Here is a 56,917-nt window from a genome sequence, read left to right as displayed (position 1 = left end):
CGCGGCGAAGGCCTCGAGGTCGGCCCCCAGCCTCTCCATGCGTGCACCCTCGGCGTGTTGAGCTTCCAGGTGCTCGACTCGCGCGCGCGTGGCCTGAAGCGAGGCCTCCAGCCGCTCGCGCCGGACCTTGAGCTCCTCTACCTCGATTGCTCCCTGCTGGTAGGCGTCGATGAGCCGGTCAATCTGCCCCTGCAGGTGCCGACAGGCCCCTTCCAGCCGCGCTCTCTCCTGGTGCGCGGCCTGCGAGGTCTCACGGCGCTCCTGCCAGGCGTCCACCTCCTTCTGAAGCATTTGCGGCTGCTTGAGCCAATCACATAAAGCCTTCCACACCACCGCATCCAGTTCCTCAGCTCTCACGCGCCGGGCGGTACAACGCTCGGCGCGGCCGGTGTCCACGGCGGACCGACGCTGGCAGGCGTAGTAGTGGTACTCGTAGGGGTGTCGTTGGCGATGGGTCAGGCGGTGACATTCCATCCTCAAACCGCACCCGCCGCACACCACCAGCGAGCGCAGCAGGTAGTCGTGGCGGACATTGCGCGGGCTCAGCAGCTTGTTGCGCGCCAGACGCTCTCGCACTTCGCGCTGCTCTTGTTCTCCCACCAGGGCTGGCACAGGCACCAGCAGCCATTGCGCCCTGGGCCTCGCCCGGTGGCTGCTCTTGGGGTTCTTGCGGTACTTGCCAGGGTGGCGTGGCCGGGTGGGCTCCACCGGCTCGCGTTTGCCGTAGGTAGCCATGCCTGCATAGGCCGGATTGGTGAGAAGGGTATACACCGTGGACTGGCGCCACAGGCTGGCTTTACGCGGACGGACACCTTGGGCATTGAGGCGCCTGGCTACCTGGCGTGCACTGAGGTCTTCCTCCAACACCCAGCGGTACATCTGCCGCACGTGTGTGGCCTCCACTTCGTCGACGACAACGACGCCCTGCGGCACCTGGGGCGTGCGCACTACCCGGTAGCCGTACGGGGGATTGTAGAAGGGCAGCATCTGCCCGCTTTTCACCTTGTGCAGGCGTCCACGGCGCGTGCGCTCCAGAATCTTGGCCCGCTCGTACTCGGCAATCACGCCCTGCATCTGCACCAGCAGCAGGTCCTCGGGTTCCTGGCTGACGGGCCGCTCCAGAAAGTGCACCTGGACGCCTCGCTTGCCCAACTCCTCCAGGACAACCTGCTGGTGGACGTAGTTGCGAGCCAGTCTATCGGGGGCGTACACCAGCACCAGGTCGAGCAAGCCGTCAGCAGCCGCGTCCCGCAGCGCATCCAGGCCGGGTCTGTCCAGGCGTGAGCCGCTGTAGCCCTCATCCACGTAGCGGTGCTCGGCGGCCACCACCAGCCCCATGCCCTCAGCGGCCTTCTCCAAGGCCGCCAGTTGCGAGGCCACCGTCCTCTCCTCCTGCTGGCGCGTCGTCGACACGCGCGCATACAGTGCCGCTCTCTGCGTCATGGCCCTCCTCCTGGGCGTCCTCCTCGCCCCTTGGCTCCTGGCTGCATGATGCGGCCCCGGGGCCTGTCCTTCTTGCCGACGAGCCGCTGCGGGCTGCCTCCAGCAGCAGCCTGACGGCCCTGCTCAGCCGCTCCTCGCCGTCCGGGGCCGGGCGCGCCTTCCACTTCACTTTCCAAACACGCTTGCCCATCCCGCTCGCCTGACGGCCTCTGCTGCTGAGGACATGGCGCGCCTGGCTGGGCGGCTACGCGCGAAGCCGACGAGCGCCTGGGCAGCCTGAAAACCCGGCGGTGGAGCGAGAAGCGGATGGGGTTTTTGCCGTTTGCGTCTTGAACACGTCGAAGTCGAACGTCCTGCTGAGCAACTCTGCCCAGTCCACTCGCGGTGTCCTCTCCTTCATCCGCTCCTTGCTGGCCGCTGCCTCAAGCCCCGCGCTCGCCTCCTCCGCACCTGCTTGAGGGAGCAGAAATGGCCGCAGTTTGGCGCCTGGAGCGAAGACGCCGTGGAACCTCGTGAGGATTGCCCGAGGCGGAGGCACCAGGGACGCCAGACGACGCAGCAACTCCAACCCGGTGAAGAGGAGGTGCGTGGTGCCGTCCGGCAGCAGGCGCTTCATCCGATAGGCGATGCGGCCGTCCTCCGCTCGTGACAGCCGCGCCAGCGCCAGCGCACCGCGCGCCCCGTAGCGGCCATAGCCGTTCCAGTCCCTGCCTGTCGTTGGCATGCAGGTGCGTGTTGGCGTGCAGGGAGAAACCCTCCAGCAAGGCGCACCGCAGCTGCTTGTTGGGAGGGGGCCGGACGTCCACCTCCGTCCAGCGCAGCCGTTGCTGCAGGGAGTGCGCCTGGTACGCCTGCAGCGCGTCCTCAGGCCCTTGCGCGGGCAGGGCCCCTCTTTTCTCCAGCTCCAGGTGGTCCGCGACCCCCAGCTCGGTGGCCGCGGCGAGCGCGCCCGAGAGGATGAATCCAAAGCCGAGATCGACGATGAGCTGCGCGGGGTGGGGAGGAGAAGGGTTCATGGGCCCCGACTATACTTATGCGCCGCTCAAGCGGGGTGGTGATGCTGACGTGTCCATTGACGTGTCAGTTGACGCGTCAGCCCTGCTCCAGGGGCCCTGGACGAGCGCCCGATGACAGGAATTCCTCGCGCCTGGACGAGTGGGCCGCCCTGGTTCGGAACGTGCATTCCCAGGCGGCGCTCCTTCATCCCGGACAAGAGGCTCTAAGCAATGTTCGCCAGATTTCGCAACCCCCCACCAAGAGGTTTGACCCTCATTGAAACTGCCATGCTCCTTGCCATCGCTGCCGTTGTCATCGCGGGGGGGCTGACACTTTATCTCGCGACCTCCAATCAGCGCAAACTCGCAGACACCGAAATGCTTACGACGTCCGCTGTCCAAAAAATCTCTGACCTCTACCAAGGGAAGAGTATGACAGGTTTAGACAATCGAACGGCCGTGGCTATTGGTGCGCTACCTTCAAGCTATGAAGCTGCTGATGGTAGTGGTTACAACCTGCCCATAGCGAACGCCAAGATGACTTTTGGTTCGACAAATTTCAGCCCTGGCCCCGATTTGGGCATCATCCACGTAGGTCCTCTCTCTTCCGAGGCCTGCATAGCACTTGGAAAGCTGAACCTTGGCGACGTTGTGGAGTATGTCATCGTGAACAAAGATGCGGACTTCACAGGAACAGATAAGGCAGCTTTAGCCACACAGTCCATCAAGGATATCAATGGCGTTATTTCAATCTCCGCTATTTCCATCGCTTGCGCGGACGGCTCTTCTTGTGTTCACTATTATTTGACAACGAACTCGTAGATGAACGCACCGTTCTCCGTGACGTCCACGGTGCAGGCGCCCGCGCGGGAGAGCTCTTCGAGCACTTCCTTGGCTTCGGTGAACGAGAGCTGACTGCCCGCCGCCACCTCGGCGATGGTGACGCGGCCTCCGTGCTGCTTCGCGCAGGCGAGCACGGCCCGCTCGATGTCGCGCGCACCCAGGGCGGGACGCACCACGACGGGCGCCTCCCTCAGCTCGGGCGGCAGCTTCGCGCGCCGCGCGGAGCGGATGAGGGCCAGGCCTCCGAGGACGAAGAGGGCGGCGATGATGAACCCCGTGACCGTGTGGTCCGCCGTGCCCTCGCGCAGGTTGTCGATCTCCACGCCGAAGCCATTGCGTGGGCGGCGGCAACGCCTCGAAGCGCACGCCGCCCTCCCCGGCACGAAGACGCCTTCCGGCACCAGCGCATGGTAGTGAGGGGTTACTTGCAAGGCCGAGCCGAAAAATTGGAGAAAAAGAGACGGCCCCGGTCTGTCCACCGCGCACGCCCTGCCGCCGTGCCCTGCGACGTTGCAGGGCAAACACCGCTCGCAGGAAAAGGGTGAGGACGTCCGAGAGCAGCCCCTTCTCCTTCAGCAGTACCCATCGCACGCAGTTCGTCCTTACAACTGATCTACCCGATTATAACGTACGCATACGTTCTCTGCGTAGAAATCGAGCGCTCCGTACACGGCACTTGCGCTACATCTGCTGTAGCCATAGGAACAGGCACAAACATAGCCAACCGGGCATTCTGAATCACCATCACATCGCTGATAACAAGCATGTGGTGTTCCAGAGCACACGCAGTCTGTGTTTGGACGAATGCTTTGGCATGGGATGATATAAGGCCTGGGTGATTGACACCCTGCGAGCAGGAGCTGAAGGAGCAGCCCCGAATAGAGCACTCGTCCATGCACTGTCATGGATAGACCCTGAATGGCGGGTGAGGTCCCGGACGCTGAGCGTCGGGTGGTCGCTGGCTGTTCTCGAACGACAGAGCATAATCGCCATAAAAATCGCCAACATAGCGATGATATGTCGAGCGTTGGGACTGTCGGTGATGATTTTTCAAGGCGATAGCGGGTAACAGCGTGTCCTGCCTGGGGTTTCCTATCGCCGTGTCTGCGGGTTCGAATCCCGTCGGGGACGATCATCGCCCCTGCGACAGGCGGCGCACCACCACACCGGCGGCGTTCATGCCGAACACGGAGGTGACGAAGGCCACGCTGCCATCAATCTGGTTGCGGTGCTCGCAGCTATGGAAGTCGTTGTCGTTGGGGCACACGCACGAGAAGCCGTCGTCCGCGTCGTAGCGCAGGGACAGGGGCTGGCGCCGCTGCTCGATGGAGTACACGGCGGTGATGCCCGTGGGCCGCTCGGTGGGCACGCCGTACTTGCGCTTGAGCAGCTTGCGGATGTCCTTGGCGAAGGGGTCCATGTGCGTCTCACACAGGTCCTCCACGCGGATGGCCGTGGGGTCCAGGCGGGCCGCCGCGCCCATGGAGCTGACCACGGGAATCCCCAGGCTGACGCACCGGTGCAGCAGGTGCAGCTTGGCCTTCACGTTGTCGATGGCGTCCACCACGTAGTCGTAGCTGCCCGGGGCGAGTAGCTGGTCCGCCAGCTCGTCGCGGTAGAACTCGCGCAGGCCCTGCACCTGGGCGTCGGGGTTGATCTCCTTGCAGCGCTGCGCCATCAGCTCCGCCTTGGGCTTGCCCACCGTCTTCGCGGTGGCGTGGAGCTGGCGGTTGCCGTTGGTGACGCACACGGTGTCGAAGTCCACCAGCGTGAGGTGGCCAATCCCGCTGCGCACGAGGCCCTCGGCGGCGTAGCTGCCCACGCCTCCCAGGCCGAACACCACCACGCGGGCCTTGGCCAGCCGCTCCATCGCCGGGTCTCCGAGCAGGCGGCCGGTGCGGTCGAAGCGCCGGTGCAGCTTGAAGGGCTTGGGCTCCGAGGGAGCGGGAGTGCCAGTGGTGGCGGGGACGGCTTCCGGGGGAGTGGGCTGCGGATTCATGAAGGGCCTCTATAGCGCGACCGCCTCCCTACCGCGAAGGAGGGGGAAAGGCTTCCCGGAACAGCCGGCGGGCGTTCTCGGTCGTCCGCTGGGCGAGCACCTCCACCGGCTCCCCCAGCACCCGGGCCATGCCCTCGATGACGCGCGGCAGGTAGCCGGGCTCCGAGCGCTGCCCCCGGTGGGGCGTGGGCGCCTGGTCCGGGGCATCCGTCTCCGCCATCAGCCGGTCCGGGGGGATGACACGCAGGGCATCCAGGGGCTTGCGCGCCTCGGCCCAGGTGACGGGCCCCGCGAAGGAGAAGTAACAGCCCTTCTGGATGTAGAAGCGAGCCAGGTCCACGCCCCCGCCGTAGCTGTGCATCAGCACGCCGGCCTCGGGCAGGGGCTCCTGCTTGAAGAGCTCGATGAGGGCAGGGTGCGCGCGGAAGCAGTGCATGAGCACGGGCAGGTTGTGCTTGCGTGCGAGCTCCAGGTGTCGTCGCAGCACCGCCACCTGCCGCTCCATGGGCGCGCCCGCGGCCGAGGGCCCGTCCAACCCGCACTCGCCCACCGCAATGGCGCCTCCCTGGGAGAGCAGCGCGTCCAGGCGCTCGAGGTGTGCCTCATCCTGCTCGGGGGGGAGGTCCGGCAGCAGTTGGGGGTGGATGCCGAGTCCCACCTGGAGGCGTGGCTCGGCGCGGGACATGGCGAGCAGCGGCTCCCAGTTGTCCGGGCCCACCCCGGGGACGAGGATTCCGTGCAGTCCGGCGGCCCAGGCGCGGGCGAGCACTTCGTCCCGGTCCGGCTCGAAACGCGGTGCGTCGAGATGGCAGTGGGTGTCAATCATCGGAAAGGTCCGGTGGCACTTCGTTCGTCTGTCGTTCAGCCCGCGACAGCGGCCGCGGTTGTAGGCGCCTGGTTCAGTCCCGCGAGGCCGGGGGCGAGCCTATACGCACGCGGCAGCTTCGGAGGGTCCATATGACCAAGCGTGTTGTCCTGGGTGCGCTCGTGAGCGCTCTGATGGTGGTGGCGACGGGCTGTGAAGAGGAGTGCGTCGACCAGATCGACTGTCAGAACAAGAGAGGATCGCCGGGCGAAGGCAAGCGGTGGGCTTGTGTCGACAACGAGTGCGAGTCCCGGGACGTTGCCCCACCGTCGAGCGGGGACGCGGGCACGGACGCGGGGACGGAGACAGACGCGGGGACGGAGACAGACGCAGGAACGGAGACGGACGCGGGCACGGAGACGGACGCGGGCACGATGACCGTGGCCGAGGGCGGGGACTGCACGGCCAACGCCAACTGCATGGCCGGCCTGTATTGCGAGGACTCCGGTGGCGCCAAGAAGTGCCAGCCGCTCCACATCGCGCTGACGACGGCCGCGAGCGGTAGTGCGACCGCGACCGATGCGGTGGTCGTGCGCTACAAGACTCCCGGTTCCGAGCCGCCGGCCGGCACCACCGAGACGACGAAGCTCAGCGAGAGCACCACGGGGCCGAGCCGCTTTCCGCGGTGGAACAAGGAGGGCACCGCGGTGGCCTTCGTGGAGGAGGAGACCGGCACTGCCGTGACACTCGTCACCCGGAACCTCCCGCTCACGGCGGGGCAGAAGACCTCGCTCACCACCGGCGCCAATGCCGGCGGCACCGTCGACTTCCGTCACCTGGAGTGGGAGCCTGCGGCCTCGCTCGCCTGGAGCACGACGGCGTCGTCGGGGAGCATCTCGGGCATCTCGGTCATCCCCGGCACGGGCGGCGCCGTGCAGACGGCCACCACCGAGGGCGTCTTCCCCTCGTGGGCGGCGGACGGCAACAGCTTCGCCTACAGCGTGAACACCATTGGCTTGAAGACCAAGGTACTGGGTGGTGCGGAGAGCCCGGTGGCGGGCGCGCCCACCAGCAGTGAGCAGCCGCTGCACAACAACGCCAACGGGGTCCTGCTCTACCTCGACGCCGCGGGCAACGCGGAGACGCTTGGGGGGTTGTCCACGCCGCTCACCCAACTCTTCACCCTCAACCCCGGGGCCACGGGGACCCCGGCGCCCCAGTCCATCGCGGCGGGCACCAGCGTGGATGTCACGAGCCCCACGGCCGGTCAGCTCAAGTCCTTCATCGCCAACCACACCTATGCTCCGGGTGGGACGCATGCCGCCTACGTCCGGGTCTATTACCTCAAGCCGACGGGAGGCGACGCCACCCTCTGCACGGGAGGGGCCGAGTGCCAGAACCAGCAGGGCAACGTCATCTTCGTGCGGCGTGTCGACGCCACCGGCGCTCCGCAGGGTGCGGAGATGGAGCTCGCGACTGAGGCGACCCTGCCGTCGTTCTCTCCGGACGGCCACTTCATCGCGTACCTCTCCGGCGGCAAGCTGAGGGTGCAGCGCATCGACCCCGCGGCCACGGACGCGGCCGCGCTCAAGGTGGGCACCGTCATCACCCACACCTGGACGGGCACCACCACCCCGAGCAACCGCGGCGACGACCACCGCCCTCGCTGGCAGCCTCGGTAGTCCCCTCGCGGGTGGAGCTGGACCCCGCGCCCGCGTCCCGGAAGCCACGGGGCGCGGGCGTTGTCATGTGTACACTCGGCCGCAGCCGGGGACTTGCCTCCCGGACCAAAGCGACGTACCCAGGCGCCCCCGATTCCCGCCTCGCGGGCCGCTCTTGCTTTGGGAGGACCTGGATGAAGCTCCACGCCGCGCTCTGTCTGCTGGCCATGACGGGTTGTGCGACCGTTTCCGTTGCCGGAAGTGGTGGCCCTTGCCGGGGATGAGCGCGTGGCGCCGCAGCCGGTGCGCCTGGAGACGCCCGCGGGCACCTTCCTCGTGCACCCCAACAACGCCGAGGACTTCAGCCGGCTGCTCGCGGGCGAGCCCACCGACAAGCAGTACATCTCCGTCACGGACATGCCCTGAGGGCCTCCGCGCGGGCTCACCACTCCCCTGGGTCCATCTGGCCCCGTGGGGGAGGGGAGACTCAGCCCTCCAGGACGATGCGCCGTCCCAGGGCCCGGGTCATCTGCGGCGAGGTGACCAGCTTGAGCACCTCGAAGCTCTCCCCGCCGGCCGTATCGTAGGCCGCCGCGATGAGCTCTCCCAGGGTGAGCAGCGCTGGAGCTGCCTTGCGGCGGGTAGTTCTCCGGGGCGCGGGCATGGCCCTGCGCCCCTGCCGTTGGACCGAACCGCTCTTGCGTGTCGCTGTCTTGGCCATGGTGTCCTCCCACCGGCTGCTCGTGGGTTGATGGACTGAGTCGGCCAAAATGGTTGCATGCAGCGTGCCAGGGGCTCGCCTGGCTGCCTCCCATGGAGAATCAGGGGCTTGCAGTCATCACTCGCCTCAGACTTCAGGGAGGGATTCCAAACTTCGTTCAATCTTTCATGGGGGAATGACTCGTTTCGTTGAGGCTTTTCGTACACATCTGACACAGGAGTCAGGTAAGGCCACCCGCATGAACGTCCAGGTTCTCTTCCACGACAGCTGCTTTGACGGGGCCGCGAGCGCGGCGGTCTTCACCCGCTTCTATCGCGAGCGCGTGCGCCCGGATGCCCGCTTCAGCTACCGCGGGTTGTCGCACCAGGCGGGGGGCGCGCCCATCGATCCGGCCGTCTTCACCGGGGACGAGAACGTCATCGTCGACTTCCGCTACAGCCAGGATCCGCGGCTCACCTGGTGGTTCGACCACCACGTCTCCGCCTTCCAGCAGCCGGGGGACGAGGCCCATTTCCGCGCCGACACCAGCGGGCACAAGTTCCACGACGCGCATCGCAAGAGCTGCACCGTCTACCTGGCGGACGTGGCGCGCGAGCGCTTCGGGTGGGACGCCTCGCCCATGGCGGAGCTGCTGCACTGGGCGGAGATCATCGACGGCGCGCTCTTCCCCAACCCGGAGATGGCGGTGGCGCTGGAGGAGCCCGCCCTGCGCATCATGACGGTGCTCGAGGCCAACAAGGACCCCGCGCTCATCCCCCAGGTCATCGAGCGGATGCAGACCGACTCGCTGGCGTCCCTCGCCGCCTCGCCGCTCATCGCCACCCCGCTCGCGCCGCTGCTCGAGCGCCACCGCCGCCACATTGACCTGGTGCGCGCCAAGGCCCGCTACGAGAAGGGCGTCGTCTCCTTCGACCTGGCGGACGAGGGCGTGGACAGCCTCAACAAGTTCATCGCCTACGCCCTCTACCCCGAGGCCCGTTACACCCTCTGGGTGGGGCAGGGCCCCTCGCGCGCCAAGGTGTCGCTCGGCTCCAACCCGTGGCGTCCCCAGGAGCGGCGGCACGACCTGGCCGCCATCGCCTCACGCTACGGCGGCGGCGGTCACCCCGTGGTGTCCGCCATCAGCTTCAAGCCTGGCGAGCTGGCGCGCGCCCGAGCCGCCTATTTGGAAATCCTGTCCGAGCTGTCCGGTTAGTCCCGAGACGCTACATTTTGCGGACCTCGCAAACTTTGCGAGCTTTCAGGCCGCAACACATGCGGTGAGCTCCACTGGACACTTGTTGTTTCAAGGAGTTGGCAGACGGCCCGCCACTTGCTTGGCGTCCTGGCTGTGAACCGCCAGCTCCCACTTTTCCAGTCCGACCATAAGCCAGCGCTTCGGGCTGATCCAACGAGCCTCGAGAGAGCGAGCCGCCGGGCGGTGGCTTGCCCGAGAATGGACGTGCTCCGGTTTTCCTGTGAGCCTCCCTTCGCGGTGGGCCGGTTTGCGTCGACTCCGGACGTTGAGGGATCCTCTCCGCTCCAGGGGCGCGACGCGCGGCGGGACGGCTTCCTTCCAGGACGGTGTGGACCCCGTAACATTCAGTAACCTGAGAATTATTTGCCTTTTCTGTAAACCGGAGTAATCTGTTCTTCGCCATAGAGTCGCCAGAATGAGCAACCACGCGAATCCAGCAAGGCACGAGCAGCGAGAGAAGGGCTTCACGCTCATCGAGGTGCTGATCGTGTTGGCCATCCTGGGCGTGCTGACGGGGATGGCGGTGGTGACGTTCGACGCCGTGGGGAAGCGCGGGGCGCTGCAGAACGCCTCCTTCGATTTCCAGGGCGCGATGATGTCGGCGCGCACGCGGGCGGTGTCGCGCGGCTATCCGGTGTGGGTGCTGCTCTATCCGACGGCCAACCGCGAGGGGCTGACGGGCGGCATGGGCGCGTTCAGCGTGGTGGAGGATCGCAACAGCACGTACGTGCGCAATCCCCTCAAGCTCTACACGCTGCCGCTCAAGACGAACGTGGTGGGCGAGACGGGCACCGTGTCGGCGGTCTACTTCCTCGAGGACTACAGCAAGAGGGTGCGCTTCGAGACGCTGACGCCTGGGAAGGTGGGCCTGTTTGGCGCGCCCTTCCAGTCGCTGGCGGCACAGACGTGCAGCTTCTGCTCGGGCGCTTCCCACCCGGCAGGGGCCATCGGCTTCTTCCCGGATGGAACCGCGCGCTTCGTCGATGGTGACGGCATCTACGCCTCCATCACCAATCAGTCCTTGTCCCTCCGCAGCATGGAGGGCCGTACCCAACAGCTGTTCGCCATCTCTGGCCCCTCTGGCTACATGGCGGTTTACAGCCCGGACAAGCTCTAGCCTGGAGGTCCTGCCGTGGACTCTATTTCCCGCCGCCTCGTCCGCCGCAACCGTGCCGCCCAGCGCGGCGTGTCGCTCATCGAGGGGATGACCGCCTCCGTGGTTCTGCTCATCGGCCTGGTGGGCATCTTCCAGGGCCTCCTGGTGGCCAGCCGGCAGAACATCATGGCCAACCAGGCCACCCGCGCCTCGGGCATCGCCTCGCAGGTGCGTGTGTCGCTGGACACCCTGGGCTGGGCGCGAGTGATTGGCACGGCGGCGCGCCCCGGTCTGCTCAGCGGCGAGGGGTGTGATGCGAACGAAGAGGTGCGGGCGCTCGCCGGGGGCCTGGAGTCGCTGGAGCCCACCGAGGACGATGCCTGGCGGGTGAGCTGCATCTTCGACCTGGATGCCTACGAGAAGGCGGCGCAGCCCGCTGATCGCCTGCTGTCCAGCTATGCAGCCGACGACATGACGCACTACCGGCGCGTCCTGGTGGTCATCGACAAGGAGGACGAGGCCACGGGCGTGACCATCAACCAGGTGACGGTCGTGGTATCGTGGATGGAGCTGGGCAAGCGCCGTTTCGTGCGTCAGTACTTCGGGTTCTACGACTCGGGCCCGTTCGGCAACGAAACCTACGTCGAGATCTGAGCTGCCCATATGGCCCCTTCGAGAAACCCTCAGGCCCTCGCGCCGCGCGGCTTCACGCTGCTCGAGCTGCTGGTGGGCACGGCGACGACGACGATCATCCTCGCCGCGGTAGCCGTGTCCTTCGTGGGCATCCAGGGCTCCTACCAGACGGAGTCGCGCATCAAGGTGGCGGTGGAGGGACTGCGGACGGCGAGCGGCTTCATCGAGCAGCGGGTGCGCATGGCCGGCTACGGCATCGATCCGCGCTTCGCGTTCGACTTCAACGCCACGGCGATTCCGGGGCAGGCCAAGGCCAACCACACCCTCGTGTTTGCCAAAGGCATACCCAAGTCCGTCACCGATGATCTGGCCTTCCGCTACCGGGATGCAGCGTATCTGCGCCGAGGGCGCTACATGGGCTCGGGCGGCCTGGTGCTGGAGTCGGGCACGTTCGGGGTGGATCTCTCCAAGGGCCAGCGCATCATCGTCTCGTGCAACAACGGCAAGAAGTACCTGGTGCTGAAGGTCACGACTGCCGGGGTGTCCAAGGGCGTGGGGGCGTCCTCCAGCTTCACGGTGGACCCGGCGCTGTCCTCCATCCCCCAGGACGACACCTGCCTGTCGAAGACGGGGGCGCTGGACGCGCCCTACATCATGCTGCTGCACGAGGTGCGCCTGCGCATCGTGGACCTGGGCGGCCGTCCGTTCCTCATGGCCTTCCAGGGCCTGGATGAGCTGAACATGGACACCGCTGTCCCGCTGGCCGCGGACGTGGAGTCCTTCCAGGTGGCCTACATCATGAACCGGCCTCCCCTGGATGGGCCCAACGCGACGATCGCGGCGGTGGACGCCAACTCCTCGGCGCCCAACTGGGTGCTGGGGGACGTGAACAGCGCGGACAAGGACCGCTTCCCGGAGCCGAGGGATCCGCTCAAGCCGGAGCCCCGCTACAGCGACCCCTATGATGCTCCCGTCCGCTTCTCGCGGCACCCGGCCAACATTCGGGCGGTGCGCGTGAGCATCTCGCTGCGCTCGGCGACCCCGGAGGCCAACGGGCGCCGCGCCTTCTCCCGCGGGGACCTCGAGGACTCGGGGGAGACCACGGCCGCGGATGGCTTCTACCGGACCAACATGACCACCACCGTGCGCGTGCCCAACCTGCTGTCGCGCTCCAGTTTCAACCCGCCGGTGGGAGACGAGACCCCCGGCTCCAACGTGTGGGGAGGCTGACCATCATGCACCTCAAGAAGAGGGCCCCCCGCGGCAACGCCCTGATGTTGACCCTCATCGCCGTCTCCGTGTTGATGGTGCTGGTGGGGGGCGCCATCCAGTTCACCAACTACAACCGCGAGGCCACGGCCGAGAAGTTGCGGGGTGATCGTGTGGGCGCATGCGCGGACGCGGCGCGCCGCCACCTGCTGTCGCGCCTGAAGCTGTTCCGCGCCACCAGTGAGCTGCAGATCCTCGATACGACGTTCATCGATGATCCGGATCCAAGCGCTCGCTCGCAGATGATGACGGGCCACTACGGCGGCGAGGCCGAGAGCACGGTGGTGGCCGTCAACGCGGTGTCCATGGGCGAGGCGTCGAAGCAGGCCCGCGACATCGCCAACACCGTGACCGACTCTGGCGGCACCCTGGGCGGCAAGTACTACCGCGTGGTGGTCAAGTGCCACGAGAGCGCGGGCCGCGAGTCCGAAGTCGAATTCCTTTTCCGTTACGGCCTGTGAGGAAAGGCGCCATGTTCCGCAAGTTGACGCTCAGCCTCGTTGCCATCCTCGTGGTGCTGCTCCGGGCGGACACCGCGTCCGCCATTGATCAGGCGGCCTGCTGCCTGCCCACCACGTCCCGTCTGGACGCCCTGATGAACCCGACCCGGGGCAGCGACGAGAAGTTCTTCTCGCGCCCGGGTGGGCCTCCCAACATCCTCTTCATCATTGACACCTCCGGCTCGATGCACTCGTGGCCGAAGACCTGGCCCACCACCAAGGGCTGCTCGGACTCGTTCCTCAACGGGCTGGGGTACGCCAGCGCCGAGGCGTACCCGCGCCTGTGGACGGGCCTCAACAGCCAGTCCGACGCCTGGTTCGCCACCAACAGCTATTACGAGGCGCCGTCGGAAGGGTATGGCGTCATCTTCGGCAACGCTCCGGACAACACCCAGACCTGGACGAGCGTGAGCAATGCGTGCTCGTCCATCTCGGGCATCGGCTCCTCGGACCGGAGCACCTGCCAGAGCTGCCTCGATACCAAGGGCTACTACATCCACAACAGCAGCACGCGGCGGGTGAAGGGCAACTTCCTCAACTTCTACGCGCCGCGTGACTCGGGTGCCGTCAAGGTGATGGCGGACGTCATCCGCGACCTGCGCGAGGTGCGCTTCGGCGTGCTGGGCTTCCAGACCCGCGCCGCCAAGACGTGCTGGGGCAAGAAGTCCGGCACCAACAACCAGTGCCTCTGCATCCAGCAGCCCATGGGCCCCACCTGCGCCAAGTCCTACCCCCTGGACAACAGCTCGGTGGAGAACAACCGCAACTCCGTCCTCAACGACCTCACCAACGTCAACGACAACAACAGCAACGGCCTGGGCTGGGATGGCTGCAACACCCCGCTCGCGGACGCGCTCTACTCGGCGGGCTACTACTTCCAGTCCAAGGGAGCCCCCACGCCCTTCAGCACCTACCTGGGCACTCACCCGACGAGCGCCAACTTCAGCGCGGCGGATGGGGTGTGCTTCGAGTGCGGCTTCAACGCCGTCATCCTGCTGACGGACGGCGAGCCCTACGACGAGGGCAAGGTGGTCAACCTCCCGGACGCCATCAAGAACGACACCACGCCCTGCGAGGACTGCTCCCCCAGCCACCTGCACAAGGTGGCCAAGATGATGTGGGAGAAGGATCTGCGCTTCGACATGGACGGCCAGCAGCGCGTGGCCACGTACACCATCGGTTTCTCCGAGGACGTGGAGGACAGCAAGCTGCTGCAGGAGACGGCGCGGCTGGGCGGCGGCAAGTTCTTCCCGGCCCGCAGCACCAGCGAGCTCAAGCGCGTGATGCTCACCATCCTGGATGACATCAACACGCGCAACACCGCCTTCTCCTCGGCGGCCGTCAACACGCTGCAGACGCAGAGCGTGTCGGCCACGGCCATCATCCCGCGCATGATGCCCGCCAAGAATGGCTCCTGGTCGGGCCGGCTCTACCGCTACGAGCAGTTCAACGAGTTCGTCGAGGACCAGGACAAGAACGCGGACGGCGATCGCGCTGACACCTTCCTGGTGGACAAGTCGGGGACGATGGTCGCCGAGGACAACTCGAGCGAGTACCGCAAGGTGCTGTCCACCAGCGGCGGCCCTGGCGGCGCGCCCGTCTACGGTGGTGCGGCCGAGCCCTTCTGGGAGGCGAACGCGAAGCTGCAGGCGCTCGGCCACAAGGGCCGGAAGATCTGGACGGTGACGGACAACAACGGCGGAGGGTCGAAGGACGGGTTGATGACCGAGAAGGACTCGGTCGTCGAGTTCAAGCTCACCAACATGAGCCAGCTGCGCCAGTACCTGGCCGTGAGCGGCTCGCCCCTGTGTCCCACGGGCGTGCTCACCACCTACAAGCCGGGCCTCATCCTCGAGAAGATGCAGATGGCGGGCACGCTGGGGCTCGCGCAGGCCGTGACCCTGATGACGGCCCAGGGCCTGGTGGGCGTTCCGGCCAATCCGACGACCCAGGACGCGTATGACCTGCTGTGCTCGGCGCTCGTCATGCAGTACGTGCGCGGGCAGGACCTGTTCGACGAGAACGGCGATGGCAAGCGCGACGACACCCGGCCGTCCGTGCTGGGCGACATCTTCCACTCGTCCCCGGTGGTGGTGGATCCCCCGGTGGACAAGTTCCTGTGCGACATCGGCGTGAGCAACCAGTGCGTGAGCACGCTCTTCGCCACCCAGAACAAGACCGGCGTGCCGTCCACTGAGATGGTCACCTACACGCAGGCCGCGTCCTGCAACGTCGCTACGCCGACGGTGCGCGATGCCTATGACGCCTGGCACTTCATCAACCGCAAGCGCGAGCGCCTCATCCTGGTGGGCGCCAACGACGGCATGCTGCACGCCTTCAGCGACGGCCAGGGCCAGGAGGACTCGAAGTGTGAGGTGACGTACTCCAGCACCGCGGCGGGTGGAGGCACGGAGCGGTGGGCCTTCATCCCGGCGGATCTGCTGTCGCGGCTGCAGGACATGCTGCAGGGCCACGCCTACTACATCGACGGCGACATCATGGTCCGCGACATCTGGTCGGACGAGAACAACGACGGCAAGAAGCAGATGAACGAGTACCACACGGTGGCCGTGGTGGCCGAGGGCCGGGGTGGTACGCACTACTTCGCGCTGGAGATTCAGTGGGATGGCGCCAGCACCCTGGCGACGAGCGCGAAGACGCAGCCCAGCTTCCGCTGGATGTTCCCGCAGCCGTGCACGGACGAGGCCCTGCGTTTCGGCAAGACGCTGATGAGCCTGAGCCCCAAGCCGCCGCCCATTGGCCCGGTGCTGCTCCAGTCCTCCAGTGGCCTGGCGCGGCACGAGGACAAGAGCGTGCTGAGCGTGGAGCGCTGGGTGGCGGTGCTGTCGGGTGGTTGGTCTCCCGCCAACGAGAAGGGGCGCGGCATCTACATGGTGGACGTGTGGAACGGCACCGTGCCGGACCGCCGCGACAACCTGCTGTGGAAGTGGGAGTACTCGGAGTCCTTCAGCGGTACCTCGGATCCGCGCAAGGACATGACGTACGGCTTCGCGGCGCCCGTGGCCCTGGCGGACTACGGCTCCAACACGAAGGTGCGCTTCGACGGCTTCTTCGACACCGCGGTGGTGGGCGACCTGGGCGGACAGCTCTGGACGCTGCGCTTCCACGAGGCGGGTGTGCGGGATGGCACCACGAAGCTCATCGGCAACTGGAGCGGTGCGCGTGCCTTCGTCATGGACCGCGCGGGGGTGAACGGAGGAAATGATCAGAGCGTCCGCAGCCGTGCGCCCTTCCACTACCTGACGTCCCTGGCGATGCAGCCGGAGAACCGGGCCCTGCGCGCCTTCGTCGGCTCGGGCAACCGCTACCAGCTGCTCGACAACGGCGCCGGCATCTGCCGCTTCGACAACCCGCAGGCCTGCTCCAAGCTGGGGTGCGGCTCGACGCTGTCCACCTACAAGCTGACGCGCAACGACACGGACTACCAGCGGTTGAGCAACGAGTGGGTGGACCGTGCCTTCAAGGCGGGTCGCTACACCGCCTTCTCCTCCGCGACGACGAGCTCCACCAACTTCTGCGGCTCGGTGGGCGACACGGACATGATCAAGGCCGAGTACGAGTACCGCCAGGCCAACTCGTGCCCCAAGCCCACCGGCGGTGGAACGGTCAGCTACGAGTTCGCCCGCACCAAGGTGCAGTGCGGACAGGATGCGTCGGGCGTGTTCGACTGCCGGGTGAGCGATCCGGGCAACACGCTGAACATGAACGACCTGGACCTGAGCGCGTCCTCCACCCCGAGCTCGCTCGGCAAGAACCGCTTCTACGGCATCTGGGCGTACGGCGGCGTCCCCGAGCGCATGTTCGACGAGAACGGGTCGGGCAGCTCGAAGAACAAGGCCGCGGACTACGACTCGCGGCGGCTGACCGATACCGGCGGCAGCGCGACCTCGGGCGACCTCACCGACGTGACGAACGTGAAGTGTGATGGCCTGGGCAACTGCTCGTGCGAGACGGGCAAGACGTGCTCGCCGAAGGTGCTGGCGAATGCGGACAGCTACGGCTGGTTCTACGAGTACGAGGGCCTGCCCCACAAGACGGCCAGCGGCGCGGCGGTGCTCTCCAGCTGCACGCTGTGGAACTCCATGTACCCTGGCTCGTCCTCCAGCGGCGCGTGCGCCAGTGCGAGCAGCAACCAGGCGCGCCTCTTCCAGGCGGACTTCGTCACGGGTGCCCCCAACTGCGCGGCGGGCTTCCTCGACGGCAACGCCTATGTGCGCTACCAGAACCGCTCCGTGCTGGCGCCTCCTCCCGAGCCGGCCATGAGCATCCAGGTGTCGAAGACGGGCCAGGTGGTCTACGGCGTCAACTTCTTCGAGCCCGGCAAGGGACAGGCCACCGGGGTTCAGATTTCCTCCGACAGGGACGTGCTGCAGTACATCTACGAGCTGCCCATCTCGCGCTCGCTGCACACGTGCCGGCACGACAGCAAGAACGGTGGGCAGAGCGCGTGCATCCCCTCGGAGATGTAGGCCAGGGTTGAGCGTCTCTCTGGGGCCCGTCCTCGCCGCGCGGCGATGGCGGGCCCCGCCGTTTTGCGGGGGAGGGGAGGCCGTGGAGGGCGAGCGAGCAGGCGGCAGATACCTTCCCGAGGTGAGGGCGATGCCGTAGCCTGCGGCTCCCCATGTCCCGGCGCGGTCCGTTCGCCCTCTGTTTCCTTCTCCTCGGTGCCTGCCAGTGGACGTGCTCCACGTCCGCTCCCGCCGTTCCCGACGCGGGCACGCCCGCGGTTGCCTCGGCACCGGCGCCCGCGCCCGTCGCCCCCGTGCCCGAGCCCCTTCCTCCCTGCCGGGCCCGGGGAACCTCTCCGCTCAGCGCGGCGTTGGACTACCTCGACAGCGGCAAGTACCCGGAGGCCCTCTCCTGCGCGGCCCAGGCCTCGGCCCTGGAGCCGGACTCCGCTGCTGCCCATTCGGCGCGGGGTGAGGCGCTGGCCGCCCTCCAACGCACGGCGGAGGCCCAGTTGGCCTACGCTCGGGCGCTGGCCCTTGATCCGGGCCAGCCGGACGCGCTGCTCGGCGCGGCGCACCTCTTCGCCGTGCAGCTGCCCTCCAGCCGCGAGCACGACGAGCTGGGTGCCCTCTATGCCGAGCGCGGGCTCTCCCAAGCCGACATGGCGCCGGAGCTGCTGCCCCGCTTCGCCCTGGTGGCCGCCATGGCGCTCAATGACCTGGGGCAGGCCGCCGAGGCCCTCCAGCGCGCTCAGATTGTCCTGGCGCGCGAGCCGGACAACCACGAGGCCGCCTACGAGAAGGCCCTGGCCCTCTTCGAGCTGTGCCGCTTCGCCGAGGCCCGAGCCGCCTTTGCCTCCCTGGTAGGTGATTCGCAGCGAGGGGCGCACGCGCACTACCACCTTGGGTTGTTGCTGGAGCGCGAGGGGAAGTGGAAGCAGGCGCAGGTGCACTTCGACAAGGCACGGGTGCTGTCGCCGGAGGACTTCCCCACGCCCCCCATGCCCACCGAGGCCGAGTTCCGTGAGGAGGTGGCCCGCGCGGTGTCGGCCCTCCCCGAGGACATGCGGAAGGACTTGACTGGGGTGCCGGTGCGCGCCGAGGAGCTGCCCGCGGAAGAGGACCTGCTCTCCGGCGAGCCGCCCCTGTCTCCGGCCATCCTCGGCCTCTTCCGGGGCCCGCCGCTGGGCGAGCCTTGCGACGGCTCGGAGACGCCCTGTCGCTCGGTGGCCCTCTACCGCCTCAACCTTGCCCGGGCGGTGCGCACCCGGGATGAGCTGCGGGAGCAGATAAAAGTGACGTTACTCCACGAAGTGGGGCACCTTCGGGGCGAGGACGATCTGGAACTGGCCGCCCGCGGCCTGGAGTGACACGAGACATGGTTCGCCCATCCCCCCCCACCGCCCGCGTGAGCCTCAAGGGGGCCAAAGCCCTTCGCCGGGGCCACCCCTGGCTGTACCGCACCGAGCTGCTGGAGCCGCCCCAGACCCAGGAGCGCGGCGCCGTGGTGTCGGTGGTGGATCCGCAGGGTAACCCCGTAGGCCAGGCCTTCTACGCGCAGCGCTCGCCGCTGGCACTGAGGCTGCTGACGCGCAAGGGTCCTTCCGAGGAGAAGGTGGACGAGGCCTTCCTGCGCCACCGCCTGGAGCTGTCGCTCGCCCGGCGCGCGCTGCTGCGCCAGCGGGACGGCCTGCGCCTGGTGCACGGCGAGGCGGACCTGCTGCCCGGCCTCTTCGTGGACCGCTACGGCGCGGGCCTGTCACTGCAGACGCTCTCCGAGGGCATGGACGTGCGCAAGGAGTGGGTGGCGCGCACGCTGGCCGAGCTCACCGGGGCCACCCATGTGGTGTGTCGCGACGATGCCTCGGGCCGCGACTTCGAGGGCCTCTCTCGCGAGGTGAAGCTGCTGCACGGTGAGGGCGAGGCCCGCTTCAGCTACCACGAGGGGGAGAACCTCTTCGAGGTGGACCTGCTGGGCGACATGAAGACGGGCGCCTTCCTGGACCAGGTGGACAACCACGTGCGCGCGGGCGAGCTGGCCCGAGGCGAGGGGTTGGACCTCTTCAGCTACCATGGGGGCTTCGCGCTGGCGCTCAGCCGCACCTGCGACTCGGTGCTGGCGGTGGAGCAGGACCCGAAGGCCTCCGAGAGGGCCCGGGCGAACGCCGCGCGCAACGGTCGCACCAATGTCACGGTGGAGAACGCCAACGCCTTCGACGTGCTGCGCCGCTTCTCCGAGTCCGGCCGCCGCTTCGACACGGTGGTGGTGGATCCACCGGGGCTGGCCAAGCGGCGCGAGGGCCTGGCCACCGCGCTGCGCGCCTACCACGAGCTCAACCTGCGCGCCCTCAAGTGCCTGCGCCCCGAGGGCCTGCTCGTCACGTGCTCGTGCTCCGGCAAGCTGACGCGCGAGGCCTTCGAGGAGATGGTGCTCTCGGCCGCCGCGGACGCGAAGCGGCCGGTGCAGATTCTGGAGCGCCGAGGCGCGGGGTTGGACCACCCGGTGCTCGGTGGCCTGCCGGAGACCGAGTACCTCAAGGCGTTCTTCGTCCGCGTCCTGCTGTAGGCCAGGGGAGGGTCCGGGGGGGGCCCGGGTCAGATGCCCATCTCCTCGCGCAGCCGCTTCACCTGCTTGAAGTACTCGGTGCGGGGGAAGGGGACGTTGAGGATGTAGAAGTCCTTCTTGGAGAGGCCCACGCTGCCGAAGCAGTAGTTGCTGTCGGACATGTTGCGGCACAGCACCAGGTAGGCGCTGGTGGTGCAGTTCTCGCTCTGCACGCAGTAGGCGCAGTTGTGGCACTGCTTGCAGTCCACGCAGTGCGAGCAGTTGTTGCACAGCTCGCAGCGGGTGCAGTGGGTGCACTGGTAGCAGCTGTCGCAGTCCTTGCAGAACATGCAGTTGGCGCACCGCTCACAGCCCTCGCACGCATAGGAGCCGGGGTTGCCCGGGTCCGCCGTGTACAGCTTGGCGAGCCGCTGGTACTGCTCGAGGAACTCTCGCTTGCCCATGCCGGCCACCTGCTGGCGCGCCTGGGCCTCCTGCTCGAGCGTCTCCGGTACATTCACCCGCGACCCTCTGTCCTTCACCACAGAAGCTCCTTTCATTGGCGGTCCGTGCCGCCGGGGGCCTGGTGCAACTGCGCCAGCCCCTCGAGGTCGATGTCTCGTGCCACCCGGCGCACCTCCACGGTGCCCGGGAATCCGCGGCTGCTCACCGCCACCACGTACCGGTTGCCCACCAGCAGGCTCGCCTCGGCCTGTCCGGTCGAGGCGTCGTAGCGTACGAAGCCCACCGCCTCCTTGTCCTTCCAGAAGATGGGGGCGGTGGGATCATTCGTGGCCCGGCTCCGGCCCTCCTCGGCCGCGGCGCGGATGGCCTGCCCCAGCTTCTTGCCCAGAGAGGTGTCCACGATGCGCACCTTCACTTCCCGATCCTCACCGTGGGTGAAGCTGCGCTCGGCCTCGCTGACGGACACGTCGCCGTACCGGCCGGTGGAGCCTGCCTCCTGCGAGCGCTCCAGACCTTCCAGTTTTTCCGGAAGGAAGGCCTGCAAGTCCTCGAAATGAGCGCAGGGGAAGGTCGCCAGGGTGTTCGCGGCCGTGCTGTCCGCGTCTCCCGGTGTCTTTTTTCCACCATCGGTGCAGGCGGTGCCCGCGACGAGCGCGAGGAGAATGAGCGGTCGGAGAAAAGAATAGTCGCGCACGGGAGAATCAAAGGGTATCCCCGGGCCGCGCGCAATGGACCTCTCGAAGCTCAACCCCCCGCAGCGCGAAGCCGTGCTCACCACCGAGGGCCCCCTCCTGGTGCTGGCGGGCGCAGGCAGCGGTAAGACTCGCGTCATCACCAACCGGATCGTCCACCTGCTCGACAAGCGGCCAGGTGGGCTGCTGGCCCGCAACATCCTGGCCGTGACCTTCACCAACAAGGCCGCCACGGAGATGAAGGAGCGGCTGGTGCACATGGCGGGCCCCCGGGCCCAGAACGTGCTGGTGTGCACCTTCCATGCCTTCGGCGCCGAGATGCTCCGCGAGGACATCTACCGGCTGGGCTGGCCCAAGAAGTTCACCATCGCGGACCAGGGAGATCAGGCGGCCATCATCAAGCGGGCCATGCGCGAGCGGCGCATCGACGACCGTACCTTCGATGCCCGCAAGGTGCTCACCCTCATCTCCAAGGCGAAGAACGCCGGCAAGACGCCCGAGCCGTTGGGGGAGGGGATGGGGGACGACTACGATCTCATCGCCCACATGGTCTACGAGGCCTACCAGCTCGCGCTCAAGGCGCAGGGCTCGGTGGACTTCGATGACCTGCTCATCCTCCCCTCGAGGCTGCTGCGCGAGCACGAGGACCTGCGGCAGAAGTACACCCAGCGCTTCCGCTACCTGCTGGTGGACGAGTTCCAGGACACCAACCAGGCCCAGATCGATCTGTTGACGCTGCTGGCCAGCGGCGAGACGCGCAACGTGTGCGTGGTGGGGGACGACGACCAGTGCATCTACAGCTGGCGCGGCGCCGAGGTGCGCAACATCCTGAGCTTCGACAAGTACTTCGCCGGGGCCAAGGAGGTGCGGCTGGAGCAGAACTACCGCTCCACGCAGGTGGTGCTGGACGCGGCCAACGCGGTGATCGCCAAGAACCCCGAGCGCAAGGCCAAGAAGATGTGGTCCGATCGCAAGGGCGGCACGCGCATCAAGGTGGTGACGGCCCCCACCGAGGAGGACGAGGCCCGGTACGTGGCCACGGAGATCTCCCGGCTGCTGGCCGAAGGGATTCCGGCGGATGAAATCTCCATCCTCTACCGCGTCAACGGCCAGTCGCGTCCCATCGAGGAGGCGCTGCGCGAGAAGAGCATCCGCTACGAGGTGGTGTCGGGCAGCGAGTTCTTCGATCGGCGCGAGGTAAAGGACGTCATCGCCTACTTCAAGCTGATCGCCAACCCGCGGGACGAGACGGCGCTGCTGCGCATCATCAATGTCCCTGCGCGTGGCATCGGCGACGTCACCATGGAGCGGCTGGTGGCGCACGCGCGGCGCGACAGCGTGACGCTCTGGGGTGCCATGGAGCGCGCCGATCGCTACGAGGACCTGCCCAAGGGCGCCGCCGAGAAGGTGAAGGACTTCCTCCAGCTCGTCGAGCGCTACCGGCAGAGCTACGAGCAGGGCCACCTGGCGGCGACGACGCGCAAGCTGCTGGAGGAGATCGGCTACAAGGACGACGCGAAGTCGCTCACCACCTCGCAGGCCAGCGCGGACCGGAAGCTCAAGTCCATCGACCACGTCATCAACTCCCTGGAATCCTTCGAGAAGCGCGAAGGGCCCAAGGCCAGCCTGCTCACCTACCTCAACCGGCTCAGCCTCGACACCCGCCAGGAAGAGGAGGAGGTGCCCGGGGCGCACAAGGCCGTCACGATGATGACCCTCCACGCCTCCAAGGGTCTGGAGTACCGGGTGGTCTTCTTCATCGGGATGGAGGAGGAGCTGATGCCCCACAAGGGCATGCAGGGCGAGGCCCAGAACCTCGAGGAGGAGCGCCGGCTCTGCTACGTGGGCATCACCCGGGCCAAGGAGCTCCTCTACCTCACCCGATCCGCCATGCGGGTGAAGCGGGGCAAGGAGGTGCCGCGCACTCCCTCGCGCTTCCTGGAGGACATCCCCCCGGAGCTGGTGGAGGTCATGGACCTTGACGCACCGCGCAAAGGCCCTCCCACCGATCAGGAGAAGAACTTCTTCGCCAACCTCAAGGAGCGTTTCAAGGCTCCGGGGGCAAGCGGGGGAGCGACCCCTGGGTCCAAACCGACCGTGGCTGGCCCGACACCCGGGGCGCCCGCCGCTACCGGAACCACAGGTGGGGCACGGTGAACGCAGTGCGACCTTGACTTGCCCCCCGCCCCCCTCTAAGACGGTCGGCCTTTCCGGGCCGGCTTGGAAGTTTACGAGCGGGACCCGTGGTTGCTACGGCTACAGGCGCTTCAGGCGCCAACCATGCTTTTGGAGTTCAAACAATGTCGCAGAGGACCTACAGCGCGAAGCCGGCGGATATCAAGCGCGAGTGGCACATCATCGACCTGAACGGCAAGGTGTTGGGCCGCGCGGCGAGCCAGATCGCCACGCTGCTCAAGGGCAAGCACAAGCCCATGTACACCCCGTCCATCGACACGGGTGACCACGTCATCGTCATCAACGCCGACAAGGTGAAGGTGACGGGGACGAAGGAGCAGGACAAGATGTACTACCGGCACACGCTCGCCGGTTTCCCGGGTGGTCTGAAGAGCACCAACCTGGCCAAGCTGCGCGCCCGGCACCCCGAGGACATCATCCTCAACGCCGTGCGCCGCATGCTGCCGCGCAACGCCCTGGGCCGTCAGATGATGACCAAGCTCAAGGTGTACGCCGGTGACACCCACCCGCACGCCGCCCAGAAGCCCGCGACGCGCGAGGTCGAGGCGTAAGCGCTGTCCTTCCTTCCCCACTTTCCGCACCCTATTTAGAGAAGAGACGACATGGCTACCGCCACCGAGAAGGGTTTCTATGGCACCGGCCGCCGCAAGGAGGCCACCGCGCGCGTGTGGATCCGCCCGGGCACTGGTGTTGTGATTGTCAACGGCCGCGACATCAACGTGTACTTCGGCCGCGAGACGTCGAAGATGATTCTGAACCAGCCGCTGGACGTGCTGGAGCAGAAGGGCAAGATCGACATCGAGGTCAACGTGCGCGGCGGCGGTCTGAGCGGCCAGGCCGGCGCCATCCGCCACGGCCTGTCCCGTGCGCTGTGCAACTACAACCCCGACTTCCGCCCCGCGCTGAAGAAGGCCGGCTTCCTCACCCGTGATGCCCGCGCCGTCGAGCGCAAGAAGTACGGCCAGCCGGGCGCGCGTCGCCGGTTCCAGTTCTCCAAGCGCTAATCCGCTCTCACGCGGAATCGCTGGAGTACTCACACGGCGGGGGTTCCTTCGGGAGCCTCCGCCGTGGTGCTTTGCGGGCCAGGGCAGGCGAGCGCGCCCCGTCCATGGCCCCCCTCGTCGGATCTGTTTGGCGTGCTACCATCCGGAGCATTCATGGAACTCAACGAGATCCTCCAGATTGCGCTCCGCGGCGGCGCCTCCGACATCCACCTCAAGGCGGGCCTGCCGCCCATGTTCCGTGTCGACGGTTCGCTCGTACCGCTGAAGGACGGCAAGCGCCTGCCACCCGAGGAGGTGGCGCGCATGGTCTTCGGCATCATGAACGAGTTCCAGAAGGAGAAGTTCAAGCAGAGCAACGAGGTGGACCTGGCCTACGGCGTCCCCGGGCTGGGCCGCTTCCGCGTCAACGTCTTCCAGCAGCGCGGCACCATTGGCGCGGTGATGCGCGTCATCCCCACCAAGGTGATGGCCATCAAGGAGCTGATGCTGCCGCCCATCCTGGAGAAGATCTGCCTGGACGAGCGCGGCCTCATCCTCGTCACCGGTACGACGGGCTCGGGTAAGTCCACCACGCTCGCGGCGATGATCGATCACATCAACGCCACCGAGACGAACCACATCATGACGATCGAGGATCCGATCGAGTTCCTCATCCGGGACAAGCGCTCCATCGTGAACCAGCGCGAGGTGGGCGTGGACACGATGTCGTTTGCCCAGGCGCTCAAGAGCGCGCTGCGGCAGGATCCAGACGTCATCCTCGTGGGCGAAATGCGTGACCACGAGACCATCGAGACGGCGCTCGCGGCGGCGGAGACGGGCCACCTGGTGATGTCCACGCTGCACACGCTGGACGCCACGGAGACCGTCAACCGCATCGTCTCGGCCTTCCCGCCGTACCAGCAGAAGCAGGTGCGCATCCAGCTCGCGAGCGTGCTCAAGGCGGTGGTGAGCCAGCGTCTGATTCCGCGCGCGGATGGCAAGGGCCGCGTGGCCGCGGTGGAGGTGCTGCGCTGCACCGCCCGCGTGAAGGAGCTCATCGAGGACAAGGACCGGACGAAGGAGATTCCGGACGCCATCTCCCAGGGTTTCGACACCTACGGGATGCAGACCTTCGATCAGTCGCTGATGTCGCTGGTGAAGCAGGGGCTCGTCACCTACGAGGAGGCCCATCGGCAGGCCACCAACCCGGACGACTTCGCGCTGCGCTTCTCCGGCATCAGCGCCACTTCGGACTCGAAGTGGGACAACTTCGACGGTGGAGGCACCAAGCCGGTGCCGGGCTCGGCCAGCTTTGGCCAGCAGAACCAGCAGCAGCCGGCAGCGACGCCGGCCCGTGCGGCGCCAGCTCCTGCCGTGGCCCGTCCGGGGGCTCCATCCTCCGTGCCTCGTCCGGGGGTGCCCGCCGCTGGCGTTCCTACTCCGCCGTCTCGCGCGGGAGTCCCGGCGGTTGGTGCGGCCCGTCCCGCGGCTCCGGCGCCTGCTCCCGCGGCTCCGAAGGCTCCCGCGGCCGACGACGACTTCCAGATCGAGCGCTTCTGAGGAGCACCATTCCCCTCTCCCTCTGGGAGAGGGTTAGGGTGAGGGTGTTGCCCCGCGAGCATCCGCGTCATACCGCGAGGCGCCGTAGACCCTCACCCCGTCCCTCTCCCAGAGGGAGAGGGTTGAACCCGATTCACGCCTCCTCGTCCCCGAGCTGTGAGCGCAGGCGCGAGAGCCGCTGGGTTCCGATAAGGCCCTCCTTGGCCAGCACCTGGAGGAAGTCCACGGTGGCGCGCAGCCCTGCCTCCATCTCGGCCTCGGGCTTGTCGGCGATCTCGGACTCGTAGAGCGCCTCCATGTGCTCGGGGTTGATGGGGGTGGGCCCCTCGCCCCAGGCGATGTTCACCAGGGCCCGGGAGATGTGCGCGCGGACAGTCCGCTCCGAGTCGTCCTTGGCGCCCTTCTCGAAGCCGAGGATGAGGGCATCCACCTGCTCGCGGGTGAGGGCGGCCAAGGCGGGTACCTCGCCGAGCGTCTCCTGGACGTAGGAGCTGTCGAAGGACTCCACCTCCTCCTCGTAGCCGAAGGCTTCCTCCAGCAGGATGGAGGCGATGAAGGCATCCGTCTCATCCTCGCTGGCGCCCTCGGACTCGAGGGACTTCCGGGCCTGCTGGGTGGCGTCCTTGAGGGCGGGGTCCTCGGCGATGGCGCGCGTGGCGGCGTAGGCGGCCAGGAAGACGACCGCCGCCTCTGCGTCCGAGGAGAGGTGGCGCTTGCCTTTGCCTCCCACCAGCTCGTTGCGCTTGTCGGGGTGGGCGGCGGCGGTTTGGGCGAAGAGCCTCTCCTCGGGCTCGAGCAGCTCTCCGTTCTTCTCCTTCTCGAGAGTCTCACGGGCGGCTTCGGGGCTGAGGTAGCGGGCAATCAGGGGGTGCATGCCGCGCCTGTTACCACATGCTAGAGAGCAGGCGATGGACTCCGAGGAAGCCACCCCCGAGGAAGTCAAACGTGCGACGGACGCGTGCCTGCGACTGTTGGCCGCGCGAGCCCGCAGCCGGCACGAGCTGCTGACGGCACTCGAGCGCAAGGGCTTCTCCGAGCCGGTGCGCAAGGCGGCGCTGGAGCAGGTGGCGGGCTGGGGGTACCTGGATGACGAGCGTTTCGCTCAGGAGCGGGCGGCGGTGTTGCTGCAGAAGGGCAAGTATGGCCCCCAGGATGTAGAGCAGCGGCTCCAGGCGCATGGGCTGAGTCGCGAGGCGGCGAGCGAAGCGGTGGCCAATGCCCGTGAGACAGTGGAGTTCGATGCGGAGGCCACCGCGCGTCAGGTGCTGGAGCGGCGGGGGCTGCTCGGCCGGAAGCTGGGGCCCAAGGAGCATGCCCGGGCCGGCCGTCTCCTGTTCAGCCGGGGCTTCTCCGAGGACGTCATCCATCGGGTACTCGGTGACGCGACGCTGGAACCTTCGGGTCCGGAAGATTAGCTTGCTTCCCTACCCATGCGTTTCCTTCGAGCTGTCTGCCTGACTGCCCTCCTGTGTACCGCCGCCGGCTGCGCGGCCCTCTCCTCCGGCCAGGCCGGGGATCCGGACTTCGGCGCGGATGCCGCCTCCAACCTCCAATTGGGCGACGAGGCCCTGGATCGGAAGGACTTCCTTCAGGCCGAGCGGTACTACGAGCACGTCCGGACCAAGTACCCCTACCTCGAGGTGGCCAACGAGGCTGAGCTGAAGCTGGCGGACCTCGCCTTTGCCCAGGAGGCGTACCCGGAGGCACGCGAGAAGTTCCAGTCCTTCATCAAGCTCCACCCCACTCACGCCAAGGTGGACTACGCCGCGTACCGGGCGGCGCTCACCCACTTCGCGGACATCCCCGCGGACCTCTTCATCCTGCCTCCCTCGACGGAGAAGGATCAGACCGAGGTGAAGGCGGCGCTGGTGTCCCTCAACGACTTCGTCCGCCAGTACCCCAACTCCCAGTACGTCCCCGAGGCGAAGGAGAAGCTCGAGCAGACGCGCCTGAAGCTGGCCGAGCACGAGCTGTACGTGGCCTCCTTCTACGCCAAGCGCGAGCGCTGGAAGGCCGTGGTGCAGCGGTTGGAGGGGCTGTTGACGAGCTACCCGGGCACCTCGCTCGAGGAGGAGGCCCTCTTCGAGCTCCATGAGGCCTACGTGAAGCTCAACGACGCGGAGAAGGCCCGGCAGACGCTGCAGAGGGTCATCGAGCGCCTGCCGGGGACTCCCGCCGCCGAGCGGGCCCGGCGGATGATGGGCTCGTGAGGAGCTCCGAGGACTGGAGCCGGCTGGGCGGGGTACTCATCATCGTGCTGGCCTCTTCAGCCGCCATGGTGGTGCTCGTCCCCCGTCTGTTGGGAGTGGCCGCGGGGCCCGAGGCGGAGATCATCACCTTCCTGAAGGGCACCGAGCGGGAGGGGTTGTCCATGACCCTGCCCGGGGTGGAGGCGCCGCTCGAGTCCCGGAAGCACCACTTCGCGCGCATCACCGTCAACGTGGAGCCCGGAGGGGAGCGGGCCGTGGCCTGGGCGACCCTGGACTTCGATGGCCAGCTGGGCCGCACGGAGATCAGCTCCCTGGGAGTGGAGCGGGTGCCTTTCGTTCTTCGAGGGCGGGAGTGGGTGCCAGAGGATCTGGCGGCGCCCCGGCTGGCGGCGGTGGTGAGGGCGCTGGAGTTGCGGCGCCGGGCGCTGGAGGCGGGAAACCGCGAGGCGCTGGCGGGCCTCTTGGCACCGGGCCTGGAGTCCACCACGGGGGGAGGGGAGGCGGAGCTGGCGCGGGTGCTGGAGCTCCAGAGGCGCCGCTACCGGGCGGAGCGATGGCTCCTGCGGCTCGAGCGGGACGAGGCGGTGGCCAGCGAGGAGTGGCGATTGGAGGGACAGCTGCCTTCAAGGCCTGTGGACGAGAAGGGCCAGCGCCGATTCTCGCTGATTCGCAACAGAGAGGAATTCTTGTTTTCGTCCAGTCTCATGTAGGCTAGGCGCCGTTCTCAGCAGGGCTCAGCTGGGGTGGGACGGATGAGGTGGAGGGACGGAGGCTGAGGTCCATGGCAACACTCATCATCGAGGTCGTAGCACCGTGAGCACTCCGAGTGGATCGCCGGCGAAGACGTACGCGCTCAAGTTCATCTCCGGCAAGTACCAGGGCGGTGAGTTCCCGCTGAAGGCGGAGAAGCAGATCGTCATCGGCCGATCGAGCGAGCTGGACATGGTGCTCGTCGAGGACATGGTGTCGCGCAAGCACGCGCGCATCATGGTCAGCGGGGTCGGGCAGATCTCCATCGAGGATCTCGGCTCGACGAACGGCACGTTCGTCAACGGCGAGAAGGTGAAGCAGGCGACGCTCAAGGAGGGGGACCGCATCCTCATCGGGACCTCCATCCTCAAGCTCATCCTGCAGGGCGCCGGGGCGGGCGAGGTCGACGAGGTGGTGGCCAAGCAGCGCCTGGAGGAGGTGGCGGTACAGGCGGCGCGCACCTCGACGAAGGCCTCGTCGATGACGGGGAAGATCGAGGAGATTCCGCTGCCGGACCTGCTGCAGCTCTTCCACACGTCGAAGAAGAACGGCGTGCTGGTGGTCAGCAACGACCACGAGGGGAAGATCTACCTGCGCCAGGGCCGCGTGTACTACGCGGTCATCGACGAGAACCACAACCTGGGGCCGCAGAAGAGCTTCAACCGAATTGTCACCTGGGAGCAGGGTGACTTCGAGCTGAGGCCGGCGGATCCGCAGGAGTTCATGGTGGAGCTGGACTCGTCGACCGAGGCGCTGCTGATGGACGCGCTGAGGCAGTTGGACGAGTACAAGCGCATCCAGAAGGATCTGCCGTCGATGAGCACGCAGCTCATGCTGGCGATGCCGATGACGGCGCCGCTGCGGGAGCTGACGCCGGAGCTGCTGGACGTGTTGCAGCAGGTGCACAACTACGGCTCGTTGGGTGGGGTGTTGAACCACTCGGAGCAGGACGACGTGCAGGCGGCCGAGGCGGTGCTACAACTCATCAAGCGCGACTACGTGCGCGCCAGCTAGCCACTCCCCAACCACTCCTCCCTCTCCCCTCGGGAGAGGGTCGGGGTGAGGGTATCGAGAACCCCGGGTTCATCCCTGGTAACGAGGTCCACTGTGTCGGAAGAGCAGAAGCCGCGCCGGCTGACGGAGCTGGCGCATTGCGCGGGTTGAGCGGCGAAAATCCGCGCCGCGGATCTGGCGCAGGTCCTGCGCCAACTAAAGACTTCGAAGGATACGAGGGCGCTGGTGGGCTTCAACACCAACGATGACGCGGCCGTGTATCGAGTGGCGCCGGGAATGGCGCTGGTGAGCACGGTGGACTTCTTCCCGCCGGTGGTGGACGACCCGTACCAGTTCGGGGCCATCGCGGCGGCGAACGCGCTGTCGGACATCTATGCCATGGGGGCAAAGCCCCTGTTCGCGCTCAATCTGGTGGGCTTCCCGAAGGATCGGCCCATGGAGGAGCTGTCGCGCATTCTGGCGGGAGGCCAGGCGAAGGCGGACGAGGCGGGCATCCCCATCCTGGGTGGGCACTCGGTGCAGGATCCCGAGCCGAAGTACGGGCTGGCGGTGACGGGCCAGGTGCACCCGAAGAAGGTGCTGACGAACGCCGGGGCGAAGCCGGGGGACGTGCTGATGCTGACGAAGCCTCTGGGCTCGGGCATCGCGACCACGGCCATCAAGCGTGGGGTGGCCTCCAAGGAGCTGACGTCGCGCGTGGTGGCGCTGATGTCGGAGCTGAATAAGAAGTCGGGTGAGGTGTTCGCCTCGGGCAAGTTCAAGGTGAACGCCCTCACGGATGTGACGGGCTACGGGCTGCTGGGGCACCTGCTGGAGATGATGAAGGGGGCGAAGACGAAGGCCTTCCTGGACCTGGAGCGCATCCCCATCATCTCGGAGGTGCCGGCGCTGGCGCAGCAGGGCGTGGTGCCGGGCGGGACGAAGTCCAACCTCGCCCACGTGGGGAAGAAGGTGCGCTTTCCCAAGGGTCTGCCCGAGGACATCCAGTGGGTGCTCGCCGACGCGCAGACGAACGGCGGCCTGTTGGCCGCGGTGCCGGCGCGTGACGTGGCCAAGGCGTATCGAGCGTTGGAGCGGGCCGGAGTAGATGTAGCCCTCATCGGCGAGGTGGGCGAGGGCCGGACGGGCATCGAAGTCGTCGGATAGCGAGGGGTCCGCCACCTCCGGTAGCATCCGGTGTTGGCATGATGCTCCGTCTGACTGCTGTCCTCGGCACCCTCGTTGTCCTCAGCCTGCCGGCGTCCTCTCGTGCGGCCGAGCGCCCCGCGCGCATCGTGGTGGACCCCGGCCATGGCGGTGACCAGGGCGGGGCGACGAGCCCCACGGGTCTGCTCGAGAAGGACGTGTCGCTCCAGGTGGCCCGTCGGCTGAGGGATCATCTGGAGGAGGAACTCGGGGCGCAGGTGCTGATGACGCGGGACGAGGACCAGTTCCTGCCCCTGGGCGAGCGGGTGGAGTTCTCGAACAAACAGCGGCCGGACCTCTTCGTGTCCATCCACTGCAACGCCATGCCCACCCGGCGCACGCGCGCGCGCGTCCAGGGCATCGAGACGTACTTCCTCTCGGCCAATGCCTCCAACGCCACTGCGCGAGCGGCGGCGGACCGCGAGAACGCCGAGGCCCCAGCGGCACGGGGGGCGCGGGGTGACTCCACGCTGGCCTTCATTCTCCATGACCTGGCGAGGACCGAGGCGCACCAGGACTCCTCGCGCCTGGCATACGCCATCCACCAGAAGCTCATCGCGGCCACGGGCAGCTCGGACCGGGGGGTGCTGCAGGCGCCGTTCTACGTGCTCAACGGTGTCGAGGCCCCCGCCGTCCTCGTGGAGATTGGCTACATCTCGCATCCGGAGGAGGGGGGCCGGCTGGCTCGCGCCGAGTACCAGGAGCGGCTCGCCACCGCCATCACCGAGGGCGTGAAGGCCTTCCTGGCCGAGGTGCGCCGGCGCGATGCCCCGAAGGGCCCGAAGGTGGCGGCTCCCGCGGCGCCCTGACAGAAGCGCGCGCTCGCAACGGACAGCGGGGCACCTCGTCTGCTAGAGAGCCGGGCCCATTACCCTTTCCGAGGAGCCTTCCCATGCGGTCCTTCAACCGTGGGGCGCTGGACATGCGCCCCGTCACCCTGACCCCTGGTATCACCCGTCATGCCGAGGGCTCGACCCAGGTGGAGTTCGGTCACACGCGCGTGCTCGTCACCTGCTCGGTGGAGGAGAAGGTGCCGCCGCACCTGTTGGGCAAGGGCTCCGGCTGGGTGACGGCCGAGTACGGCATGCTGCCGCGCTCCACGCACACCCGCACTCAGCGCGAGGCGGCCAAGGGCAAGCAGACCGGTCGCACGCTCGAGATTCAGCGGCTCATCGGCCGCTCCATGCGCGCCGCGGTGGACCTGCCGGGCCTGGGCGTGCGCACCTTCACTCTGGACTGTGATGTCCTCCAGGCGGACGGCGGCACCCGCACCGCCTCCATCACGGGTGCCTACGTGGCCCTGGTGCTCGCCCTGCGCAAGCTGCACAAGGACGGGGTGATGCCCCGCATGCCGAAGCTCACCCCGCTCGCCGCCGTGTCCGTGGGCGTGGTGAAGGGCGAGGTGCGGGTGGACCTCGACTACGACGAGGACTCCTCCGCCGACGTGGACCTGAACCTGGTGGCCACCGGAGACGGCCGCATCGTCGAGGTGCAGGGCACCGCCGAGCACCAGCTCTTCGACCGCAAGACGATGGACGCCATGCTGGATGCGGGACTGGCCACCATCCGCCTGCTCACCGAGGCCCAGCAGAAGGTGCTCGGAGGGTGATGCCATGAAGCCCCGCCTGCTTTTCGCCACCTCCAACGCGGGCAAGCTGCGTGAGCTGCGCGGCCTCGTGGGGGACGCCGTGGAGGTGGTCTCCCTCAAGGACCTGCCGCCCATCCCCGAGCCCGAGGAGTCCGGCGCCACCTTCGAGGAGAACGCCGAGATCAAGGCCCGTGCCTACTCCGCGGCCACCGGGTTGCCCGCACTGGCGGACGACTCGGGGCTATGCGTGGACGCACTGGGAGGCCGGCCCGGGGTTCACTCCGCGCGCTACGCCCAAGGGGACGACAAGGCACGCTACGAGAAGCTGCTCGCCGAGCTGTCGGGCGTCCCGGACGACCAGCGCACCGCGGCCTTCGTGTGCTCGCTCTGCCTGGTGCAGCCGGGCGGGGGTCGCGCCATCGTCGAGGTGGGCCGTTGCGAGGGACGCATTGGCCACTCGCCCCGCGGCTCCCATGGCTTCGGCTACGACCCGGTCTTCATCCTGCCGGGGGGGAAGAGCATGGCGGAGCTGACGGCCGAGGAGAAGGCGGGCATCTCTCACCGGGGCGTTGCCTTCCAGAAGATGCTGCCCCACCTGAGAGCCATGGCTGGCGGACGACCTGTCGGGGGCTGAGCAGGTGTCAGGTATGTTTGCCTTGCGCGTCCGTTCCGGATGGTTCAACAATGGTTGGACCTTATCGGGGCGTAGCGCAGCCTGGTAGCGCACCTGCCTTGGGCGCAGGGGGTCGGAGGTTCAAATCCTCTCGCCCCGATATCGCAGTACCCCAGTAACGAGGAGACCTGGGTGCCAGTAGCTCAGCTGGATAGAGCATCGGCCTTCTAAGCCGAGGGTCGTGGGTTCGAGTCCCGCCTGGCGCGCCAAATCTTCAGGAGTGACAAAGGGCTTGAACCGTAACGCTTTCCACGGTAGGGAAGCCGCCACGTTTCAGCGCGGTTGTTCGTCAGTAACGGCGGCCATAGCTCAACTGGTTAGAGCGCAGGACTGTGACTCCTGAGGTTACCGGTTCGATCCCGGTTGGCCGCCCTTCTCATCCCCCGCTTTTTGCGCCTATAGCTCAACTGGATAGAGCATCGGCCTTCGAAGCCGAGGGTTGGGGGTTCAAGTCCCTCTGGGCGCGCAGCAGCACCCCCTTCCGAGGGTGCCGCCACGCCGAGGAGCTTCTCCTCCCCGAGCGACTCAGTACGGGCTCAGGCCTTGCCGTCCACCGCGGGAACGCGGCAGCGCAACTCGGCCTCGGTCTCGAGCGCCGCGAGGTTCTCGCGCATCGGCCGGGCCCACTTCGCCTTGGGCTGCTCCATCAGCTTCTCGTGAGCCAGGTCGATCGTCTCGGCCAGCTCCTCGTCGCTGAGCTCCGAGGCCATCTTGCCCTTGTGCGGACCGAAGGCCACCACCACGGACGCGCTCTTCTGCTTCGCCGGGGCCTCCAGGGCCGGTGCCGGCTCGGCGGCCGGAGCGGGCTCCTGGGAGTCCTTGGCCTTCACGTCCTTGGCCTTCATGTCCTTCGCCTGGGTGTCCTTGGCCACCACGGGCTCTCGGACCTCCTTGGCGGAGGCGGCCGCGGGACGCGCCTTCACGGACTCGCGGATTGGCTCGGGTTCACGCACGGTCTCCCTGAGCGTCTCCTGCGCCTGGACGGGCGCCGGCTCCGGAGCCGGCGCTGGGGCCGTGGGCAGAGGAGGGAAGGACGCCTTCACGGGGCCGGGACGCGCGCCCAGCACCTCGTAGCCGTGCGAGGCCGCGGGTTCGGCCTGTGGCTCGAATTCCTCGGCTGGCATCTCCTCGCGCACGTACAGGCCGCCGAAGGCCTCGGGGTACGCCTTGCGCAGCGCCGCCACGCGCGCGCACTTCTCGATCATCGTCGTGGGAATCTTGGCCCACAGCGGCGTCTGCTGGACGTAGCCCGCGAAGTCCAACCACACCACCACGGGCAGCTTTCCGTCGCGCACCACCCGAGCCCAGGCCCCCACCAGGCTGCCCTTGCGCTTGGCCGGGTTGAAGCGGTGCACCACCTCGCCCTTGCCCTGGTCCACGATGATCTCATCCTCGGCGTACACCGCACTCGCCTGGATGCCCTTGAAGTCCGGGAAGCGCTCGGCTCGCGCCAGCATCCCCGCCTCCGAGGGCTGGAACTCGTAGCGCGTCACCCAGTTGGGTTTCTCCCGGTTGCCCGCGTTCTGTCGGCGGGCCACGCAGAAGGCCTCCTTCAGCAACGGGTCCAACCCGGAGCGCTTGCACTGTTCGATGAAGAGGGCGAACTCGTCTTCCCCGATGCCCCGGGGGCAGATGGTCCGCTTGATGAGCTCCACGCGCTCGGGGCTCCACTGGCCCGACGCGGTTTCCGCCTTGTTGTGTGCTTCCATGCCGCTGCTCTGTTCTCCGCCTGCGAAAAGGGCGAACGACCTCCGTTCGCCCGCACCTCGGGGAGGATTCAACCCCGGATGGCGTGCGTTGGCATCCCGATACTGAACGGACGTCCAGGCCAGCTCGGAGGGCAGACGAGCTCAGCAGAGGGGAGAAACAGGGTTGCGAGGGGGTGCGAAAAAAAGCATTTGACGCGGACGGCGCTGCGCCGTACAAGCCGTCCCCGTCGACGCGCGGTGACGAACCGCGGCGGCGCACAAGAGTCGGGAGCGTAGCTCAATTGGTAGAGCAATGGACTCTTAATCCATAGGTTGTGGGTTCGATTCCCTCCGCTCTCAACACCGGGGCTCCTTCAGCAATGAGGGAGCCCCGGTTCCTTTTTGGGGTCCTGGATTGCTGTGCGCTGGACTCTGGTTTTCGAGGTAGAACGCACGGTCAGCGCCCGGGCGGGTGGCGAAACTGGTAGACGCGCCAGACTTAGGATCTGGTACCGCAAGGTGTGAGGGTTCGAGTCCCTCCTCGCCCATTCCGGCCATTTCGCGTTGACCGGATCGGACCTATCTCCTAAACGCGCACGTCCCACGTCTTCACTTCTTCACCCATTCGACACGCCGGGAGCGCCCGGCGCGAGCGAGGCATCCCATGAAGGTCCAGATCGAGGAGCTCTCTCCCATCGAGAAGAAGCTCTCCATCGAGGTCGAGAACTCCCGCGTGACCGAGGAGCTCACCCGCGCGTATACCGCGCTCGGCAAGCAGGTGAAGCTGCCCGGTTTCCGGCAGGGCAAGGTTCCCCGCCGCATTCTCGAGCAGCGCTACCGGGAGCAGGTGGAGGACGAGGTCATCCAGCGCGTGGTGCAGAACGCCTGGCTGGAGGCCGCCCGGGAGCACAAGGTGGAGGCCGTGGCCCCGCCCCAGGTGACCAACAACTCCGGCCTCAAGGCCGATGCCCCCTTCACCTTCGAGGCTCGCGTCGAGGTGAAGCCCAAGGTGGAGCCCAAGAACTACGAGAGCCTGCCCCTCATCCGTGCCGCCACCCAGGTGGAGGACAAGGAGGTGGACGAGCGCCTCAACCAGCTGCGCGAGAGCATGGCGCGGCTGGAGCCCGTGGAGGGCCGTGACACGGCGCAGATGGGCGACTTCGCCAGCGTGGACTACCAGTCCACCGTGGAGGGCAAGGACTTCCCGGGCAGCAAGGCGGATGACGTGACCGTGGAGCTGGCTCCCGGCGAGCTGGTCGAGTCCAACGTGGCCGCCCTCGAGGGCACCAAGGTGGGCGAGGCCAAGGAGCTGGACTACACCTTCCCCGCCGACTACCGGGTGGAGGACGTCAAGGGCAAGACGGCCCGTTTCAAGTTCACCGTGAAGGGCCTGAAGAAGAAGGTCGTCCCCGAGCTCAACGACGACTTCGCCAAGGAGACGGGCGAGGCCCAGTCGCTCGAGGAGCTGCGCGGGAAGATCCGCACGGACCTGGAGCAGGGCAAGCGCAACAAGGCCCAGGGCGAGGAGCGCGACGCGCTGTTCAAGGCCCTCATCGAGGGCAACACCTTCGACGTGCCCAAGTCCATGGTGGAGCGCACCATCGACAACATGCTGGAGAACCGGCTGCGCGCCATGGCCCGCATGGGCATGGATCCCCGCCAGCTCAACCTGGACTTCGCCCGGCTGCGCGAGGACCTGCGTGAGGAGGCCACCAAGGAGGTGAAGGGGGCGCTCCTCATCGAGGCCATTGCTCAGAAGGAGAACATCCAGACCAGCGACGCGGACGTGGAGAAGAAGCTCGAGGAGCTGGCCAAGGAGGCCAAGCAGGACATCTCCGTCGTCCGGAAGTACTTCAAGGGCGCTAACGAGCGCGAGGGGTTGAGCCTCCGACTCCGCGAAGAAAAGACGATTGAATTCCTGAAGGGTCGGGCGAAGTATTCCTAGGAGTTCTTCTTCCTTAGACCCTTCGCGAGGTTGTCATGCCCTTCATGCCCGTTCCCTACGTCATCGAGCAGACTCACCGAGGGGAGCGCTCGTACGACATCTACAGCCGGCTCCTCAAAGACCGGATCGTCATGTTGGGAACGGAGATCGACGATGACGTCGCGAACGTCATCGTCGCTCAGCTCCTGTTCCTGGAGTCCGAGGACCCCGACAAGGACATCAACCTCTACATCAACTCGCCGGGTGGCTCCGTGACGGCCGGTTTGGCCATCTACGACACCATGCAGTACGTGAAGCCGCAGGTGTCCACCATCTGCGTGGGCCAGGCGGCCTCCATGGGGGCCGTGCTCCTGCTGGCTGGGGCCAAGGGCAAGCGTTACGCCCTGCCCAGCTCGCGCATCATGATTCACCAGCCGCTGGGCGGCGTGCGCGGCCAGGCCACCGACATCGAGATTCAGGCGAAGGAAATCCTCCGCATGCGGGCCAAGCTCAACGAGCTCATCGTCAAGCACACCGGCCAGCCGATCGAGCGTGTGGAGAAGGACACGGATCGCGACTACTTCATGGGGGCGATGGAGGCCAAGACGTACGGCATCCTCGACGAGGTGCAGAACCCCCGGAAGGTGCTGACGCCGCCCTCGGGCGAGCGCAAGTAGACGCCCCCTCGCGGGGCATACGGGCCGGAGCCGCGGGGAATGCTGCACCGCGTCTCCGGCTTCTGTTTTCTGCGCCGGTGCAGGTGGGGTGTTAAGTACCCAGCAGGCGCGTGGACGCCCCGGAAGGGGGCTGACTAGATTGGCTGAAGGCAGGGGGGGCGGGCCGGTGGGAGCGCACCTCCAGGCAGTTGCAGCGAGGGCTTACATGGCGGGTAAGAACGTGGAGAAGCGAGACAACCAGTCCCTCTGCTGTTCGTTCTGCGGCAAGTCGCAGAAAGAGGTGAAGAAGCTCATCGCGGGACCGACGGTCTACATCTGCGACGAGTGCATTGGGCTGTGCAACGACATCATCGCGGAGGAGATCGACCGCGAGGAGACCAAGGACACCAAGCTGCGCATCCCGCGGCCCAGTGAGATCAAGGCCATCCTCGACGAGTACGTGGTGGGCCAGGAGCGCGCGAAGAAGACGCTCTCGGTGGCGGTGCACAACCACTACAAGCGCATCGAGTCCAAGGTGGCCATGGACGATGTGGAGCTGCAGAAGAGCAACATCCTTCTGCTCGGCCCCACCGGAAGTGGCAAGACGTTGCTCGCGCAGACGCTGGCGCGCATCCTCAACGTGCCCTTCACCATCGCGGACGCCACGTGCCTCACCGAGGCCGGCTACGTGGGTGAGGACGTCGAGAACATCATCGTCAACCTGCTCCAGGCGGCGGACCACGACATCGAGCGGGCCCAGCGCGGCATCGTCTACATCGACGAGATCGACAAGATTGCTCGCAAGTCGGAGAACCCGTCCATCACCCGCGATGTGTCGGGCGAGGGCGTGCAGCAGGCGCTCCTGAAGATCATCGAGGGCACCATCGCCAACGTGCCGCCCAAGGGTGGCCGCAAGCACCCGCAGCAGGAGTTCCTGCAGGTGGACACTACGAACATCCTGTTCATCTGCGGCGGTGCGTTCGGTGGGTTGGATCAGATCATCGAGCGGCGGCTGGGTGGCCGCAGCCTGGGCTTCGGCGCGGACATCCAGTCCAAGAAGCAGCGCAACCTCACCGAGCTGCTCAAGCACGTGGAGCCGGAGGACCTGCTGAAGTTCGGCATGATTCCGGAGTTCATCGGCCGTCTGCCCATCGTCACGGCGCTCGAGGAGCTGGACGAGCCGGCGCTGGTGAACATCCTCAGCCAGCCGAAGAACGCGCTGACGAAGCAGTACAAGAAGCTCTTCGAGCTGGACGGCATCTCGCTGAAGTTCACGGACGGGGCGCTCAAGGCGATTGCCTCCGAGGCCATCCGCCGCAAGGCGGGAGCGCGCGGTCTGCGCTCCATCCTGGAGAGCGCGATGCTGGACGTGATGTACGAGCTGCCCTCGCGGAAGACGGCGCGCGAGGTCGTCATCTCCGAGGAGGTCATCCTCAAGAAGAGCGAGCCGGTGGTGCTCCACTCCCAGGAGAACAAGGAGCCGGAGCCCAAGAAGGAGAGCGCGTAACCACCTACCCCTCTCCCTCCGGGAGAGGGACGGGGTGAGGGTATCCGGGCCTCGGGTTGAGCCCGTACCCCCATTGCGCGTCACGGACGCCCCCGCCAGTCCCGCACTTTTCGTGGGACGGACGGGGGCGTTGCCTTATCTGCTGTCCCACCCATGGAGACGAAGCGGATGAATCAACCGGCCACGCGGACCGAGGCGGTGGTGGACACCCTGCATGGGGTGGAGGTGGCGGACCCGTACCGTTGGCTCGAGGACGAGAAGTCCCCCGAGGTGCAAGCCTGGATGAAGGCCCAGGACGCCTTCACTCGGGAGCGCCTCGCCCGGTTTCCTGGCCGCGAGGCGCTGCGTCAGCGCTACACGGAGCTCTTCTACGTGGAGTCCATGTCCGCGCCGGCGATGCGCGGCGACCGGTACTTCTACGTCCGCACCCATAAGGACAAGGAGAAGGCCGTCCTCTACTGGCGCGAGGGTGAGAAGGGAGAGGAGCGGGTGCTCCTGGACCCCAACACGTGGAGCCCGGACGGCACGGTGTCGCTGGGGCTGTGGGCGCCCTCGTGGGACGGCAGGAAGCTGGCCTTCACTCGCAAGCCGAACGCGGCGGACGAGGCCATCCTCCACGTGCTGGACGTGGACACGGGGAAGTGGAGCGAGGTGGACGTCATCGAGGGGGCCAAGTACGCCTCCCCGAGCTGGACGCCGGACAACCAGTCCTTCTACTACGCGTGGCTGCCTACGGACCCCTCCATCCCCGTGGCCGAGCGGCCCGGCTACACCGAGCTGCGCCTGCACCGGCTGGGCACGGACCCGAAGACGGATGCCCAGGTGCACCCGCGCACGGGAGACCCGAAGACGTTCCTCAACGGAGGCGTCAGCCGGGACGGCAAATACCTCTTCGTCTACATCACCCGGGGCTGGAGCGAGAACGACGTCTGGTGGAAGCGGGTGGGGGAGAAGGACTTCCGCCTGCTGGTGAAGGGCGAGGGGACCCGGTACTCGGTCGACGTCTGGGAGGACTGGTTCTACGTGCTCACCGACGAGGGCGCGCCCATGGAGCGCGTCTTCAAGGTGTCTCCCGCGCGGCCCGAGCGTGCGGCGTGGAAGGAGCTCGTTCCCGAGGACCCGTCGGCCGCGCTGCAGGGCATCAACATCGTGGGCGGCCACCTGGCGCTCGCGTACCTGAAGGACGCCACCACGCGGGTGCGGCTGGTGACGCTGGAGGGCCAGCCGGTGCGCGACGTGGCGCTGCCGGGCGTAGGCGCGGCGAGCAACCTCTTCGGCCTGGAGGACCGGGACGATGCGTGGTTCGTCTTCAGCTCCTTCAGCACCCCGCCGCAGGTCTACAAGACGTCCGTTTCCAGCGGACGGGTGGAGCTGTGGGCTCGGGTGGACCTTCCCATTCAGTCGGAGCGCTACACCGTCGAACAGGCCTTCTTCCGCTCCAAGGACGGCACGCGGGTGCCCCTCTTCCTGGTGCACCGCAAGGACCTGAAGAAGAACGGGGACAACCCGGTGCTGCTCACCGGCTACGGCGGCTTCAACGTGAGCATGCTGCCGTCGTTCCGCTCCAGCATCTACCCGTGGTTGGACGCGGGGGGCGTGTACGCGGTGGCCAACCTGCGCGGGGGAGGGGAGTACGGGAAGGCCTGGCACGAGGCCGGCCGACTGAATCGCAAGCAGAACGTCTTCGATGACTTCCACGCGGCGGCCGAGTTCCTCATCCGCGAGGGCTATACCCGGCCCGAGAAGCTGGCGGTCTCTGGCGGCAGCAATGGGGGCCTGCTGGTGGGGGTCGCAATGACCCAGCGTCCGGAGCTGTACGGCGCGGTGGTGTGCCAGGTGCCCTTGTTGGACATGGTGCGTTACCACCTGTTCGGCAGTGGCAAGACGTGGATTCCAGAGTACGGCACGGCCGAGAAGCCGGAGGACTTCCGGGTGCTCCACGCCTACTCGCCCTACCACCACGTGAGAGCGGGTGTGCGCTACCCGGCCCTCCTGATGATGGCCGCGGACCACGACGATCGGGTCGACCCCCTGCACGCTCGCAAGTTCGTGGCCATGGTTCAGAACGCGGGACAGACCGCGCCCGCCCTGTTACGTATCGAGGCCAACGCAGGACACGGCGGGGCGGATCAGGTGGCCAAGGCCATCGAGTCCAGTGTGGACCTCTACAGCTACCTTTTCGAGGTGCTTGGCGTGCAGGCAGACGGAATTGCATCCGCTGCGAACGCAACTCGGGCCCGCTAAAGCACCGGCCGGACACCCGATGGCCCCCCGGGTGTTCCCTTGCTTGCAGGCCAACGTTCCCCATCTTTCACGCGGGGAACGGCCGCCGGAGGGGCCGTGTTATAGAGACCGTCTTCACTCGTCCGCACGCTGGGTGTGCGGGCGGGCAACATTCAAGGGGCTTGCACCCTCGGTGGGCAAGCAGGCAGGTGGCGAATACATGTTCTTCGGACGAGACGACAAGAGGGATGCCCAGAAGCGTGGGAGCACCGTTCCGCTCCTTCCGCTGCGGGACATCATCGTGTTTCCGCACATGGTGGTCCCGCTGTTCGTCGGCCGGGAGAAGTCCATCGCGGCGCTGAAGGACGCGATGGCCCACAAGGGCCCCGACGACAAGGCCGTCATCCTCCTGGCCGCCCAGAAGAAGGCCAAGACGAATGACCCGACGCCGGAGGACATCTTCCACTTCGGCACCATCGGCCATGTCATCCAGCTCCTCCCCCTGCCCGATGGCACGGTGAAGGTGCTCGTGGAGGGCGTCCGCCGGGCCCGCGTGAAGAAGTTCATGCCCAACGACGCCTTCTTCATGGTGGAGGTGGAGGAGGTCGAGGAGCAGAGCGAGAAGTCCGTGGAGCTCGAGGCGCTCGTGCGCAGCGTGCACTCGGTCTTCGAGGCCTTCGTCAAGCTCAACAAGCGCATTCCGCCCGAGATGCTCATGCAGGTGGCGAGCATCGATGACCCGGCGCGGCTGGCGGACACCATCGTCGCGCACCTGTCGCTCAAGCTGAACGACAAGCAGGCGCTGCTCGAGACGGAGAGCCCGGCCAAGCGGCTGGAGAAGCTCTACGAGCTGATGCAGGGTGAGATCGAGATACTGCAGGTCGAGAAGAAGATCCGCACCCGCGTCAAGAAGCAGATGGAGAAGACCCAGAAGGAGTACTACCTGAATGAGCAGATGCAGGCCATTCAGAAGGAGCTGGGTGAGCGCGACGAGTTCAAGAACGAGATCCAGGAGATCGAGGAGAAGCTCAAGAACAAGCGGATGAGCAAGGAGGCCACGCTCAAGGTCAAGAAGGAGCTGAAGAAGCTCCGGATGATGAGCCCGATGAGCGCCGAGGCCACCGTCGTTCGCAACTACATCGACTGGATCATCAGCCTGCCCTGGTACGAGGAGACCCAGGACCGTCTGGATGTCGTCGAGGCCGAGCGGGTGCTCAACGAGGACCACTACGGCCTCAAGCGCCCCAAGGAGCGCATCCTCGAGTACCTGGCCGTGCAGCAGCTGGTGAAGAAGCTCAAGGGCCCCGTGCTCTGCTTCGTGGGGCCTCCGGGCGTCGGCAAGACGTCGCTGGCGCGCTCCATCGCCCGTGCCACTGGTCGCAAGTTCGTCCGTCTGTCCCTGGGCGGCGTGCGTGACGAGGCCGAGATTCGTGGCCACCGGCGCACGTACATCGGCGCCATGCCGGGCAAGCTCATCCAGTCGCTGAAGAAGGCGGGCAGCAACAACCCCGTCTTCCTGCTCGATGAGATCGACAAGATGTCCACCGACTTCCGCGGCGACCCGAGCGCGGCGCTGCTGGAGGTGCTGGACCCCGAGCAGAACCACAACTTCAACGACCACTACCTCGACCTGGACTACGACCTGTCGAAGGTGATGTTCATCTGCACCGCGAACACGATGCACAACATCCCCGGTCCTCTGCAGGACCGCATGGAGGTCATCCGGATCGCGGGGTACACCGAGCCCGAGAAGCTCAACATCGCGCGGCGCTACCTGATCCCCAAGGAGCAGGAGGCCAACGGGCTCGCGGATATGAAGATCGACATCACCAGCGACGCGCTGCGGACCATCATCCACCGCTACACGCGCGAGTCGGGCGTGCGCTCGCTGGAGCGTGAGATCGGCGGCGTGTACCGGAAGATCGCCCGCGACATCCTGAAGAACGGCAAGCGCGACATCGTGGTCGATCGCAAGCAGGCGATGAGGTACCTGGGCACCCCGCGCTACCGCTACGGCGTGGCCGAGCGCGAGGACCAGGTGGGCATCGTCACGGGCCTGGCCTGGACGGAGATGGGCGGTGAGATCCTCACCACCGAGGCCACGGTGATGCCGGGCAAGGGCAAGCTCATCATCACGGGCAAGCTGGGCGAGGTGATGCAGGAGTCGGCCCAGGCAGCCATGTCGTACGTGCGCTCGCGCGCCGAGCGGTTCGGAATCGACCGCAAGATGTTCGAGAACTACGACATCCACGTGCACCTGCCCGAGGGCGCCATCCCGAAGGACGGTCCGTCGGCCGGTGTCACCATGTGCACCGCGCTCGTGTCAGCGCTCACCCGCATCCCGGTGCGCAGGGACGTGGCCATGACGGGTGAGATCACCCTGCGTGGCCGGGTGCTGCCCATCGGCGGCCTGAAGGAGAAGACGCTGGCCGCCCACCGCGCGGGCATCAAGACGGTCCTCATCCCGAAGGCCAACAAGAAGGACCTGAAGGACATCCCGAAGAAGATCCGCTCCCAGCTGCGCATCGTGCCCGTGGAGTTCGTGGACGACGTGCTGCGCGAGGCCCTGCTCCTGGAAAAGCCTGAGGAGTTCGGCCGCAAGGATCAGCAGAAGGTCCCGGAGGCCACTCCCTCCGCGGCGGCTTCGGCGCCGGCGTAGTGAGCTCGAGGTGATGATTCGCGGGCCCTGGGGATATCCCTGGGGCCCGTTTTCTTTTGCGCAGTAGACCCTCACCCCGACCCTCTCCCAGAGGGAGAGGGACCAACCGGGTGACACCGTGGATGTCCCCTCTCCCTCTGGGAGAGGGCTAGGGTGAGGGTGTTTCCTCGCTCGGTGGTCGCACGCCACACAGCGGGCGCGATACAACCCCGCCCCAGTGGCTTCCTTCTCCCGACTCGCCTTGATGCTCGCCTTGGTCCTCGTGGCCGCGGGCTGTGGTCGTTGCGGCTTCCAGCCCGACCCCGGCGTCAAAGTCGTCGTCCCCGCGATGCCCACCACGCTCGATTGGAGCTACTCGGACCCCACCAGCTGGGCAAACTACCCCGTCATGCTCGCCACCCAGCGCGGGCTCACCACGCTCGCGCCGGACCACTCCGTCCAGCCCGGGCTCGCCGAGCGCTGGGAACGTTCCCGCACCGCCACCGGTCAGGAGGTCTACACCTTCCACCTCCGTCAGGACGTGCGCTGGTCCGACGGCGTCACCCCCCTCACCGCGCAGGACTTCGTCACCGGCTGGCACCGCGCCCTCCAGGGCCGCGAGCGCGGGGAGATGGCTGACCTCGTTGGCGCCGACGAGGTGCTCGTCCTCCAGGAGCAGGGCGCTCCTCCTGAGCAGCTCAAGGCCGCCCTCGCCCGCACTGGTGTCGAGGCGCTCGACCCGCACACCCTCCGCGTCACCCTGGCCCGGCCTCGCAACTACTTCCTCGCGCGCCTCGCCAACGTCTACCTGTTCTTCCCCACGCCCTCCGCTGTCCTCGCCGGCAGGTCCGAGGAAGAGGTGCGCGACTACTTCGACCGGCCTCGCGACGGTCATCCCCTGGCGCTCGGCCCCTTCCGCGTGGAGAGCTGGGACCGCGCCGGTGAGCGCGTGCGGCTCGTCCACAACCCGCACTCCGCCTTCCTGCCGCCGCTCGGCCCCGGGGAGCGTCCCGCGCCTGTGCTCACCCTCATGAAGTCCGAGATCGGCCCTGCCCTCTACGCGCGCGGCCGGGTGGACTTCGTCTTCGTGGACAGCGCCGTGGCCCTTCAGGGCCGCCGACCGGACGACCTCCAGCAAGAGCCGCTCCTCTCCACCTACTTCCTCGCCTTCAACACCGAGCGCCCACCGCTCAACCGGCCCGAGGTCCGCCGCGCCATTGCTCGGGCCATTGATCGCGATGCCCTCATGAAGGGACTGCTGCCCGCCGCACGCCCCAGCCATGTCCTCCTCCCACCCGAGCTACCCGGTGCCGCCACACCCGAGGAGGCCGAGCGCCTGCCCCACTTCGCGCCCGAGCAGGCCCGCGCGGAGCTGGCTGGCGTCCCCGGGCTGGACCGGCCGCTGCGGCTCGTCTACCGGGCGGGGGATTCCTTCGTGCCCGAGGTGGCCATCGCCGAGCGTCTGGCCGCGCAGCTCGCCGCGGTGGGAGTGAAGGTGACGCTGGATGTGCGCTCGGACTTCTCCGCCGAGGTGGCCCGCCGCACCGCCGAGGGCCCTCGCGCCTACGACTTCTACCTGCGCCGCCTGGGCGCGGACTACGCGCACCCCAACACCTTCTTCACCCTCTTCGAGCGCAGCGGGCTCCACCAGACGGGCTGGGAGACCCAGAAGGGCGGCGAGCCCATGGACCGCTTCGAGAAGCTCCTCGACGAGGCGGACGCCGAGCCCGATGAGGCCCGCTCGCGCGCCCTCTACGGTCAGGCCCAGGCGGTGCTCCTCGACGAGATGGCCGTCATCGCGCCGCTCTACCACCCGGACCGCTACTTCCGGACGCGCGCCTCCCTGCACGGCGTGGACGTGGACCCCTTCAACTTCCTCTCTCTGCGCGAGCTGCGCCTGAGTGGGACTCCCGCGGAGGTGCACTGAGTCATGCCTCCCGCGCTCCTGCGTCTCGGCCGGCAGCTGGTGCTCGTCCCCATCGTCGCCATCGCGTCCTACTTCCTCATGGCCGCGCTGCCACTCACCACCGACGACGACGCCAAGCGGCAGGTGGCCCCCGAGGTGCTCGCGTCCTACCGGAGGGACCTCGGCCTGGGTCAGCCGCTCGGTTTCCTCCGTCCGTGGGAGAAGCTCTTCCGCGGCGAGCGGCTGGGCACCAGCGCCCAGGGCATCACCGGGGACGAGCTGCTGTGGAAGCTCTCCGGCAGCGTGGGCGTGGGACTGGTGGCCCTGGTGCTCGCGCTCGGATGGGCCCTGGCCTTCGCGCTGCTCCGGGCCCGCTGGCGGCGCAGCCGGCTCTCCCTCCTCGGGGACGCGCTGCCCGCCGTCGCCTTCGGGACCCCTGTCTTCATCCCCGCGCTGCTGCTCGCGCCCGCCGTGGTGGAGCGCGGACACCTGCTGCCCGAGCTGTCCGCCGCGCTCGTCATCTCCGTCTGGCCGGGCATCTTCCTCGGCACCCTGGTGGCGGACGCGCTGGACACGGAGCTGGCCCGCGACTACGTGCGCACCGCGCTCAGCAAGGGCCTGTCCCCGCGCTCCGTGTTGTGGCGCCACGTGCTGCCCAACGTGCTGCCCGCGCTGCTGGATGCCGTAGGCCCCGTGGCCACCGCGCTGCTCGCTGGCTCCTTCGCCGCCGAGCGCGTTTTCGGCCTGCCGTACTTCGGACAGCTCTACGTCCTCGCCGTGCTGCAGAAGCAGGTGGCCGTCGTGGTGGTGGCCACCACCGTCTTCGCCTCGCTGCTCGTCATCGTGGGCCTCGTGGTGGAGCTCGTGCGTCTCCTTGTCGACCCCCGTGCGAGGGAGGCCCGCACATGAGCGCGCGCCGCATCCCCACGCGAGCCTGGGTGGGCCTCGTGCTGCTGGTGGGCCTGGGCCTCGCGAGCTGGCTCGCCGGCCGTGTCTTCCCCGAGGCGCTCGCCAACACCTGCCCCCTGGGCGTGGACCCCACCCACCCGGACCGCACCGTGTGCGAGCTGGCCTTCGGGGGCCTCTGGGTCTCTCTGGCCGTGGGCCTTACCGCCGGGGCCCTGTCCACCGTGCTGGGGCTCGGCGTCGCCATGAGCGCCCGGGCGGCGGGCGGTTGGGTGGAGCACCAGGTGCTGCGCGGGGTGGATGCCGTCTTCGCGCTGCCGGACGTGCTGGTGGTGATGGTGCTCCAGCTCGCCGGCCAGTCGATGCTGGACGCGGGCCACGCGGGCGGATTGGGCCCCTTTGGGCTCATGGTGGTGTCCCTGGCCCTGGTGGGCTGGGCGGGCCCGGCGCGCATGTTCCGCAACCGCCTGGCCACGCTGGAGGGCCAGGAGTTCATCGCTGCCTCGAGGGCCCTCGGCGCTGGCCGTTGGCACCTGCTGCGCGTCCACCTCTGGCCCGCCCTTCGCCCCTTCGTGCTCGCCGTCTTCCTCAGCCGCTTGCCGACCGCCATCCTCACCGAGTCCACCGTCAGCTTCTTCGGCATCGCCCGGATGGAGCCCATGTCGCTTGGCCGCTACCTCGGCACCAGCTACGCGGCCCTCATCTACGAGGGCGGCGCCCGTGTGGTGCTGCCCGCCTGGGGGCTGCTGGTGCTGCTCGTGCTTGGCGCCTCGCTCTCCTCTCAGGCACTCGGGGCTGGGACGCGCCGCACCTGAGGGGAGCGGCGCTTCGCCCTTTCGGACGTTGCGAGTGTGGAATTCCTGGCAGTGGGGTGGACGTTGGCAACACACGAACCCCCATCGCGAGAAGGTTGCCATGTCCATCGTCAACGAGGAGCTTCCCATCGCCACGGGTCACGCCCGCTCCAAGACCCGGGACGAAGACAACCTGAAGCTAGAGCCCGTCCGCGGCACGGTCCTCATCGTCGAGGACGACCCGGCCCACCGCGAGCTGCTCGTGGAGCTGCTCACGACGTGGGGCTACGCACCGCTACCCGTCGGCAGCGCCGAGGAGGCCGAGTTCGCCGTGCGCAACAAGCGCATGGACGCGGCCATCGTGGACGTCTTCCTGCCTGGGCGCAGCGGTACCAACCTCATGGCCCGCCTGCGCGAGAAGTTCCCCCAGGCCGTCCTCATCGGCGTGAGCGCCATGAGCGATGCGTCCATGGCTCGCAAGTGCAAGGGGCTGGGGGCGGATCTGTTCATCGGCAAGCCGCTGTCGCCCGAGAAGCTCGCCCAGGCGCTCCAGTCCCGGCACACCAGCTGGCACTGAGCCGCCACTCCCTCTGCCCTCCGGCTCGGGGTGGGTACGATTCGGTTGCGCGGAGGGAGGGAAGCGCGGACACTTCCCTCTGTGCAGACACTCGCTCCTGGCCTCCTGGTGGCCACGCCACAACTGACGGACTCGAACTTCCGCCGCTCGGTCATCCTCATGCTCGAGCACAGCGAAGGCGGGTCCATGGGCCTCATCATCAACCGGGGGGCCGCGCTGACGCTGGGGGAGCTGGCCAAGAACCAGTCCCTCGAGATCGCCCCCGAGCGGGTGAACCAGCCCGTCTTCATGGGCGGCCCCGTGGAGAACCACCGCGGCTTCGTCCTCCACAACGACGAGCGTGTGACGGAGAAGCACGAGGTGGTGCCCGGCCTCTTCCTGAGCCTCACCCTGGATACGCTCGGGCCGCTCTTGAAGAACCCGGCGGCCCACCTGCGCTTCTGCCTGGGCTACGCCGGTTGGGGCCCTCAGCAACTGGAGAGCGAGCTGTCCGCCGGCTCCTGGCTCTATGCCGAGGCCTCCGCCCGGCCCGTGCTCGAAGGAGACCCGGGCCTGCTCTGGGACAGCACCATCCGGAGCATCGGGGTGGATCCTGCAATGCTTCTGAAGGGGAAGGGACTGAACTGATGCTTGATCCAAATGCCATCCGCGAGCGGATTCTGGGAACGCTGCCCGGCTCGGAAGTGGAGGTGCACGACACCACCGGCACCGGAGACCACTTCGAGGCGCGTGTGGTGAGCCCCGCCTTCGCGGGCAAGTCCATGGTGGAGCAGCACCAGCTGGTGTATGCGCCGCTGCAGGACTGGCTGAAGACCGGCGAGCTGCATGCGCTGGCACTGAAGACCTATTCGCCCGAACAGTGGAAGAAGTTCGGCAATCGCTAACGAGGTAATCGAATGATCTCCCCAGAGCTGAAGACACGTTTCGACGAGGCGGTTCGCGGTCACAAGATCGTCCTCTTCATGAAGGGCAATGCGCTGTTCCCGCAGTGCGGCTTCTCCGCGCGCGCGCTGCAAATCCTGCAGCAGCACGGGGATGTGCATACGGTGGACGTGCTGGCCGATCCCGAGGTCCGCCAGGGCATCAAGGAGTACAGCAACTGGCCCACGATTCCCCAGGTGTTCATCAACGGGAAGTTCGTGGGGGGCTCGGACATCCTCATGGAGCTGGAAGAGCGCGGCGAGCTGGCGGACATGGTCGCCGGCAAGGGCGCGTAGCCTCCCTCTCGACGTGGCAACCGCAACACCGCGCACCTCTGAAGAGACGGCTGCTCCCGCGGAGCCGGCCGAGGCCCCGGTGCCCGTGGGCCCGCTGGGGCTCGTCTCCGAGGTGCCGGCCGCCGTTCCTCCTGAGGACCTGGTCGCGACGGAGAAGGCACCTACGTTGAAGGCGCGGGTCCGGGACTTCCGGACCCGCCATGCGAAGTGGGAGCTGGCGCTCTTCTTCTTCGCGAGCTTCGCCTACGACATCGCCACGCTGCGGCGTATCGACAACTGGTTCGTGCTCACCAAGCAGGGCCTGTTCCTGGGCGTGCTGGGCCTGCTGCTGCTGGTGGAGCTGCGCTGGAGCTGGGACACGGAGCCGCCGCGGTGGTTGGCTCGGGTGTGGCGCTTCCGCGAGGACGCGCTGCACTTCTTCCTGGGTGGACTGCTCAGTCCCTACACCCTCTTCTATTTCAAGAGCGCCTCCGGGCTGACGGCGTTCCTGTTCCTCGCGGGCGTCTTCGGGCTGCTGGTGGCCAACGAGCTGCCGCGCTTCCGGGCACGAGGGCCGGTGGTGCGCTTGGGCCTCTTCAGCTTCTGCGTCACCTCGTACTTCGCGTACCTGCTGCCCGTGGCGCTCGGCTACTACAGCGGGACGCTGTTCATGCTCGCGGTGGGCCTGTCCTGCGCAGCGACGGTGCTCACCTTCTTCCTGGTGCGTGCGTGGAGCGGGGCCTGGCGGCGCACGCTGCGGCATGTGGCGCTGCCGGGGCTGGGCGTCCAGGTGCTGCTGCTCGGGCTGTACCTGCTGAAGGCCATTCCCCCGGTGCCGCTGTCCATGCTGTCCAGCGGCATCTACCACGGCGTGGAGGTGGTGAAGGGGCCGAAGGGCCGGGACTACCGGCTGCTCCACGAGCGCTCCGAGTGGCGGCTCTGGGAGCGTGGGGACCAGGACTTCCGTGCGCGCTCCGGCGACCGCGTCTACTTCTTCGCCAGCGTCTTCGCGCCTACGAGCTTCAAGCCCCAGCACGCGCGGGACCGGGGCACCCGGCTCGTCATCCGCTGGTACCACGACGACTCGGAGAAGGGCTGGACGCAGTACCACGCGTATGACGACCTGTACCTGGAGCAGGGCGGGCGCGAGCAGGGCTTCCGGACCTTTGCGTACGTGACCAATCCGCGGCCCGGGGACTGGCGCGTCTCCATGGAGACAGAGGATGGGCGAGAGATTGGCCGCCTGTCCTTCACCGTTACACCTGACGACTCCACGGCACCTCGCGAGTTCAAGGTGGACGCAGGTTAGGCCGCGGCCTTCAGAATGCACTCATGACTGGAGACACCGCGATGCGGACCGCTTCCCATTGGAGCCGGTATCCGGAGCTGCTCACGAGCGACCATGCTTTGCTCGATCGCATTGGCACCGTGAGCGATTACCCCGAGGGAACCACCCTCATCACCCAGGGGGAGCGGCCCGAGGCGTTGCTCCTGCTGCTCGAGGGTCGCGCGGCCATCCTCCTCGGCCAGGTGGAGGTGGACCGGGTGGCGAGGGGAGACATGCTGGGAGAGATGTCCTTTCTCGGCAACGATCCGGCCAGTGCCTCCGTGGTGACGCTCTCGGCGAGCCGCGTGCTGCGCATTCCGCGTGCGGCAGTGGAGCAGCAGGCTGCCTCGGATCCGGGCTTCGCGGTGCGGCTGTACTGCGGCCTGGCCCTGCTGATCGCCGAGCGTCTGCGCGAGCGCAACCGCCGGCTCTTCACCCAGGAGCTCACCGCCGCGGACTACGCAGCGGCCTGGACGGACACGCTCACCTCTCTGCGCTCCATTCAGCTTCCGCCGATCGTGGAGCGCTACGTCGCCGCCTATGAAGAGGTGGGGCACCGAGGGGCCTTCCTGTGGCGCTGGTGCTGGCGCGGCGTGGACGAGACGACCCTGCCGCTCGTGCCCGAGGACTGGAAGGAGCACCTGCTCTCCACCAAGTTGCTGGCCATCATCCTCAACGTGCTGCTGGATGACCTGGCGGACCAGCGCGGCTCGGAGCAGCTCCTGGAGAGTGCCCTGTCCATTCCCTTCCACCCCCAGGGGAGGAACGCGCCCCCGCCAGAGGTGCCTCCTGAAGAGCGGCGCTACTTCGCCCTCATCGCGGACCTGTGGCATGCCATCGAGGCGCGCGTACGGGAGCTGCGGTACCACGACGCCTATCGGCCGCTCTACGTCTTCGACTACCAGCAGGTCTTCAACAGCATGCGCTACTCCGTGCTCACGCGGAACCGGCCAGCCCTGCACAACCTCGCGGAGAACCGGGCGTACTCTCCGCACAACATGAACATGATGGTGTTCGCCACGATCGACCTGATGTCGGCGCCGGTGGAGGCCTCTGAGTTGGGCGCCATCCGCGAGGGCATCTGGTACGCGCAGAGCATGGGGCAGATCGCCAACATGGCGGCCACCTGGCGCCGCGAGGTGGTGGCGCGGGACTTCGCCAGCCGAGTGTTCGTCCAGGCGCTGGATGCCGGGGTGCTGACTGCCGGAGAGCTCCAGAACCTGCCACCGGAAGACATCACCGCTCGCATCGAGTCCTCCGGGATGGAGGAGCGACTGCTGTCCGAGTGGACGGAGCAGCGTCGGCGGTTGGACGTGCTGATGAGCCGGGTGCGCTCCTTTGACATGGTCAGGCTGGTCCGGGGCGTGGACACCCTGCTCGGGATGCACCTGGCCGCACGGGGGCTCATCTGAGGAGGCCTTGAATATCCGGCCTGGGATTTCGTCCGAGAAATGATGCGCTCCCTCTTCCTGGCTCTCCTGGTGCTCGTGGGCGTTCCTGGCCTCGCAAGAGCCCAAGTCGTGACGCCCTACAACCCGTTGATCGCGGGCGTACCCATGACCTGCATGTCCTCCCAGGGCGTGCCGGTGGCGTTCGTGCCGAACACCTCACTTGCGGACGTGGGGCTGTGGTTCTCCGGATGGCCCGGTGTTCCGGCGCACGTCGAGTACAACCCCGGACTGCTGGCGCGGCTGCCGCCGGCTGTGCAGCTCTTCTGGTTCGGCCATGTGTGCGCGCACGATGTGCTGGGGGCCGGGTCGAACGAGGAGAGCGCGGACTGCTGGTCGCTCCAGTTCCTGAAGCAGCAGGGGCTTGTGACGCGTGCCCAGGCCGCAGAGCTCCAGTCCTACCTCCTGACCGCCCCGGTCGTTCCGTGGAGCGAGCGGCCCGGACGTGTGCGTGTGCAGCAGCTGCTCTCCTGCTACGACCGCTCGTCCTCACTGCCCTACGCGGCCCAGGGGGCCATCTTCCAGACCGGCGTGCCCGTGGAGACCAAGGGCGAGCCGTATCCCGGAGTGAAGCGCTGGCGCTTCTGCAGCCACATCCCCGGAGTGTCCGCGCCCACCTCGAGCGGCCATGTCACCCAGGACTCTTGTGAGCGGGCTCGCACGAAGCTTCAGGAGGGGCACTCGGACTACGTCGTCACCGAGTGCCTCCTCACCTCGGCAGAGCGGTGCTCCGCGGAGCGGCGTTAGCGCTTCTCGCTCCAGATCTGCTTCATCCAGGCCTCGACGTCCTTCGACTCGCGGGGGATGTCCTCGGACAGCACGCGGCAGCCCGTCTTCGTCACCAGCACGTCGTCCTCGATGCGCACGCCGATGCCCCGGTACTTCGCCGGCACCGTCAGGTCGTCCTTCTGGAAGTACAGGCCCGGCTCCACCGTCAGCACCATGCCCGCCTTCAGCTTGCCGAACTTGTACGCCTCCTGCCGCGCCTGCGCGCAGTCATGCACGTCCAGGCCCAGCATGTGGCTGACGTTGTGCAGCGAGTAGCGCTTGTAGAACTGATGCTCCTCCTTCAGCGCCTCCTCCGGCTTCGTCTCGAGGATGCCCAGCTCGTACAGGCCCTCGGCCAGCACCCGCATGGCCACCCGGTTGGGCTCCATGAAGTCGTTGCCCGGCTTCACCGCGGCGATGGCCTGGTTCTGCGACTCCAGCACCAGCTCGTAGATTTCGCGCTGCTCCTTGGAGAACCTGCCGGAGATGGGCAGCGTGCGCGTGATGTCCGCCGTGTAGAGGCTGTTGCCCTCCACGCCCGCGTCCAGCAGCAGCAGCTCGCCCTTCTTGATGTCGCCGTCGTTGCGCGTCCAGTGCAGCACGCACGCGTGGTGGCCGGCCGCGGCGATGGTGCCGTAGCCCACGTCGTTGCCCTCCACCCGCGCGCGCAGGTTGAAGACACCCTCCACCTCGCGCTCGCTCCGGGCTGCCTTCAGCCGGCGGATGACGTCCTCGAAGCCCCGGTGCGTGGAGTCGATGGCCGTTTCCAGCTCCCGCACCTCCAGCTTGTCCTTGATGAGCCGCATCTCGGACAGGGCCGTGGCGAGCTGCTTGTCGCGCTCCGTGTGCTCGGGCACCGAGCCGTCCACCTTGGCCGAGTGGCCGCGCAGCACGCGCGTGGGAATCACCGCCGCGCCCCGCAGGCCCTCCAGGAAGGTCTGCAGCTCGGGCAGGCCGCGGGCCTCGTGCACGCCGAAGCGCGCCTGGCTCTCCTTCACGCCCAGCCGAGGGCCCACCCACAGCTCGCCCTTCACGCGGTCCGTGAAGAAGGTGGAGTCGCTGCGGCCCGGGTTCGGCTCCACGAAGAGGATGTCCGTGTGGCCGCCGCCCTCCTTCGGTTGGAGGACCAGCACACAGTCAGGCTCCATGTTGCCCGACAGATAGTAGAAGTCCGTGCCGGGCCGGAAGCGGTAGTAGGTGTCGTTGGCGCGCACCTTCTCGTGGCCGGTGGGGATGACGAGTGTCTCGCCCGGGAAGAGCTTCGAGAGCTCCCGGCGCCGGGCCGCGAAGACCTCCGCGCCCTTCATCTTCGGAATGGGCTTGCCGCTCTGCGGCTTCCACCCCTGCATCATGAAATCGAGCAGCGCCTGGGGCGGGGCCGTGTCGTGGCTGGCGGGCTTCGCCTTCGACTCGGACTCCGGGGTGACGAGGGGCTGCTGCTCCGGCACCTGCTCCTGCTCGGTGGCCGCGACGGCCTGGGCTCTGGATGGGGTCTTCTTCGCCATGGGGGCGACTCTTCAACAACCCGTCGCACCCCTTCAAGCCCGATGCACCGCGTCGCGTGCGCAGTGTCCTCCCGTGGAGGTGCTGCTTCCCCGGCGAATCATGTTATTCCTAGTCTATCCGGCTTCCCGTGTGTGGTGGGACATGCGGACCCCAGCGATGAGCGACGAAGAGCAGACAGCGATTATCGAGAGCAGCCGAGGTCTTCTCGTCAGCGGCTCCATGGGCTCCCTGGACAACCGCACGCCCATCACCACCCCGGGTATCTCCATCGCCGAGCGGCGCTCGCTGGAGCCGGGAATGTGGGTGACGGGCCGCTACCTCATCCTCGAGCAGCTGGGGCAGGGCGGCATGGGCCGCATCTGGCTCGCCGAGGACACCCAGGAGCAGCGCCGCGTCGCCCTCAAGGTGATGCAGGTTCCCGAGGGGCTGCCGCCCGGCAAGGTCGAGGAGCTCGTGTTGATGTTCCGCCACGAGTTCTTCGCGATGAAGCGGCTGCAACACCCGGGCACCCTCAAGGTCTTCGACTGCGGGCTGACCGAGTCGGGCCATCGCTTCATCACCATGGAGGCGGTGGACGGCCAGGACCTCAGCCGGCTGGCGCGTGAGCAGGTGCTCGATACCCGCACGATTTATCGCGTCCTCATCCAGATGGCGCAGGTGCTGGCCTTCATCCACTCGCGCCTCTACGTGCACTGCGACATCAAGGCCAGCAACGTGCGCATCACCGGCTCTGGCGCGGTGAAGCTGATGGACTTCGGGGTGATGCACCAGCTGGGCACGCCGGGCTTCGGCCGGCTCAAGGGCACCCTGGAGTACCTCGCCCCCGAGTGGCAGCGCGGCGCCTGCATCGACGGGCGCGCGGACCTCTACTCGCTGGGGGTGATGGCCTTCTTCCTGGCCACGCGCCAGTTGCCCTTCAAGCGAGACACCCCGGCGGCCCTGCTGGCGGAGCACCTCTTCAAGCCCGTGCCACGGCCTTCCAGCATCTGCGCCGTGGAGCCGCAGCTGGAGGAGATCATCCTCATGCTGCTCGCCAAGGATCCGCGCGAGCGCTTCCAGGACGCCTCCGAGCTGTTGGCGGCCCTGTGTCACGCCAGCGGCGAGCCGCTGCCCGAGGAGCCCCTGGCGGCGCGTGCCAGCTATCTGCACGTCCCGGAGGTGGTGGGGCGGCAGGCGGAGCTGGAGCTGTTGCTGCGGGCGCTCCAGAAGGCAGGCCAGGGCCAGTCGCGCGCGGTGCTGCTGGGGGCTCCCGCGGGCGTGGGCAAGTCGCGCCTGCTACAGGAGTTCGAGCTGCAGGCCCAGCTCTCCGAGGTCGCCGTCGGGGTGGGCCAGTGCCGTGCGGAGGGACTGGCACCCTTGGCGCCCATCGCCCAGGCCTTGCGGATGCTGGTTCCGCGTACTCCGAAGGAGCTGATGGAGCGGCTGGGACCGCTGCTGGGCAAGCTGGTGCCAGCGCTCTCCACCGGGCCGGCGCCCACCTTCCGGGACCCGGGCGCGGAGAAGATGGCCGTCTTCGGAGCCCTCGCCGAGTGGCTCCTGACGTTGGGGCAGGAGTCCACCTTCGTCCTGTGCATCGAGGATCTGCACTGGGCGGACACCGCGTCGCTGGAGGTGCTCAACGTCATCATCCGCTCGCTGCACCAGACACGCGGAATGGTGGTGGCGACCTTCCGCTCGAACGAGCTGAATCGGCTGAGCCTGGCCTTCGAGACGGTGGACCAGGGGCTCACCTCGCGTCTGGAGCTCGCGCCGCTGACGGCCGAGCACCTCGATGTGCTGGTGCGCCTGGTGCTGCCCGGCCTGGAGGTGCCCGCGGGCTTCGTGGATCGACTGCACGCCATCACTGGGGGCAATGCCTTCTTCGCCACCGAGTGCCTGCGCATGCTGGTGGAGAGAGGGGCCCTGCTGCGCGTAGGCGGCCGTTGGACGGTGGTGGGGAACCTGGACGGGCGTGCGCTCCCGGAGAGCATCCGGGAGGCGGTGCTGGTGCGGTTGGCCAACCTGCCCGAGGAGCAGGTGGCGCTGTTGCGGCGGCTGGCTCCGGCGGGCCGAAGCCTGGAGCTGCCGCTGGTGCGCGCCCTGGCGGACCTGTCCGAGGCGGATTTGTTCCAGGCGCTCGATGAGCTGGTGGAGCGGCAGTTCCTCCAGCGCGTGGAGGGCCGCTGCGTCTTCACCCACGACACCGTTCACGAGTCGCTCCACGAGAGCACCCCGGAGGCGGAGCGGCGGGCCCATCATGGGCGTATCGCGGAGATCCTCCAGCAGTTGGGCGGCAATCGGCCGGGCGTGGCGCGGGCGGTGGGTTATCACTTCACGCGCTC

50 protein-coding genes and 6 tRNA genes (2 of these 56 cut by a window edge) are annotated in these 56,917 nt (G+C 67.5%); 45 read left to right on the top strand and 11 right to left on the bottom strand.

Annotated features, from left to right (window positions below):
- Both OV287_RS39735 and OV287_RS39730 read right to left on the bottom strand, forming a co-directional pair.
- Positions 1–1,443: the 5' portion of a recombinase family protein gene (locus tag OV287_RS39735; protein WP_267539248.1), read on the bottom strand. Its footprint begins 543 nt before the window's first position; the window shows 1,443 of its 1,986 coding nt (coding positions 1–1,443); its start codon is at positions 1,441–1,443; its stop codon lies off the left edge, out of view.
- A 244-nt stretch (positions 1,444–1,687) separates the two neighbouring features.
- Entirely contained in the window at positions 1,688–2,167 is a 480-nt protein-coding gene (locus OV287_RS39730; protein ID WP_267539247.1) for a transposase, read from the bottom strand.
- Positions 2,168–2,669: 502 nt separating this feature from the next.
- Between OV287_RS39730 and OV287_RS39725 the strand changes: the two genes are divergently transcribed.
- Complete coding sequence (locus OV287_RS39725) at positions 2,670–3,260, top strand: type II secretion system protein (RefSeq protein ID WP_267539246.1); 591 nt, start codon at positions 2,670–2,672, stop codon at positions 3,258–3,260.
- Here OV287_RS39725 and OV287_RS39720 read toward each other — a convergent pair.
- The 3 genes from OV287_RS39720 to OV287_RS39710 form a co-directional block, all read right to left on the bottom strand.
- Positions 3,239–3,712 (bottom strand): hypothetical protein, encoded by a 474-nt coding sequence (locus OV287_RS39720; protein WP_267539245.1) that lies wholly within the window; start codon positions 3,710–3,712, stop codon positions 3,239–3,241. The two genes, OV287_RS39725 and OV287_RS39720, sit on opposite strands and share 22 nt — an antisense overlap.
- A gap of 701 nt (positions 3,713–4,413) precedes the next feature.
- On the bottom strand, positions 4,414–5,280 hold the full coding sequence (locus OV287_RS39715; RefSeq protein ID WP_267539244.1) for a tRNA threonylcarbamoyladenosine dehydratase: 867 nt from the start codon (positions 5,278–5,280) through the stop codon (positions 4,414–4,416).
- Positions 5,281–5,308: 28 nt separating this feature from the next.
- The gene (locus tag OV287_RS39710) at positions 5,309–6,106 is read right to left on the bottom strand and encodes a TatD family hydrolase (RefSeq protein ID WP_267539243.1); all 798 of its coding nucleotides are present in this window, start codon (positions 6,104–6,106) and stop codon (positions 5,309–5,311) included.
- 131 nt (positions 6,107–6,237) lie between these two features.
- Between OV287_RS39710 and OV287_RS39705 the strand changes: the two genes are divergently transcribed.
- Together OV287_RS39705 and OV287_RS39700 are read left to right on the top strand one after the other, a co-directional pair.
- Positions 6,238–7,767: a TolB-like translocation protein gene (locus OV287_RS39705; RefSeq protein WP_267539242.1), complete on the top strand. Its 1,530-nt coding sequence runs from the start codon at positions 6,238–6,240 to the stop codon at positions 7,765–7,767.
- A gap of 216 nt (positions 7,768–7,983) precedes the next feature.
- Positions 7,984–8,172: a hypothetical protein gene (locus OV287_RS39700; protein WP_267539241.1), complete on the top strand. Its 189-nt coding sequence runs from the start codon at positions 7,984–7,986 to the stop codon at positions 8,170–8,172.
- A gap of 61 nt (positions 8,173–8,233) precedes the next feature.
- Here OV287_RS39700 and OV287_RS39695 read toward each other — a convergent pair whose 3' ends face one another.
- Positions 8,234–8,467 (bottom strand): hypothetical protein, encoded by a 234-nt coding sequence (locus OV287_RS39695; protein ID WP_267539240.1) that lies wholly within the window; start codon positions 8,465–8,467, stop codon positions 8,234–8,236.
- A 238-nt stretch (positions 8,468–8,705) separates the two neighbouring features.
- Between OV287_RS39695 and OV287_RS39690 the strand changes: the two genes are divergently transcribed.
- The 8 genes from OV287_RS39690 (at position 8,706) to OV287_RS39655 (ending at position 20,237) form a co-directional block, all read left to right on the top strand.
- Positions 8,706–9,662, top strand: coding sequence for a DHH family phosphoesterase (locus tag OV287_RS39690; protein WP_267539239.1), 957 nt, complete (start codon positions 8,706–8,708; stop codon positions 9,660–9,662).
- Positions 9,663–10,119: 457 nt separating this feature from the next.
- Entirely contained in the window at positions 10,120–10,821 is a 702-nt protein-coding gene (locus OV287_RS39685; RefSeq protein WP_267539238.1) for a pilus assembly FimT family protein, read from the top strand.
- Between the two features lie 15 nt (positions 10,822–10,836).
- On the top strand, positions 10,837–11,454 hold the full coding sequence (locus OV287_RS39680; RefSeq protein ID WP_267539237.1) for a type IV pilus modification PilV family protein: 618 nt from the start codon (positions 10,837–10,839) through the stop codon (positions 11,452–11,454).
- Between the two features lie 9 nt (positions 11,455–11,463).
- The gene (locus OV287_RS39675; RefSeq protein WP_267539236.1) at positions 11,464–12,663 is read left to right on the top strand and encodes a PilW family protein; all 1,200 of its coding nucleotides are present in this window, start codon (positions 11,464–11,466) and stop codon (positions 12,661–12,663) included.
- A gap of 5 nt (positions 12,664–12,668) precedes the next feature.
- On the top strand, positions 12,669–13,163 hold the full coding sequence (locus OV287_RS39670) for a hypothetical protein (RefSeq protein ID WP_267539235.1): 495 nt from the start codon (positions 12,669–12,671) through the stop codon (positions 13,161–13,163).
- Positions 13,164–13,174: 11 nt separating this feature from the next.
- Positions 13,175–17,692 (top strand): pilus assembly protein, encoded by a 4,518-nt coding sequence (locus OV287_RS39665; RefSeq protein WP_267539234.1) that lies wholly within the window; start codon positions 13,175–13,177, stop codon positions 17,690–17,692.
- A 152-nt stretch (positions 17,693–17,844) separates the two neighbouring features.
- On the top strand, positions 17,845–19,041 hold the full coding sequence (locus OV287_RS39660; RefSeq protein WP_267539233.1) for a metallopeptidase family protein: 1,197 nt from the start codon (positions 17,845–17,847) through the stop codon (positions 19,039–19,041).
- An 8-nt stretch (positions 19,042–19,049) separates the two neighbouring features.
- Positions 19,050–20,237 carry a class I SAM-dependent rRNA methyltransferase gene (locus OV287_RS39655; protein ID WP_267539232.1) on the top strand — a complete coding sequence of 396 codons (1,188 nt, stop codon included), beginning with the start codon at positions 19,050–19,052 and terminating at the stop codon, positions 20,235–20,237.
- A gap of 29 nt (positions 20,238–20,266) precedes the next feature.
- Here OV287_RS39655 and OV287_RS39650 read toward each other — a convergent pair whose 3' ends face one another.
- Both OV287_RS39650 and OV287_RS39645 read right to left on the bottom strand, forming a co-directional pair.
- Positions 20,267–20,761, bottom strand: coding sequence for a caib/baif family protein (locus OV287_RS39650; RefSeq protein ID WP_267542501.1), 495 nt, complete (start codon positions 20,759–20,761; stop codon positions 20,267–20,269).
- A gap of 11 nt (positions 20,762–20,772) precedes the next feature.
- Entirely contained in the window at positions 20,773–21,375 is a 603-nt protein-coding gene (locus tag OV287_RS39645) for a hypothetical protein (protein WP_267539231.1), read from the bottom strand.
- 34 nt (positions 21,376–21,409) lie between these two features.
- Here OV287_RS39645 and OV287_RS39640 point away from each other — a divergent pair, with 34 nt between their 5' ends.
- The 4 genes from OV287_RS39640 (at position 21,410) to OV287_RS39625 (ending at position 26,112) form a co-directional block, all read left to right on the top strand.
- Positions 21,410–23,530 carry an ATP-dependent helicase gene (locus OV287_RS39640; protein ID WP_267539230.1) on the top strand — a complete coding sequence of 707 codons (2,121 nt, stop codon included), beginning with the start codon at positions 21,410–21,412 and terminating at the stop codon, positions 23,528–23,530.
- Between the two features lie 143 nt (positions 23,531–23,673).
- Positions 23,674–24,120, top strand: a complete 447-nt coding sequence (gene rplM, locus OV287_RS39635; protein WP_267539229.1) for a 50S ribosomal protein L13 — start codon at positions 23,674–23,676, stop codon at positions 24,118–24,120.
- A 51-nt stretch (positions 24,121–24,171) separates the two neighbouring features.
- A complete protein-coding gene (gene rpsI, locus OV287_RS39630; RefSeq protein WP_203406787.1) occupies positions 24,172–24,573 on the top strand; it encodes a 30S ribosomal protein S9 in 402 nt (133 codons plus the stop codon).
- Positions 24,574–24,726: 153 nt separating this feature from the next.
- Complete coding sequence (locus OV287_RS39625; RefSeq protein WP_267539228.1) at positions 24,727–26,112, top strand: type IV pilus twitching motility protein PilT; 1,386 nt, start codon at positions 24,727–24,729, stop codon at positions 26,110–26,112.
- A gap of 133 nt (positions 26,113–26,245) precedes the next feature.
- On the opposite strand, the gene OV287_RS39620 is transcribed toward OV287_RS39625, so the two are convergent.
- Complete coding sequence (locus OV287_RS39620; RefSeq protein ID WP_267539227.1) at positions 26,246–26,986, bottom strand: hypothetical protein; 741 nt, start codon at positions 26,984–26,986, stop codon at positions 26,246–26,248.
- A 34-nt stretch (positions 26,987–27,020) separates the two neighbouring features.
- Between OV287_RS39620 and OV287_RS39615 the strand changes: the two genes are divergently transcribed.
- The 12 genes from OV287_RS39615 (at position 27,021) to OV287_RS39560 (ending at position 33,998) form a co-directional block, all read left to right on the top strand.
- Positions 27,021–27,527: a regulatory protein RecX gene (locus OV287_RS39615; protein WP_267539226.1), complete on the top strand. Its 507-nt coding sequence runs from the start codon at positions 27,021–27,023 to the stop codon at positions 27,525–27,527.
- 15 nt (positions 27,528–27,542) lie between these two features.
- Entirely contained in the window at positions 27,543–28,322 is a 780-nt protein-coding gene (locus OV287_RS39610; protein WP_267539225.1) for an outer membrane protein assembly factor BamD, read from the top strand.
- Positions 28,319–29,032: a hypothetical protein gene (locus OV287_RS39605; RefSeq protein ID WP_267539224.1), complete on the top strand. Its 714-nt coding sequence runs from the start codon at positions 28,319–28,321 to the stop codon at positions 29,030–29,032. The genes OV287_RS39610 and OV287_RS39605 overlap by 4 nt, the downstream gene beginning before the upstream one ends.
- A 103-nt stretch (positions 29,033–29,135) precedes the next feature.
- Positions 29,136–30,086: a DUF4388 domain-containing protein gene (locus OV287_RS39600; RefSeq protein ID WP_267539223.1), complete on the top strand. Its 951-nt coding sequence runs from the start codon at positions 29,136–29,138 to the stop codon at positions 30,084–30,086.
- A 93-nt stretch (positions 30,087–30,179) separates the two neighbouring features.
- Positions 30,180–31,232 carry a selenide, water dikinase SelD gene (selD, locus tag OV287_RS39595; RefSeq protein ID WP_267539222.1) on the top strand — a complete coding sequence of 351 codons (1,053 nt, stop codon included), beginning with the start codon at positions 30,180–30,182 and terminating at the stop codon, positions 31,230–31,232.
- A 38-nt stretch (positions 31,233–31,270) separates the two neighbouring features.
- Entirely contained in the window at positions 31,271–32,080 is an 810-nt protein-coding gene (locus OV287_RS39590) for an N-acetylmuramoyl-L-alanine amidase family protein (RefSeq protein ID WP_267539221.1), read from the top strand.
- A gap of 83 nt (positions 32,081–32,163) precedes the next feature.
- On the top strand, positions 32,164–32,880 hold the full coding sequence (gene rph, locus OV287_RS39585) for a ribonuclease PH (protein ID WP_267539220.1): 717 nt from the start codon (positions 32,164–32,166) through the stop codon (positions 32,878–32,880).
- A gap of 4 nt (positions 32,881–32,884) precedes the next feature.
- Entirely contained in the window at positions 32,885–33,493 is a 609-nt protein-coding gene (gene rdgB / locus OV287_RS39580) for an RdgB/HAM1 family non-canonical purine NTP pyrophosphatase (RefSeq protein ID WP_267539219.1), read from the top strand.
- Positions 33,494–33,558: 65 nt separating this feature from the next.
- A tRNA-Pro gene (locus OV287_RS39575) sits at positions 33,559–33,632 on the top strand.
- Between the two features lie 32 nt (positions 33,633–33,664).
- A tRNA-Arg gene (locus OV287_RS39570) sits at positions 33,665–33,741 on the top strand.
- An 89-nt stretch (positions 33,742–33,830) separates the two neighbouring features.
- Positions 33,831–33,904: transfer RNA gene (locus OV287_RS39565), tRNA-His, on the top strand.
- A 20-nt stretch (positions 33,905–33,924) separates the two neighbouring features.
- Positions 33,925–33,998, top strand: a tRNA-Arg gene (locus tag OV287_RS39560).
- 70 nt (positions 33,999–34,068) lie between these two features.
- Here OV287_RS39560 and bet read toward each other — a convergent pair.
- On the bottom strand, positions 34,069–35,241 hold the full coding sequence (gene bet / locus OV287_RS39555; protein WP_267539218.1) for a phage recombination protein Bet: 1,173 nt from the start codon (positions 35,239–35,241) through the stop codon (positions 34,069–34,071).
- Between the two features lie 266 nt (positions 35,242–35,507).
- On the opposite strand from bet, the gene OV287_RS39550 reads away from it, so the two are divergent.
- The 17 genes from OV287_RS39550 (at position 35,508) to OV287_RS39470 (ending at position 53,069) form a co-directional block, all read left to right on the top strand.
- Positions 35,508–35,580 (top strand) — tRNA-Lys (locus OV287_RS39550).
- A 106-nt stretch (positions 35,581–35,686) separates the two neighbouring features.
- Positions 35,687–35,768: transfer RNA gene (locus OV287_RS39545), tRNA-Leu, on the top strand.
- Between the two features lie 116 nt (positions 35,769–35,884).
- The gene (gene tig / locus OV287_RS39540) at positions 35,885–37,165 is read left to right on the top strand and encodes a trigger factor (protein ID WP_267539217.1); all 1,281 of its coding nucleotides are present in this window, start codon (positions 35,885–35,887) and stop codon (positions 37,163–37,165) included.
- A 35-nt stretch (positions 37,166–37,200) separates the two neighbouring features.
- Positions 37,201–37,821, top strand: a complete 621-nt coding sequence (gene clpP / locus OV287_RS39535; protein WP_267539216.1) for an ATP-dependent Clp endopeptidase proteolytic subunit ClpP — start codon at positions 37,201–37,203, stop codon at positions 37,819–37,821.
- 205 nt (positions 37,822–38,026) lie between these two features.
- Entirely contained in the window at positions 38,027–39,307 is a 1,281-nt protein-coding gene (gene clpX / locus OV287_RS39530) for an ATP-dependent Clp protease ATP-binding subunit ClpX (protein ID WP_267539215.1), read from the top strand.
- Between the two features lie 168 nt (positions 39,308–39,475).
- The gene (locus tag OV287_RS39525; protein ID WP_267539214.1) at positions 39,476–41,551 is read left to right on the top strand and encodes a prolyl oligopeptidase family serine peptidase; all 2,076 of its coding nucleotides are present in this window, start codon (positions 39,476–39,478) and stop codon (positions 41,549–41,551) included.
- A 199-nt stretch (positions 41,552–41,750) separates the two neighbouring features.
- Entirely contained in the window at positions 41,751–44,189 is a 2,439-nt protein-coding gene (lon, locus tag OV287_RS39520) for an endopeptidase La (RefSeq protein WP_267539213.1), read from the top strand.
- A 244-nt stretch (positions 44,190–44,433) separates the two neighbouring features.
- The gene (locus tag OV287_RS39515) at positions 44,434–46,095 is read left to right on the top strand and encodes a peptide ABC transporter substrate-binding protein (protein WP_267539212.1); all 1,662 of its coding nucleotides are present in this window, start codon (positions 44,434–44,436) and stop codon (positions 46,093–46,095) included.
- 3 nt (positions 46,096–46,098) lie between these two features.
- Entirely contained in the window at positions 46,099–46,983 is an 885-nt protein-coding gene (locus OV287_RS39510; protein ID WP_267539211.1) for an ABC transporter permease subunit, read from the top strand.
- On the top strand, positions 46,980–47,795 hold the full coding sequence (locus tag OV287_RS39505) for an ABC transporter permease (protein WP_267539210.1): 816 nt from the start codon (positions 46,980–46,982) through the stop codon (positions 47,793–47,795). The genes OV287_RS39510 and OV287_RS39505 overlap by 4 nt, the downstream gene beginning before the upstream one ends.
- A 100-nt stretch (positions 47,796–47,895) precedes the next feature.
- Positions 47,896–48,351 (top strand): response regulator, encoded by a 456-nt coding sequence (locus OV287_RS39500; RefSeq protein ID WP_267539209.1) that lies wholly within the window; start codon positions 47,896–47,898, stop codon positions 48,349–48,351.
- A gap of 81 nt (positions 48,352–48,432) precedes the next feature.
- Positions 48,433–48,978, top strand: a complete 546-nt coding sequence (locus OV287_RS39495) for a YqgE/AlgH family protein (RefSeq protein ID WP_267539208.1) — start codon at positions 48,433–48,435, stop codon at positions 48,976–48,978.
- A complete protein-coding gene (locus OV287_RS39490; RefSeq protein ID WP_267539207.1) occupies positions 48,978–49,235 on the top strand; it encodes a BolA family protein in 258 nt (85 codons plus the stop codon). Before OV287_RS39495 ends, OV287_RS39490 begins: the two co-directional genes overlap by 1 nt.
- 15 nt (positions 49,236–49,250) lie before the next feature.
- Positions 49,251–49,568, top strand: coding sequence for a Grx4 family monothiol glutaredoxin (gene grxD, locus OV287_RS39485; RefSeq protein WP_267542500.1), 318 nt, complete (start codon positions 49,251–49,253; stop codon positions 49,566–49,568).
- Positions 49,569–49,581: 13 nt separating this feature from the next.
- On the top strand, positions 49,582–50,856 hold the full coding sequence (locus tag OV287_RS39480) for a DUF2914 domain-containing protein (RefSeq protein ID WP_267539206.1): 1,275 nt from the start codon (positions 49,582–49,584) through the stop codon (positions 50,854–50,856).
- Between the two features lie 41 nt (positions 50,857–50,897).
- Positions 50,898–52,286: a cyclic nucleotide-binding domain-containing protein gene (locus OV287_RS39475; RefSeq protein WP_267539205.1), complete on the top strand. Its 1,389-nt coding sequence runs from the start codon at positions 50,898–50,900 to the stop codon at positions 52,284–52,286.
- Between the two features lie 39 nt (positions 52,287–52,325).
- On the top strand, positions 52,326–53,069 hold the full coding sequence (locus OV287_RS39470) for a hypothetical protein (protein WP_267539204.1): 744 nt from the start codon (positions 52,326–52,328) through the stop codon (positions 53,067–53,069).
- Here OV287_RS39470 and OV287_RS39465 read toward each other — a convergent pair.
- Positions 53,066–54,595 carry an aminopeptidase P family protein gene (locus OV287_RS39465; protein WP_267539203.1) on the bottom strand — a complete coding sequence of 510 codons (1,530 nt, stop codon included), beginning with the start codon at positions 54,593–54,595 and terminating at the stop codon, positions 53,066–53,068. The genes OV287_RS39470 and OV287_RS39465 overlap by 4 nt on opposite strands.
- 157 nt (positions 54,596–54,752) lie before the next feature.
- Between OV287_RS39465 and OV287_RS39460 the strand changes: the two genes are divergently transcribed.
- Positions 54,753–56,917: the 5' portion of a serine/threonine-protein kinase gene (locus OV287_RS39460; protein WP_267539202.1), read on the top strand. Its footprint extends 1,561 nt past the window's final position; 2,165 of the gene's 3,726 nt are visible here — the first part of the coding sequence; it begins with the start codon at positions 54,753–54,755; its stop codon lies off the right edge, out of view.

The sequence above is a fragment of the Archangium lansingense genome, from assembly GCF_026626635.1.
Lineage (GTDB): Bacteria > Myxococcota > Myxococcia > Myxococcales > Myxococcaceae > Archangium > Archangium lansingense.
The sequence above is the reverse complement of the archived record's forward strand: the minus strand, read 5'-3'. Positions and strand labels throughout refer to the sequence as shown.

Excerpts from the sequence above, each read along its gene's own strand:
- OV287_RS39730 (WP_267539247.1), bottom strand. The coding sequence starts at position 2,167 with ATGCCAACGACAGGCAGGGACTGGAACGGCTATGGCCGCTACGGGGCG.
- OV287_RS39725 (WP_267539246.1), top strand. The coding sequence starts at position 2,670 with ATGTTCGCCAGATTTCGCAACCCCCCACCAAGAGGTTTGACCCTCATT.
- OV287_RS39715 (WP_267539244.1), bottom strand. The coding sequence starts at position 5,280 with ATGAATCCGCAGCCCACTCCCCCGGAAGCCGTCCCCGCCACCACTGGC.
- OV287_RS39710 (WP_267539243.1), bottom strand. The coding sequence starts at position 6,106 with ATGATTGACACCCACTGCCATCTCGACGCACCGCGTTTCGAGCCGGAC.
- OV287_RS39705 (WP_267539242.1), top strand. The coding sequence starts at position 6,238 with ATGACCAAGCGTGTTGTCCTGGGTGCGCTCGTGAGCGCTCTGATGGTG.
- OV287_RS39695 (WP_267539240.1), bottom strand. The coding sequence starts at position 8,467 with ATGGCCAAGACAGCGACACGCAAGAGCGGTTCGGTCCAACGGCAGGGG.
- OV287_RS39690 (WP_267539239.1), top strand. The coding sequence starts at position 8,706 with ATGAACGTCCAGGTTCTCTTCCACGACAGCTGCTTTGACGGGGCCGCG.
- OV287_RS39685 (WP_267539238.1), top strand. The coding sequence starts at position 10,120 with ATGAGCAACCACGCGAATCCAGCAAGGCACGAGCAGCGAGAGAAGGGC.
- OV287_RS39675 (WP_267539236.1), top strand. The coding sequence starts at position 11,464 with ATGGCCCCTTCGAGAAACCCTCAGGCCCTCGCGCCGCGCGGCTTCACG.
- OV287_RS39670 (WP_267539235.1), top strand. The coding sequence starts at position 12,669 with ATGCACCTCAAGAAGAGGGCCCCCCGCGGCAACGCCCTGATGTTGACC.
- OV287_RS39665 (WP_267539234.1), top strand. The coding sequence starts at position 13,175 with ATGTTCCGCAAGTTGACGCTCAGCCTCGTTGCCATCCTCGTGGTGCTG.
- OV287_RS39660 (WP_267539233.1), top strand. The coding sequence starts at position 17,845 with ATGTCCCGGCGCGGTCCGTTCGCCCTCTGTTTCCTTCTCCTCGGTGCC.
- OV287_RS39655 (WP_267539232.1), top strand. The coding sequence starts at position 19,050 with ATGGTTCGCCCATCCCCCCCCACCGCCCGCGTGAGCCTCAAGGGGGCC.
- OV287_RS39640 (WP_267539230.1), top strand. The coding sequence starts at position 21,410 with ATGGACCTCTCGAAGCTCAACCCCCCGCAGCGCGAAGCCGTGCTCACC.
- rplM (WP_267539229.1), top strand. The coding sequence starts at position 23,674 with ATGTCGCAGAGGACCTACAGCGCGAAGCCGGCGGATATCAAGCGCGAG.
- rpsI (WP_203406787.1), top strand. The coding sequence starts at position 24,172 with ATGGCTACCGCCACCGAGAAGGGTTTCTATGGCACCGGCCGCCGCAAG.
- OV287_RS39625 (WP_267539228.1), top strand. The coding sequence starts at position 24,727 with ATGGAACTCAACGAGATCCTCCAGATTGCGCTCCGCGGCGGCGCCTCC.
- OV287_RS39620 (WP_267539227.1), bottom strand. The coding sequence starts at position 26,986 with ATGCACCCCCTGATTGCCCGCTACCTCAGCCCCGAAGCCGCCCGTGAG.
- OV287_RS39615 (WP_267539226.1), top strand. The coding sequence starts at position 27,021 with ATGGACTCCGAGGAAGCCACCCCCGAGGAAGTCAAACGTGCGACGGAC.
- OV287_RS39610 (WP_267539225.1), top strand. The coding sequence starts at position 27,543 with ATGCGTTTCCTTCGAGCTGTCTGCCTGACTGCCCTCCTGTGTACCGCC.
- OV287_RS39590 (WP_267539221.1), top strand. The coding sequence starts at position 31,271 with ATGATGCTCCGTCTGACTGCTGTCCTCGGCACCCTCGTTGTCCTCAGC.
- rph (WP_267539220.1), top strand. The coding sequence starts at position 32,164 with ATGCGGTCCTTCAACCGTGGGGCGCTGGACATGCGCCCCGTCACCCTG.
- rdgB (WP_267539219.1), top strand. The coding sequence starts at position 32,885 with ATGAAGCCCCGCCTGCTTTTCGCCACCTCCAACGCGGGCAAGCTGCGT.
- bet (WP_267539218.1), bottom strand. The coding sequence starts at position 35,241 with ATGGAAGCACACAACAAGGCGGAAACCGCGTCGGGCCAGTGGAGCCCC.
- tig (WP_267539217.1), top strand. The coding sequence starts at position 35,885 with ATGAAGGTCCAGATCGAGGAGCTCTCTCCCATCGAGAAGAAGCTCTCC.
- clpP (WP_267539216.1), top strand. The coding sequence starts at position 37,201 with ATGCCCTTCATGCCCGTTCCCTACGTCATCGAGCAGACTCACCGAGGG.
- clpX (WP_267539215.1), top strand. The coding sequence starts at position 38,027 with ATGGCGGGTAAGAACGTGGAGAAGCGAGACAACCAGTCCCTCTGCTGT.
- OV287_RS39525 (WP_267539214.1), top strand. The coding sequence starts at position 39,476 with ATGAATCAACCGGCCACGCGGACCGAGGCGGTGGTGGACACCCTGCAT.
- lon (WP_267539213.1), top strand. The coding sequence starts at position 41,751 with ATGTTCTTCGGACGAGACGACAAGAGGGATGCCCAGAAGCGTGGGAGC.
- OV287_RS39515 (WP_267539212.1), top strand. The coding sequence starts at position 44,434 with ATGCTCGCCTTGGTCCTCGTGGCCGCGGGCTGTGGTCGTTGCGGCTTC.
- OV287_RS39510 (WP_267539211.1), top strand. The coding sequence starts at position 46,099 with ATGCCTCCCGCGCTCCTGCGTCTCGGCCGGCAGCTGGTGCTCGTCCCC.
- OV287_RS39505 (WP_267539210.1), top strand. The coding sequence starts at position 46,980 with ATGAGCGCGCGCCGCATCCCCACGCGAGCCTGGGTGGGCCTCGTGCTG.
- OV287_RS39500 (WP_267539209.1), top strand. The coding sequence starts at position 47,896 with ATGTCCATCGTCAACGAGGAGCTTCCCATCGCCACGGGTCACGCCCGC.
- OV287_RS39490 (WP_267539207.1), top strand. The coding sequence starts at position 48,978 with ATGCTTGATCCAAATGCCATCCGCGAGCGGATTCTGGGAACGCTGCCC.
- OV287_RS39475 (WP_267539205.1), top strand. The coding sequence starts at position 50,898 with ATGCGGACCGCTTCCCATTGGAGCCGGTATCCGGAGCTGCTCACGAGC.
- OV287_RS39470 (WP_267539204.1), top strand. The coding sequence starts at position 52,326 with ATGATGCGCTCCCTCTTCCTGGCTCTCCTGGTGCTCGTGGGCGTTCCT.
- OV287_RS39465 (WP_267539203.1), bottom strand. The coding sequence starts at position 54,595 with ATGGCGAAGAAGACCCCATCCAGAGCCCAGGCCGTCGCGGCCACCGAG.